Source organism: Dongia sp. P2_B8 (assembly GCF_056404715.1).
This window is the reverse complement of the sequence record NZ_JBFUDM010000003.1, coordinates 400,182-456,202: the sequence shown is the minus strand read 5'-3', so window position 1 is coordinate 456,202 and position 56,021 is coordinate 400,182. Positions and strand designations below refer to the sequence as shown.

The 56,021-nt window shown below is 61.4% G+C and carries 53 protein-coding genes, 1 pseudogene and 1 riboswitch (1 of these 55 only partly in view); of the genes and pseudogenes, 31 read left to right on the top strand and 23 right to left on the bottom strand.

From position 1 onward, the window contains the following. The 4 genes from AC1DWZ_RS09745 to AC1DWZ_RS09730 all read left to right on the top strand — a co-directional run. On the top strand, positions 1-673 hold the 3' portion of the coding sequence (locus AC1DWZ_RS09745) for a double zinc ribbon domain-containing protein (RefSeq protein WP_477168689.1). The gene continues 80 nt to the left of window position 1, outside the view; the window shows 673 of its 753 coding nt (coding positions 81-753); its start codon lies off the left edge, out of view; its stop codon occupies positions 671-673. Between the two features lie 176 nt (positions 674-849). Further along, complete coding sequence (gene grxC, locus AC1DWZ_RS09740; protein ID WP_477168688.1) at positions 850-1,113, top strand: glutaredoxin 3; 264 nt, start codon at positions 850-852, stop codon at positions 1,111-1,113. An 82-nt stretch (positions 1,114-1,195) separates the two neighbouring features. Beyond that, positions 1,196-2,059, top strand: a complete 864-nt coding sequence (locus AC1DWZ_RS09735; protein ID WP_477168687.1) for a carbon-nitrogen hydrolase family protein — start codon at positions 1,196-1,198, stop codon at positions 2,057-2,059. Between the two features lie 47 nt (positions 2,060-2,106). Continuing rightward, positions 2,107-2,745: a peroxiredoxin gene (locus tag AC1DWZ_RS09730; RefSeq protein WP_477168686.1), complete on the top strand. Its 639-nt coding sequence runs from the start codon at positions 2,107-2,109 to the stop codon at positions 2,743-2,745. 236 nt (positions 2,746-2,981) lie between these two features. On the opposite strand, the gene AC1DWZ_RS09725 is transcribed toward AC1DWZ_RS09730, so the two are convergent. From AC1DWZ_RS09725 to ubiA, 3 genes are read right to left on the bottom strand one after another with little or no spacing between them, the layout of a single operon-like run. Continuing rightward, the gene (locus AC1DWZ_RS09725) at positions 2,982-3,716 is read right to left on the bottom strand and encodes an MOSC domain-containing protein (RefSeq protein ID WP_477168685.1); all 735 of its coding nucleotides are present in this window, start codon (positions 3,714-3,716) and stop codon (positions 2,982-2,984) included. Then, entirely contained in the window at positions 3,713-4,372 is a 660-nt protein-coding gene (locus AC1DWZ_RS09720; protein ID WP_477168684.1) for a class I SAM-dependent methyltransferase, read from the bottom strand. The genes AC1DWZ_RS09725 and AC1DWZ_RS09720 overlap by 4 nt, the downstream gene beginning before the upstream one ends. Continuing rightward, the gene (ubiA, locus tag AC1DWZ_RS09715) at positions 4,369-5,280 is read right to left on the bottom strand and encodes a 4-hydroxybenzoate octaprenyltransferase (protein WP_477168683.1); all 912 of its coding nucleotides are present in this window, start codon (positions 5,278-5,280) and stop codon (positions 4,369-4,371) included. Before ubiA ends, AC1DWZ_RS09720 begins: the two co-directional genes overlap by 4 nt. 71 nt (positions 5,281-5,351) lie before the next feature. Here ubiA and AC1DWZ_RS09710 point away from each other — a divergent pair, with 71 nt between their 5' ends. The 4 genes from AC1DWZ_RS09710 to AC1DWZ_RS09695 all read left to right on the top strand — a co-directional run bounded on the left by AC1DWZ_RS09710 (position 5,352) and on the right by AC1DWZ_RS09695 (position 8,865). After that, entirely contained in the window at positions 5,352-6,134 is a 783-nt protein-coding gene (locus AC1DWZ_RS09710) for a 16S rRNA (uracil(1498)-N(3))-methyltransferase (protein ID WP_477168682.1), read from the top strand. A gap of 27 nt (positions 6,135-6,161) precedes the next feature. Continuing rightward, positions 6,162-7,526 (top strand): glutamate--cysteine ligase, encoded by a 1,365-nt coding sequence (locus AC1DWZ_RS09705; protein ID WP_477168681.1) that lies wholly within the window; start codon positions 6,162-6,164, stop codon positions 7,524-7,526. A 158-nt stretch (positions 7,527-7,684) separates the two neighbouring features. Beyond that, positions 7,685-8,317, top strand: coding sequence for a LysE family translocator (locus tag AC1DWZ_RS09700; protein ID WP_477168680.1), 633 nt, complete (start codon positions 7,685-7,687; stop codon positions 8,315-8,317). Between the two features lie 95 nt (positions 8,318-8,412). Then, positions 8,413-8,865 carry a J domain-containing protein gene (locus AC1DWZ_RS09695; RefSeq protein WP_477168679.1) on the top strand — a complete coding sequence of 151 codons (453 nt, stop codon included), beginning with the start codon at positions 8,413-8,415 and terminating at the stop codon, positions 8,863-8,865. Positions 8,866-8,870: 5 nt separating this feature from the next. Here AC1DWZ_RS09695 and AC1DWZ_RS09690 read toward each other — a convergent pair whose 3' ends face one another. Together AC1DWZ_RS09690 and AC1DWZ_RS09685 are read right to left on the bottom strand one after the other, a co-directional pair. Further along, the gene (locus AC1DWZ_RS09690; RefSeq protein ID WP_477168678.1) at positions 8,871-10,055 is read right to left on the bottom strand and encodes a vWA domain-containing protein; all 1,185 of its coding nucleotides are present in this window, start codon (positions 10,053-10,055) and stop codon (positions 8,871-8,873) included. A 21-nt stretch (positions 10,056-10,076) separates the two neighbouring features. Further along, complete coding sequence (locus tag AC1DWZ_RS09685; RefSeq protein ID WP_477168677.1) at positions 10,077-10,946, bottom strand: AAA family ATPase; 870 nt, start codon at positions 10,944-10,946, stop codon at positions 10,077-10,079. A 322-nt stretch (positions 10,947-11,268) separates the two neighbouring features. On the opposite strand from AC1DWZ_RS09685, the gene AC1DWZ_RS09680 reads away from it, so the two are divergent. From AC1DWZ_RS09680 to nhaA, 5 genes are all read left to right on the top strand, one after another. Next, positions 11,269-13,884, top strand: coding sequence for an ATP-binding protein (locus AC1DWZ_RS09680; RefSeq protein ID WP_477168676.1), 2,616 nt, complete (start codon positions 11,269-11,271; stop codon positions 13,882-13,884). A 43-nt stretch (positions 13,885-13,927) separates the two neighbouring features. Continuing rightward, the gene (locus tag AC1DWZ_RS09675; protein ID WP_477168675.1) at positions 13,928-14,308 is read left to right on the top strand and encodes a response regulator; all 381 of its coding nucleotides are present in this window, start codon (positions 13,928-13,930) and stop codon (positions 14,306-14,308) included. A gap of 49 nt (positions 14,309-14,357) precedes the next feature. Next, positions 14,358-14,705: a heat shock protein HspQ gene (hspQ, locus tag AC1DWZ_RS09670; protein WP_477168674.1), complete on the top strand. Its 348-nt coding sequence runs from the start codon at positions 14,358-14,360 to the stop codon at positions 14,703-14,705. 403 nt (positions 14,706-15,108) lie between these two features. Further along, positions 15,109-16,407, top strand: a complete 1,299-nt coding sequence (gene nhaD / locus AC1DWZ_RS09665; protein ID WP_477168673.1) for a sodium:proton antiporter NhaD — start codon at positions 15,109-15,111, stop codon at positions 16,405-16,407. A gap of 24 nt (positions 16,408-16,431) precedes the next feature. Beyond that, positions 16,432-17,616, top strand: a complete 1,185-nt coding sequence (gene nhaA / locus AC1DWZ_RS09660) for a Na+/H+ antiporter NhaA (protein WP_477168672.1) — start codon at positions 16,432-16,434, stop codon at positions 17,614-17,616. Here nhaA and AC1DWZ_RS09655 read toward each other — a convergent pair. Both AC1DWZ_RS09655 and AC1DWZ_RS09650 read right to left on the bottom strand, forming a co-directional pair. Next, a complete protein-coding gene (locus AC1DWZ_RS09655; protein ID WP_477168671.1) occupies positions 17,594-18,397 on the bottom strand; it encodes a trypsin-like serine peptidase in 804 nt (267 codons plus the stop codon). The genes nhaA and AC1DWZ_RS09655 overlap by 23 nt on opposite strands. Before the next feature lie 20 nt (positions 18,398-18,417). Continuing rightward, positions 18,418-18,771, bottom strand: coding sequence for a hypothetical protein (locus AC1DWZ_RS09650; RefSeq protein ID WP_477168670.1), 354 nt, complete (start codon positions 18,769-18,771; stop codon positions 18,418-18,420). A gap of 330 nt (positions 18,772-19,101) precedes the next feature. On the opposite strand from AC1DWZ_RS09650, the gene AC1DWZ_RS09645 reads away from it, so the two are divergent. After that, a complete protein-coding gene (locus AC1DWZ_RS09645) occupies positions 19,102-23,913 on the top strand; it encodes an NAD-glutamate dehydrogenase (RefSeq protein WP_477168669.1) in 4,812 nt (1,603 codons plus the stop codon). A 127-nt stretch (positions 23,914-24,040) separates the two neighbouring features. Here the strand turns inward: AC1DWZ_RS09645 and AC1DWZ_RS09640 are convergent, their stop codons facing one another. Next, on the bottom strand, positions 24,041-24,658 hold the full coding sequence (locus tag AC1DWZ_RS09640) for a LysE family translocator (RefSeq protein ID WP_477168668.1): 618 nt from the start codon (positions 24,656-24,658) through the stop codon (positions 24,041-24,043). Positions 24,659-24,877: 219 nt separating this feature from the next. Next, positions 24,878-24,955, top strand: a riboswitch (SAM riboswitch). A 63-nt stretch (positions 24,956-25,018) separates the two neighbouring features. On the opposite strand from AC1DWZ_RS09640, the gene AC1DWZ_RS09635 reads away from it, so the two are divergent. The 8 genes from AC1DWZ_RS09635 (at position 25,019) to AC1DWZ_RS09600 (ending at position 33,725) form a co-directional block, all read left to right on the top strand. Further along, a complete protein-coding gene (locus tag AC1DWZ_RS09635; RefSeq protein ID WP_477168667.1) occupies positions 25,019-25,936 on the top strand; it encodes a homoserine O-succinyltransferase in 918 nt (305 codons plus the stop codon). Between the two features lie 333 nt (positions 25,937-26,269). Further along, entirely contained in the window at positions 26,270-27,199 is a 930-nt protein-coding gene (pheA, locus tag AC1DWZ_RS09630) for a chorismate mutase (RefSeq protein WP_477168666.1), read from the top strand. 31 nt (positions 27,200-27,230) lie between these two features. Next, on the top strand, positions 27,231-28,331 hold the full coding sequence (locus AC1DWZ_RS09625; protein WP_477168665.1) for a pyridoxal phosphate-dependent aminotransferase: 1,101 nt from the start codon (positions 27,231-27,233) through the stop codon (positions 28,329-28,331). Next, the gene (locus AC1DWZ_RS09620; RefSeq protein ID WP_477168664.1) at positions 28,328-29,212 is read left to right on the top strand and encodes a prephenate/arogenate dehydrogenase family protein; all 885 of its coding nucleotides are present in this window, start codon (positions 28,328-28,330) and stop codon (positions 29,210-29,212) included. The genes AC1DWZ_RS09625 and AC1DWZ_RS09620 overlap by 4 nt, the downstream gene beginning before the upstream one ends. Before the next feature lie 8 nt (positions 29,213-29,220). Next, complete coding sequence (locus AC1DWZ_RS09615; protein ID WP_477168663.1) at positions 29,221-29,547, top strand: chorismate mutase; 327 nt, start codon at positions 29,221-29,223, stop codon at positions 29,545-29,547. A gap of 184 nt (positions 29,548-29,731) precedes the next feature. Then, positions 29,732-30,316 carry a PDC sensor domain-containing protein gene (locus tag AC1DWZ_RS09610; protein ID WP_477168662.1) on the top strand — a complete coding sequence of 195 codons (585 nt, stop codon included), beginning with the start codon at positions 29,732-29,734 and terminating at the stop codon, positions 30,314-30,316. A gap of 106 nt (positions 30,317-30,422) precedes the next feature. Beyond that, positions 30,423-32,111 carry a methyl-accepting chemotaxis protein gene (locus tag AC1DWZ_RS09605; RefSeq protein WP_477168661.1) on the top strand — a complete coding sequence of 563 codons (1,689 nt, stop codon included), beginning with the start codon at positions 30,423-30,425 and terminating at the stop codon, positions 32,109-32,111. A gap of 189 nt (positions 32,112-32,300) precedes the next feature. Continuing rightward, entirely contained in the window at positions 32,301-33,725 is a 1,425-nt protein-coding gene (locus AC1DWZ_RS09600) for a homospermidine synthase (protein ID WP_477168660.1), read from the top strand. A gap of 217 nt (positions 33,726-33,942) precedes the next feature. Here the strand turns inward: AC1DWZ_RS09600 and AC1DWZ_RS09595 are convergent, their stop codons facing one another. From AC1DWZ_RS09595 to AC1DWZ_RS09555, 9 genes are all read right to left on the bottom strand, one after another. Beyond that, positions 33,943-34,968, bottom strand: a complete 1,026-nt coding sequence (locus tag AC1DWZ_RS09595) for a DUF2125 domain-containing protein (protein WP_477168659.1) — start codon at positions 34,966-34,968, stop codon at positions 33,943-33,945. 28 nt (positions 34,969-34,996) lie between these two features. Beyond that, positions 34,997-35,764 (bottom strand): ABC transporter permease, encoded by a 768-nt coding sequence (locus tag AC1DWZ_RS09590; RefSeq protein WP_477168658.1) that lies wholly within the window; start codon positions 35,762-35,764, stop codon positions 34,997-34,999. An 11-nt stretch (positions 35,765-35,775) separates the two neighbouring features. Continuing rightward, positions 35,776-36,504, bottom strand: coding sequence for an ABC transporter permease (locus tag AC1DWZ_RS09585; RefSeq protein WP_477168657.1), 729 nt, complete (start codon positions 36,502-36,504; stop codon positions 35,776-35,778). Positions 36,505-36,692: 188 nt separating this feature from the next. Next, positions 36,693-37,499 (bottom strand): transporter substrate-binding domain-containing protein, encoded by an 807-nt coding sequence (locus AC1DWZ_RS09580; RefSeq protein ID WP_477168656.1) that lies wholly within the window; start codon positions 37,497-37,499, stop codon positions 36,693-36,695. Positions 37,500-37,717: 218 nt separating this feature from the next. Then, positions 37,718-38,902: a pyridoxal phosphate-dependent aminotransferase gene (locus tag AC1DWZ_RS09575; RefSeq protein WP_477168655.1), complete on the bottom strand. Its 1,185-nt coding sequence runs from the start codon at positions 38,900-38,902 to the stop codon at positions 37,718-37,720. A gap of 14 nt (positions 38,903-38,916) precedes the next feature. After that, on the bottom strand, positions 38,917-39,861 hold the full coding sequence (locus tag AC1DWZ_RS09570; RefSeq protein WP_477168654.1) for a DMT family transporter: 945 nt from the start codon (positions 39,859-39,861) through the stop codon (positions 38,917-38,919). Between the two features lie 286 nt (positions 39,862-40,147). Further along, a complete protein-coding gene (locus AC1DWZ_RS09565) occupies positions 40,148-41,806 on the bottom strand; it encodes a tetratricopeptide repeat protein (protein ID WP_477168653.1) in 1,659 nt (552 codons plus the stop codon). 173 nt (positions 41,807-41,979) lie between these two features. Beyond that, positions 41,980-42,261, bottom strand: a complete 282-nt coding sequence (locus AC1DWZ_RS09560) for a hypothetical protein (RefSeq protein ID WP_477168652.1) — start codon at positions 42,259-42,261, stop codon at positions 41,980-41,982. A 39-nt stretch (positions 42,262-42,300) separates the two neighbouring features. Next, on the bottom strand, positions 42,301-42,519 hold the full coding sequence (locus AC1DWZ_RS09555; protein ID WP_477168651.1) for a hypothetical protein: 219 nt from the start codon (positions 42,517-42,519) through the stop codon (positions 42,301-42,303). 289 nt (positions 42,520-42,808) lie between these two features. Between AC1DWZ_RS09555 and AC1DWZ_RS09550 the strand changes: the two genes are divergently transcribed. Next, a complete protein-coding gene (locus AC1DWZ_RS09550; RefSeq protein ID WP_477168650.1) occupies positions 42,809-43,699 on the top strand; it encodes an HpcH/HpaI aldolase/citrate lyase family protein in 891 nt (296 codons plus the stop codon). A 9-nt stretch (positions 43,700-43,708) separates the two neighbouring features. Here the strand turns inward: AC1DWZ_RS09550 and AC1DWZ_RS09545 are convergent, their stop codons facing one another. Continuing rightward, a complete protein-coding gene (locus AC1DWZ_RS09545; RefSeq protein ID WP_477168649.1) occupies positions 43,709-43,873 on the bottom strand; it encodes a hypothetical protein in 165 nt (54 codons plus the stop codon). A 240-nt stretch (positions 43,874-44,113) separates the two neighbouring features. Here AC1DWZ_RS09545 and AC1DWZ_RS09540 point away from each other — a divergent pair, with 240 nt between their 5' ends. After that, positions 44,114-44,809: a Crp/Fnr family transcriptional regulator gene (locus AC1DWZ_RS09540; RefSeq protein ID WP_477168648.1), complete on the top strand. Its 696-nt coding sequence runs from the start codon at positions 44,114-44,116 to the stop codon at positions 44,807-44,809. A gap of 6 nt (positions 44,810-44,815) precedes the next feature. Further along, positions 44,816-46,171 carry a hemolysin family protein gene (locus AC1DWZ_RS09535; protein WP_477168647.1) on the top strand — a complete coding sequence of 452 codons (1,356 nt, stop codon included), beginning with the start codon at positions 44,816-44,818 and terminating at the stop codon, positions 46,169-46,171. Positions 46,172-46,988: 817 nt separating this feature from the next. On the opposite strand, the gene AC1DWZ_RS09530 is transcribed toward AC1DWZ_RS09535, so the two are convergent. After that, positions 46,989-47,741, bottom strand: a complete 753-nt coding sequence (locus AC1DWZ_RS09530) for a DUF5343 domain-containing protein (RefSeq protein ID WP_477168646.1) — start codon at positions 47,739-47,741, stop codon at positions 46,989-46,991. Positions 47,742-48,117: 376 nt separating this feature from the next. On the opposite strand from AC1DWZ_RS09530, the gene AC1DWZ_RS09525 reads away from it, so the two are divergent. After that, positions 48,118-48,321 (top strand): hypothetical protein, encoded by a 204-nt coding sequence (locus AC1DWZ_RS09525; protein ID WP_477169500.1) that lies wholly within the window; start codon positions 48,118-48,120, stop codon positions 48,319-48,321. On the opposite strand, the pseudogene AC1DWZ_RS09520 reads toward AC1DWZ_RS09525, so the two are convergent. Both AC1DWZ_RS09520 and AC1DWZ_RS09515 read right to left on the bottom strand, forming a co-directional pair. Continuing rightward, positions 48,245-49,144, bottom strand: a pseudogene (locus AC1DWZ_RS09520) (IS1595 family transposase). The gene AC1DWZ_RS09525 and the pseudogene AC1DWZ_RS09520 sit on opposite strands and share 77 nt — an antisense overlap. A gap of 128 nt (positions 49,145-49,272) precedes the next feature. Beyond that, positions 49,273-50,169: a LysR substrate-binding domain-containing protein gene (locus tag AC1DWZ_RS09515; RefSeq protein ID WP_477168645.1), complete on the bottom strand. Its 897-nt coding sequence runs from the start codon at positions 50,167-50,169 to the stop codon at positions 49,273-49,275. 108 nt (positions 50,170-50,277) lie between these two features. Here AC1DWZ_RS09515 and AC1DWZ_RS09510 point away from each other — a divergent pair, with 108 nt between their 5' ends. From AC1DWZ_RS09510 to arsB, 4 genes are all read left to right on the top strand, one after another. Next, positions 50,278-50,685, top strand: a complete 408-nt coding sequence (locus tag AC1DWZ_RS09510; RefSeq protein ID WP_477168644.1) for a tautomerase family protein — start codon at positions 50,278-50,280, stop codon at positions 50,683-50,685. 340 nt (positions 50,686-51,025) lie between these two features. Further along, complete coding sequence (locus tag AC1DWZ_RS09505) at positions 51,026-51,418, top strand: ArsR/SmtB family transcription factor (protein WP_477168643.1); 393 nt, start codon at positions 51,026-51,028, stop codon at positions 51,416-51,418. Next, positions 51,399-51,926 (top strand): arsenate reductase ArsC, encoded by a 528-nt coding sequence (locus AC1DWZ_RS09500; RefSeq protein ID WP_477168642.1) that lies wholly within the window; start codon positions 51,399-51,401, stop codon positions 51,924-51,926. Before AC1DWZ_RS09505 ends, AC1DWZ_RS09500 begins: the two co-directional genes overlap by 20 nt. A 5-nt stretch (positions 51,927-51,931) precedes the next feature. Continuing rightward, positions 51,932-52,978 (top strand): ACR3 family arsenite efflux transporter, encoded by a 1,047-nt coding sequence (arsB, locus tag AC1DWZ_RS09495; RefSeq protein ID WP_477168641.1) that lies wholly within the window; start codon positions 51,932-51,934, stop codon positions 52,976-52,978. Between the two features lie 64 nt (positions 52,979-53,042). On the opposite strand, the gene AC1DWZ_RS09490 is transcribed toward arsB, so the two are convergent. Continuing rightward, a complete protein-coding gene (locus AC1DWZ_RS09490; protein WP_477168640.1) occupies positions 53,043-54,077 on the bottom strand; it encodes a proline racemase family protein in 1,035 nt (344 codons plus the stop codon). A 32-nt stretch (positions 54,078-54,109) separates the two neighbouring features. Then, positions 54,110-54,985, bottom strand: a complete 876-nt coding sequence (dapA, locus tag AC1DWZ_RS09485) for a 4-hydroxy-tetrahydrodipicolinate synthase (protein WP_477168639.1) — start codon at positions 54,983-54,985, stop codon at positions 54,110-54,112. A 178-nt stretch (positions 54,986-55,163) separates the two neighbouring features. On the opposite strand from dapA, the gene AC1DWZ_RS09480 reads away from it, so the two are divergent. After that, positions 55,164-55,883, top strand: a complete 720-nt coding sequence (locus AC1DWZ_RS09480; RefSeq protein WP_477168638.1) for a GntR family transcriptional regulator — start codon at positions 55,164-55,166, stop codon at positions 55,881-55,883. The last annotated feature ends 138 nt before the right edge of the window (positions 55,884-56,021 follow it).

Here is a 56,021-nt window from a genome sequence, read left to right as displayed (position 1 = left end):
CGGGATCGTGGTGGCGGCACAGGGTGGCGCAGCGCTTTGCCCCAGCTGCTGGCAGGGCCTGAGCTTTCTTTCGCCCCCCTGCTGCGCCTGTTGCGGCCAGCCTTTCGATTTCGATTTGGGTGCCGGCGCCCTGTGCGGGGCTTGCACCCAGGCACCGCCGGCCTTTGACCGGGCGCGATCGGTCCTACGCTATGACGAGGCCAGCCGCGATCTCGTCCTCGCCTACAAACATGCCGACCGGACGTCGCTCACCCCCGCTTTTGCCGCATGGCTGAAGCGCGCTGGCGACACCTTGATTGGCGATGCCGACATCATCGCCCCGGTGCCTCTGCATTGGTCGCGCCTGTTTGGCCGCCGCTACAATCAGGCGGCCCTGCTCGCCGTCGCGCTGGGCGACCTTACCGGCAAACCCGTGATCGCCGATCTCCTGATACGCAAGCGGGCGACGGCGAAGCAGGGCCATCTTGGCCGCCTTGCCCGCCAACGCAATGTCGCGGGCGCTTTTGCCCTGCATCCGCGCCGGCGTGGCGCCCTCACCGGCAAGCGGGTGCTGTTGATCGACGACGTGATCACTACAGGTGCCACGGTCACCAACTGCGCCAAAGTCCTGCGCCAGGCAGGGGCCAGTGCGGTCGATGTTCTGGCTTTGGCGAGGGTTATCCAGGAAATGTAGGGATAATCCCGAATGTCCGTGAAAAAAGTAAGCGTTTCCGCGAGGAAAGCTTGCGCGAGCTGGGGTCGCACCCCCTTGTCAACGGCCCCCCAAAGGCTGACATTACGGAGGTCCTGCTGGCGTCAGATCAGGGTGGATTTCAGCAGAACCCGGAATTACATCGGATCGGTGTGTGAATGGCCAAGGTTGAGATCTATACCACCATGCTTTGTGGTTACTGCTATCGCGCCAAGAAGCTGCTGCAGGAGCGCGGGGCGGAATTCAAGGAAATCGACGTCATGACCGACGGCAAGCTGCGCGACGAAATGCGCAAACGGGCTGGCGGCCGAACTTCGGTCCCGCAGATTTTCATTGATGACCGGCATGTCGGCGGCTGCGACGATCTCTACGCTCTCGACCAGGCCGGCAAATTGCAGCCCTTGCTTCACGCCAATCACTGAGCCGCTGGGCATTGCCACGCAAAAAAAGTTGCGCGGCCCCGGATCGGTCTGGAATCGCGACGGATAGATTAGGAGTTCCACCATGACCGACAGCAAAGCACCTGTCTTCACCGCAGCCTGCGTGCAGATGAACACCCAGCGCGACGTGGCACCGAACATCGTTGCCGCCAGCGACCTCATCCGCGCAGCCCATGCCCAGGGTGCCGAACTCATCGTGACGCCGGAAAACACCACCATCCTGGAGCCGGACAAGAAGGCGGCGCTTGCCAAGACGCCAGCCGAGGAAGAGCATCCCGGCCTCCCCGCCTTCTCGGACCTCGCCAAGGAACTGGGCACCTGGCTGGTGATCGGCTCGATGCCGGTCCGCGCCGAGCCCACGCGCATTGCCAACCGCCAGTTCGTGTTCAATCCGCAGGGCCAGGTGGTGGCGCGCTACGACAAGATCCACATGTTCGATGTCGATCTACCGACCGGCGAAAGCCACCGCGAGTCGGCGCAGGTTCGCCCAGGCGTCGAAGCCGTTGTTGCCGACACACCGTGGGGCGGCCTTGGCCTGACCATCTGCTACGATGTGCGCTTTGCCTATCTCCACCGCGCCCTGGCGCAGGCGGGGGCGAGCTTCCTCACAGGATCGGCCGCCTTCACCGTGCCGACCGGGGAAGCGCATTGGCATGTGCTGCTGCGCGCCCGCGCCATCGAGACCGGCTGTTTCATGTTCGCGGCGGCCCAGACCGGCATGCACGCCGATGGCCGCGGCACCTATGGCCATTCGCTGATCATCGACCCCTGGGGCAAAGTGCTGGCCGATGCCGGCACCGATGTCGGCGTGGTGACTGCCGAGATTGATACGGCACTTGTCACAAAGGCACGCTATGCCGTGCCGGCCTTGACCCACGACCGCAGTTTCACCAAGCCGCAACCAAAGTTGAGTGCCGCCGGCGAATAGTTCCGATATAGAGTTCCGCTATAAAAAATCAGACAGAGGAGATTCTCATGAGCCTTCGACTTGGCGATACCGCCCCCGATTTCGAACAGGATTCGACCGACGGCAGGATCAAGTTCCATGACTGGATCGGCAATTCCTGGGCGATCCTCTTTTCGCATCCCAAGGATTTCACGCCGGTCTGCACCACCGAGCTCGGCGAAGTCGCCCGTCTGAAGCCTGAATTCGACAAGCGCAACACCAAGGTGATCGGCCTCTCGGTTGACGGCTTGAAAGAACATCAGGGCTGGATCGGCGACATCAAGGAAACGCAGGGCCATGCGCTCAATTTCCCGCTGCTGGCCGATTCCGACCGCAAGGTGTCGGAACTTTACGACATGATCCACCCGAATACGGATGCGACCGCCACCGTGCGGTCGGTCTTCATCATCGGTCCGGACAAGAAGGTGAAGCTGCAGATCACCTATCCGATGAGCACGGGCCGAAATTTCGACGAGATCATCCGCGTGCTCGATTCCCTGCAGCTCACCGCCAATTTCAAAGTAGCGACACCGGTCAACTGGCGCGATGGCGATGACTGCATCATTCCGCCGAGCATTCCCGACGCCGAAGCCGACAAGCTGTTCGCGGCCAAGGGCTACAAGAAGATCAAACCGTATCTCCGCATCACCCCGCAGCCGAACAAGTAAATTTGGCTCACTGAAACGAAAAGCCCCGCATGTGATGTGCGGGGCTTTCTGTTTCTGTCGAAGAGCGGACGGGATCTGCCCTGTCTAGTGCGAAGCCCCTCTCCCCTTGCGGGAGAGGGGTTGGGGTGAGGGGGATCCATCAACGAGACTGCTCTTTCCACCCCCTCACCCTACCCTCTCCCGCAAGGGGAGAGGGCTTGTGCCTCTCGATGCAATATCGCGCTCGAACAATCTGCCTAAACGCCCACCTTCACCACATCCCCCACCTTCACGACACCCTCCCGTACAACCGAACCATAGACGCCGGCCACGGTCTTGTTGGCAGCGGTGCTGTGCAGGATGCCGGGATCGTCGGGCAGATCGCCCTGCGCACGGGTGGTGAGGGCGCAGCGTTTGCAGGCATCGTTGATATCGAAACCGGCACCCCCGATCGTCACTTTGCTGCCGAGCCATGCCTCTTCCAGGAAACCAACCGCATCGCCTGCATCCAGCATGATGTTGGGGCGGAACCGGGCCGGCGCAAAATCGCCGCTCTCATGCTCCTGCTTCAGGCGCTTCAAGGTGGCGGTGGTCAGCAGATGGCAATGGCTTGCGTCATAGAGTTTCGGCACACGGCTGGCGTCATTGCGCACAAGCGCTGCAGGCATGCCGAGGCGCTCGCTGATACGCTGGTCGATATCCGGACTGTCGCTGCGCAAGAGCGTGCCATCGCCGAAATTGAGCTCGACGACCGGCAGGTCCGTGCCCAGCTGCGGTTCCGCGAGATAGCGGGCGCGCCAGGTGATGAGGGCGCGGTATTGTCGCTTAGGCCGACTGGCATGGGCGATGACACCAAGCTCCAGATCGGCGATCCCGAAGCCGCGATCACCGACGACGCCCTTGGGGCCGAAGGTGGCGATAGTGAGTTCTTCGCCCTGCACGCTTTGCACCGGATATCGATAGAGACCCGCAACCTTTACCAAATCACTCACGCTTCCGCTCCGCTTGCTATGCGCCAGATCAAGGTGAGGCGCATGTCCTTGTCTTCCAACTCGGTCGAGGTCGGCACCATATAGCGCGCCATCTCGACAAGCCCCCGGCGCGGCAGATAGGCCCGGCCCGGATCCCCCATCAAGACGGTGACACCGGCATCCGCCAGCGCTTCGAACCAGCCAAAGACCCGCTCCGCCATCGGCCGTTCGTAGCATACGTCGCCTGCGAGCACGACATCGAAACCGAGATCCAGGCGCCCGACCAGATCCTCGGTCACGATCTCGACGGCGGCCTTGTTGAGCTTGGCATTGAGCCTGATCGCCGTGGCGGCGAAGGCATCAATTTCGGCGGCCGTGACATGAGCGGCCTTCATCCTGGCCGCACCGATGCCGGAAAGGCCGCTGCCGGCGGCGAAATCGAGCACGCGCTTGCCCTTGACCCAGTGCGGCTGATCGATGAGGAAGCGTGTCAGGGCCTGCCCACCCGGCCAGCAAAAGGCCCAATAGGGTGGCGGCACGCCGGCATTGTCGAGCTCGTTCTGTGTCGCCCGCCAGATGGGGGCTATTTCGGTGGCAAGATGCAGCTTCAGTTCCGGGACCAGGCTCGGCCGTGCGATCTTGGTCTGCGTGCGGATGAAAATATCAGGATCCGTCACACCCTCATCCGATCGATGACGATGCCGAACAGCAGGATCCAGCCGATGAACCGGTTGCTGTCGAATTTGGCCTTGCAATCCTTGGCGTCATCGAGATCGACATCGTGAAGCTGCCACAGCATGTGAATGCAAACACCCGCAAGTGCCGCATAGGCGATGTGCTCTGACCCGGCCGACCAGAGTGACAAGGCAAAAAAGCAGATCGTGACCGCCGCAAAACCCAGCAGCCAGGGCTTGGTCTGCGCCCCCAGTTTCAGCGCCGTCGATTTGATGCCGATCAGCGTGTCATCCGCCTTGTCCTGATGGGCATAGATGGTGTCGTAAAACAGCGTCCAGAAAATGCCGCCGGCATAAAGCCAGAGGGGCGCCGCGGACAGCGAACCCCAGATCACCGCCCAGCCCAGCAGCGCACCCCAGTTGAAGGTGAGGCCGAGGAACGCCTGCGGCCACCAGGTGATGCGCTTCATGAACGGATAGGTCGCAACCAGGACCAGCGACGCCGCCCCCAGCCCGATGGCAAAGGGCAGGAACTGCAGCAGGATGACCAACCCGATGGCGAGCTGTAGCCCCAGGAACAGATAGGCCTGTTTCAGCGACAGGGCGCCCGATGCCAGCGGCCTTGTGGCCGTGCGCGCCACCTTGGCATCGAAATCGCGGTCGACAATGTCATTGATGGTGCAGCCGGCACCGCGCATGACCACAGCGCCTATGGCAAACAGGATGAGAAGACGAATATCCGGCCCGATCCCCCGCGGCTGGGCGAGGCAGAGCGACCACCAGCCCGGAAACAGCAGGAGCCAGGTGCCGATCGGGCGGTCGAGGCGCGCCAGACGCAGATAAGGGCGAATCGCCGCCGGCACATACCGGTCGATCCAATCGCCTGCTTGAATATCGCTGGCAGCGCTCATAGCGTCATGTCTGTCATTTAGGGTTATCGTCGTCCCAGACCATAGTCACAGCTGTAGAATCGCTCAAGAACATGATCCCACGCCTTTACGTCCCCGTCGAACTGAAACCCGGCCAGACCTTTGCGGCCGAGGAACGCGCGACGCATTATCTGAAGAATGTCATGCGCCGCCAGGCCGGCGACCAACTCATCCTGTTCAACGGCCGCGACGGTGAATTCAATGCCGTGATCGCCGATATCGGCAAGCGCACCGTGGATGTGCGCGTCGACAGCCAGCGCAGGCCGCAGATGGATGTCCCGGATGTGTGGCTATGCTTTGCCCCGTTGAAAAAGGATGCCGTCGACTTCCTGGTGGAAAAGGCGACCGAGCTCGGCGTTGCCGCCTTCCAGCCGGTCTTCACCCAGCATACGGCCTCGACGCGGCTCAATCTCGAACGGCTGGCGGCCAATGCGATCGAAGCTGCCGAACAGACCGAGCGCCTGACCTTGCCGGAGATTCGCGCGCCGCTGTCACTCCCGGAATTGCTGCAGGGGTGGGATGCTAAGAGGCGGCTGATCCTGTGCGCCGAGGCAGGTCCGGCAGCGCCCATTGCCGAGGCCCTAAATGCCCTCAAGCCCACTGTGAGTATTTCTAACGCATGGGCAATAGTTTGTGGGCCAGAAGGGGGTTTTGCACGTTCCGAGCTTGACCTCCTCTCAAAACTGCCATTTGTTACCCCCGTTGGCCTGGGACCAAGAATCCTGCGCGCTGACACCGCAGCACTCACAGCGCTGGCGGTCTTTCAAAGCATCCTGGGCGACGGCGCCCTTAGGCCACCGGCACCGTTGTTGCCGATCGGCCAATTGCCGGCCTAGGGAACGTTCGGACTGAGGGGGAACATCGTGTCAGCACCGCCCAAATCGCGCGGCGAAATCGTGACCGCGAAGAGCCAGCTGATCGACTACATCGCTGAAGGCAACAAGCCCAAGGCGGATTGGCGTATCGGTACCGAGCACGAGAAATTCGTCTACGACCTCAAAAGCCTGCGCCGCGTCAGCTATGACGCGCCCAATGGCATCGGCGCGCTCTTGAAGGGTCTCATCCGCTATGGCTGGGAGCCGATCGAGGAGAACGGCAAGATCATCGCCATGTCGCAGAATGGCGAGAGCATCACGCTGGAACCGGGTGGGCAGTTCGAACTGTCAGGCGCGCCGCTGAAATCGATTCACGAGACCTGTCGCGAAGTCGGCCAGCATCTGAAGCAGGTGAAGGCCATTTCCGAAGAGCTCGGCATCGGCGTGCTCGGCATGGGTTTCGACCCCAAATGGTCCCGCGCCGACACGCCCTGGATGCCCAAGGGCCGCTACAAGATCATGGGCGATTACATGCCCAAGGTCGGCAAGCTTGGCCTCGACATGATGCTGCGCACCTGCACGGTGCAGGTCAATCTCGACTTCTCCTCCGAAGCCGACATGGTGAAGAAGTTCCGCACCAGTCTCGCTTTGCAGCCGATTGCGACCGCTCTCTTTGCCGATTCGCCCTTCACCGAAGGCAAGCCCAACGGATTCTTGAGCTATCGCAGTCATATCTGGACCGATACCGACCCGGATCGCTGCGGCATCCTGCCCTTCGTCTTCGAAGAAGGCATGGGGTTCGAGCGCTATGTCGATTACATGCTCGATGTGCCGATGTATTTCGTCTATCGCGACGGCCAATACATCGATGCCTCGGGACAGTCGTTCCGCGATTTCCTGAAAGGCAAATTGCCGGCAGCCCCCGGCGAGATTCCCACGACCGGCGATTGGGCCGATCACATGACCACCGCCTTCCCGGAAGTGCGCTTGAAGAAGTTCCTGGAAATGCGTGGCGCCGATGGCGGGCCTTGGGAACGACTCTGTGCGCTCCCGGCCTTGTGGGTGGGCCTCCTCTACGATCAGACGGCGCTCGATGCCGCCTGGGACCTGGTCAAGGATTGGACCATCGCCGAGCATGAGCAGCTGCGTGCCGACGTGCCGCGCCTTGCGCTCAACACGCCGTTCCGCGGCCGCAAGGTGCGCGACATCGCCTTGGACGTGCTGGCGATCGCGCGTGCCGGCCTGCAGAAACGCGGCGCCACGGATCTCGGCGGCATGGATGAATCCGGCTTCCTCAACCCGCTTCAGATCATCGCCGACAGCGGCAAGACACCGGCCGAATTGAAGCTCGACCTCTATCACGGCAAATGGGGCGGCAAGGTCGATCCGGTCTATTCCGAGTTTGCGTACTAAGCGCCCCTCACCCCAACCCCTCTCCCCATTTCATGGGGCGAGGGGCCCATAGCGCGCTCGTTAGAAACTCCCTCGCCCCGCTTGCGGGGAGAGGGTTGGGGTGAGGGGTGTTGCAACCACTTTATCTCACTCAAGAACGCTCCAAGGAGTCAGCAACCATGTTCGATCCGGCGCATTTTGCGATCTTCCTGCTGGCAGCGACGGCGCTCGCCATCTCGCCCGGCCCCGGCATGCTCTATGTCGCGGCGAGGTCTTTGTCAGGCGGACGGGCCGAAGGATTTGCCTCGAGCTTCGGGACGGCGCTGGGCGGCTTCGTGCATGTGATCGGCGGTGCCATCGGCGTCTCCGCCATCCTGATGGCCAGCGCCAATGTCTTCACGGTGGTCAAGCTGGTGGGCGCCCTTTACCTGGTGTGGCTTGGCATCCGCACCTGGCGCTCGGCCGGGATCGACCTCTCCAGCATCGAGGTGAAGGCCGCCGGCAGCCGCCGTGCGTTCCTGGAAGGCATCGTGGTCGAGGCTCTCAACCCGAAGACCGCCGCCTTCTTCCTGGCCTTCGTGACACAGTTCGTCGATCCGGCGCGTGGCAACGTCGCTCTGCAGTTCATCACGCTGGGCGCGATATCGGTCGCACTCAACACCACGCCGGATCTCATCATCGCTGTCTTCGCCGGCAAGCTGCGCCACAAGCTGATAGGGCGGCAGCATATCTTCCGCCGCCTGCAGCGGACCTCCGGCGCCCTGTTGTGCGGTCTTGGACTTGCCCTCGCCTTCGCCAGAAAACCTGCATAGAGAAAGCCTGCCTAAGCCGCTGGCGCGACCGCTACTATTTATTAACCAATTCGCGGCACTCTCGATTCTTGCCCTAGCAATGGTTGCAGAGTCGGATGTTCGACAGTTCTCAAACGAAGAAGACCCGCCACAAGGTGCTGATGCGGGTCGAGCTGGATGACGGTGTCGAGCGGCTGATGGCGCTGTTCGTGGCGCCGAACACGCGCGTCAGCGATACATTGAACGACAACCGCCAGTTCCTGCCATTCGAAGCATCCGACGGCACGACCGAGATCATCCGCAAGGAAGCGATCCGCCGCATCGTACCGATGGAAAACGAGGCGCGCCTTGGCCGCGGCCCCTATGACATTCTCGGTGTTTCGGAAAATGCCCCGGATGCCGAGGTGAGGGCCGCCTATCACAAGGCGATTGCGCCTGTGCATCCCGACAGTATCGGCGCCATGAACCTGCCCCCGGATTTTGTCCAGCTCGCCAACCGCATGGCCGCACAGATCAACGAAGCCTATGCCAAGATCAAGAAGCTTCGCGGCCGGAGTGACGCCGACTGACGCCTTCAATGCGGCCGGCGCAATTCCTTCAGCGCGCCATCCAACCCATCCAAGGTCAGTGGGAACATGCGCTCGCCCATCATTTGCTTCAGCAGTTTGAGCGATGCCGTGTAGCCCCAATGCTGCGTGTCCCTGGGATTGATCCAGGCCGATTTGGGATAGTGCTTCAGTAGACGATCCATCCACACGGCACCGGCCTCTTCATTCCAATGTTCGACCGACCCGCCGGCATGGGTGATCTCATAGGGGCTCATGGTCGCATCGCCGACAATGATCAGGCACCAATCCGGCCCGTAGGTATTCATGACCTGGGTGGTCGAGGTGAAATCATCATGGCGTCGCCGGTTCGAGCGCCACAGTTTCTCATAGGGACAGTTGTGGAAGTAGAACGTCTCAAGATGCTTGAATTCGGATTTCGCGGCTGAGAAGAGCTGCGCCGATTCCTCGATGTGATCGTCCATCGATCCGCCGATATCCAGGAGCAGCAGGACCTTCACCTTGTTGCGCCGTTCGGGCCGGAGATGGAGATCAAGCACACCGCCATTGGCCGCTGTCGCGCGGATCGTGCCGTTGAGGTCGAGCTCATTGGCTTCGCCCTCGCGACCCCAGCGGCGCAGGCGGCGCAGGGCCAGCTTGATGCCGCGCGTGCCAAGCTCCACCTCGCCATCGAGATCCTTGAATTCGCGCTTGTCCCAGACCTTGACCGCGCGGCGATGACGCGACTCATCCTGCCCGATGCGCACACCTTCCGGATTGTAGCCATAGGCACCAAAGGGCGAAGTGCCGGCGGTCCCGATCCATTTCGAACCACCCTGATGACGGCCCTTTTGTTCGGCCAACCGTTCGCGCAGGGTCTCCATCAGTTTCTCGAATCCACCCAGCGCCTGAATGGCCGCCATCTCCTCGGCCGAGAGATATTTCTCAGCAAGCTTCTTCAGCCATTCATCCGGAATCTCCGCCAGCAGGTCCTGGGATATGCCGGCGATGCCCTGGAAATAGAGAGCAAAGACGCGGTCGAAGCGGTCGACCAGCCGCTCATCCTTCACCAGGGTTGCGCGGGCGAGATAATAGAAATCCTCGACATCAAGGACCGCCACCTGATGTTTCATCGCTTTCAGCAAGGTGAGGTATTCGGTGAGCGACACCTGGACCCCTTCATTGCGCAGCGATGTGATAAAGCCCGCGAACATGAGGCGCCTATTGCCCGCCCATTATTGACCGCGCCTGGCCAGGAACGCCACCCGCTCGAACAGATGCACATCCTGCTCGTTCTTGAGGAGCGCGCCGTAAAGCGGGGGCACCACCAGCTTCGGATCGTTGGATTTCAGGATCTCAGGGGGAATGTCATCGACCATGAGGAGCTTCAGCCAGTCGAGGAGTTCCGAGGTGGCGGGCTTCTTCTTCAGGCCCGGTACCTCGCGGATATCAAAGAAGAGGTTCAAGGCTTCCCGCACGAGATCGTGTTTGATGTCGGGATAATGCGCCGCCACGATGCGCTCCATCGTCTGACGATCCGGGAAGCGGATGAAATGGAAGAAGCAGCGGCGCAGGAAGGCGTCCGGCAATTCTTTTTCATTGTTCGAGGTGATGATGACCAGCGGGCGGAACCGCGCCTCGATCGTTTCCTTGGTCTCGTAGACGAAGAATTCCATGCGATCGAGTTCTTGGAGCAGATCGTTGGGAAACTCGATATCCGCCTTGTCGATCTCGTCAATGAGCAGCACAACCTGCTGCTCTGCCGTGAACGCCTCCCACAATTTGCCGCGGATGATATAGTTCGCAATGTCGTGGACCCTGGCCTCGCCCAGCTGCCCGTCCCGCAACCGCGCAACAGCGTCATATTCATAGAGCCCCTGCGCCGCCTTGGTGGTCGACTTCACATGCCATTCGATAAGCGGCATGCCCAGCGCCTGCGCCACCTCCCGCGCCAGCACGGTCTTGCCGGTGCCGGGCTCGCCCTTCACCAGCAGCGGCCGTTCCAGCGTCATGGCGGCGTTGACCGCAATCTCCAGGTCCCGGGTCGTGATATAATTCTCAGTGCCGGTGAATTTCGGGCCGGTGAATTTGGCGGCTTTGCTCATGAAGTCGTTTCCCTGTGGCGGACAATGGCTGGTCGCGTTGCTCGCATCATTCCCAGCTTTGCCGCTGCGATCAATAACGTACCGCCGCCGCAACCCAACCGATTCTCAGGATCCCGCCCGGTCAAGTATGCGGGAGAGCCATTGTTTATCCGACTTTTGGCGGAAATGGGCTTTAATTCCAAATATGTACGCTTTTCAGTCCGTTATGCGGAGCGTGCAACTGTTGTCCGCGCCGGACGTTACCTCACAAGTGCCGATTGCGCTTGGCCTCTCGCCATCTACACTTATAATTCGCAGGCCTGCACCATAAGGACATATTTGAATGCGTTGGGCGTTGAAATTGCGGCACCGCCTGCTGTCCATCATCCTGCTGGTCCTCCTGCCGTCGGCAATCATCATTGCCTATGACGTCTATGCGGCGCGGTCGCAGCAGATCGATGACGCGCAGCGCCAGGGCCAGCAAGTGGCGCGCGCGATCGTAAGTTCCCAGGAACGGATTGTCTCTCATGTCGAGGGCCTGCTGGAACTGCTCGTCCGTGTGCCGCAGGTCCGCCGCTATGCCGAACCCGATTGCTCAGAAATTTTGTCGGAAATCGTGCGGTCGCAGCCACGCTACTCCATCATCCAGGTCGTTAGCACGACGGCCGATGTCCTCTGTACCAGCAACCCTGATTCCAAGGCCAATAACTATGCCGACCGCACCTGGTTCAAGCGCGCGCTCGTCTCCAGCGGGTTTACCGTAGGTGATTATGTCGTCGGCAAAGTGTCGAAGCGTCCGGTGCTGGGTTTTGCGCTGCCCATGACAGACGGTGCCGGCAAGATGACCGGTATCGTCTATGCCTCAGTCAATCTTGAATGGTTCGTACAGCACGAAGTTGCGCCAGCTCTGCCGGACAATGCCGATTTTACGTTGATCGATGGGGCCGGCCTGGTCATGGCGCGCTACCCGGATGGCAAGGAATGGTCCGGCAAGTCGGCCGCAGCCACACCGCTCTTCGCGGAATTGCAGAAAGTAGATGTTCAGGCCGATATCAAGGCTGCCGACCTTGATGGCGGGACCGATCTTTTCCACCTCTTGAAATTGCAATCCTCGTCGACGGCAGCACCCATCTATATCGCTGTCGGCCTCGCGATCGACGATAATATGCGCGCGATCAACCAAAGCACCATCATCAAGGCTTCCTTGCTGCTTGGTATTGCCGCGGTGCTCGCGCTCATCACCTATTTCATGAGCGCCCGGATGATTTCCCGGCCGGTCCAGACCATGGTCGATCTCAGTTCCCGGATCGCCAGGGGTGACCTATCGGTGCGCAGCGGCATCGACCATGATGCCGGCGAGTTCGGTACCTTGGCGCATGGTCTCGACACCATGGCCCAGGCGCTGGAACAGAATCAGCAGCAATTGCTGGAACAGCAGCGCTATATGCGCGCCGTCCTCGACAACACGTCGGAAATGATCCTGGGATTCGACAATGACGGCATGTTGACGTTCATGAATGCCACGGCCCGAACCATGGGCCTGCCGGATGAGAAGGTTTCATTCAAGGCTATCGTCGCACTCTATGACGGCATCTTCGACAGCAACATGGTGCCGATGGCCTTCGAGGACGTTCCGCTGGTGCGGGTCATGAACGGCGAAAGTGTCAATAACGCCGAGGTCATGGCACGCCTTGCCAAAGATGAGCCGGTTCGCACGATGCTGGTCAACGGCCAACCGATTCACGATGAAAAAGGCCGGCGCCTCGGTGTCGTCATAGCCGTGCGCGATATTACCGCCCTGCGCGCCACCGAAGCATCGCTGCGCCAGGCGCAGAAGATGGAAGCCGTCGGCCAGCTGACGGGCGGTGTCGCCCATGATTTCAACAATCTGCTCAGTGTCGTCATCGGCAATATCGACACGCTGCTGCCGCATCTCAAGGCACCGGACGATATCGACCTTGCCAATGAGGCGCTCAATGGCGCGCTGCGCGGTGCAGCCCTGACACGCCAGATGCTGGCCTTTGCACGCCGCCAGGCACTCGACCCCAAGAACATCGACCTTGCCCAGCACCTGCCGCAGATCGCCACGATGCTGCGCCGGACTTTGGGTGAGAACATTGCCGTCACCAGCCATTGTGCCTCTGACCTCTGGCCCTGCCTGGTCGATGCCGGCCAGCTCGACAGCGTACTCCTGAACTTCGCCATCAATGCGCGCGACGCAATGCCCAGCGGTGGTAACCTGACCATCGAAGCCAGCAACATCCATCTCGACGGGCAATATGCGGCAACCAATGCCGAGGTGACGCCCGGCGATTACGTGCGCATCGCCGTCACCGACGACGGACAGGGCATCCCACCGGAAATTCTGGGAAGGGTGATGGAGCCGTTCTTCACCACCAAGGCGCCCGGACAGGGCACCGGCCTTGGCCTCAGCATGGCATTCGGCTTTGCCAAGCAATCCGGCGGCCACCTCAAAATCTATAGCGAGGTTGGCCACGGCACCACGATCAACCTCTATCTGCCACGCGCCGGCATGGGGACAGAACAGCCGGCGGCCGGTCGCATCGAATCGACTTCCCTGCCGAAGGGCCGCGAGACCATCCTGGTCGTCGACGACAACGAGGCCGTGCGTAAAACCGCGGCACGGCAGTTGGACGATCTCGGCTACCAGGTGATCGAGGCCGCGAACGGCCATGATGCCCTCGACCTTCTGGCACGCGGCAATGGCATCGATCTGCTGTTCTCGGACGTTGTCATGCCGGGCGGCCTCAGCGGGTTCGATCTCGCCGCCAAGGCCACGGAGCTCTACCCCGCCCTCAGAATTCTGCTGGTGACCGGATTTGCCGAAGCCGCTATCAAGAATAGCGCCGCCAAGGGCGCAGATGTGCAGCTGCTGAGCAAACCCTATCGCCGCCAGGAACTTGCCGAACGCATTCGCAAGATGTTGGATACGCCGTGATGGAGGACAGAAGGGTACGCGACGCGGAAGGAATGATCTGACGATGCAGAAGATACTCGTCATCGACGACGATCCGGCGATCCTGCGCATGATCGAATTCATGCTTGATGGCAGCGCCTATCAGTGTGTGTGCTTCGGCTCGGCCAAGGAGGGGCTGGCCAGCCTCGATCACATGGCCGTCAACCTGATCATCACCGACATCATCATGCCGGAAGTGGAAGGGATCGAGCTCATCCTCAATGCGCGGGCGACCTTCCCCAATCTGCCGATCATCGCCATTTCCGGTGGTGGCAGGACAAACCGGATGGACGTCCTCCATTTGGCCCAGCAATTGGGCGCCGCCGCGGTCCTGCCCAAACCGTTCACCCGCGCCGATCTGATGGCGACCATCGACAAGACGATCGGCCCATCCAACGATCGATAACCCCTTGCCGGGACTTGACGGAATCGTCAATCGCGCCAATCTGTGAGACATGAAAGAACGACCTGCGACCAACCTCGCCACGGCCCGCTTCAACATCGGCGATATCGTCAAACACCGCGTGTATCCGTTTCGCGGCGTCGTCTTCGACGTCGATCCGGTCTTCGCCAATACCGAGGAGTGGCTGCAATCGATCCCGGCGGAATTGCGGCCGCATCGCGACCAGCCCTTCTATCATCTGCTGGCCGAGAACGCCGAAACGACCTATGTCGCCTATGTTTCGGAACAGAATTTGCTGCCGGACGAAAGCGGCCGGCCCTGCCGCCATCCCTTGCTGCGCGACATGTTCGAGGGGCCCAAAGGCGGCACCTATCGCCTGAAGGCCACGCGCCCGAACTGAACAGTCCCTCCGAGAATCTCTGACTGAGAATCTCTGACTGAGAATCTCTGACTGAAAATTCCAATGTTTCTCTGCAGATAACAGGCGGCTTGACTTTGGAACATGAATAGAACATAAAGGGCACATAGACGATACAGCAGGAGCAAGATCATGGCCTACAGCCTCAAGAACGCTTTCGAAGCTATCGCTTTTTCCGCTCTCATGGTGCTGATTCTGGCCCTGCCAAGCTTGGCGTGAGGCGCGCGGTACCAGCCGCCACAGGCGGTCCGGGTTCGCTAAAAATCCTCATGATGCCAATGTGTTGATCCATCCGTTCGATAAAGGCTAGGCCCTGTTGGGCTTGGCCGCTATTTTCCCCGGGCACCGCCTTCATCCACATGGCGGTATCTGGGGAACAGGGCGGATGATTGATCTGACGATGCATTGGACCGGCCTGCTGGCCCTGGTCATTTTCCTGGCCGCCTATGTCCTCGTGATCTGCGAGGAAACCACCCAGATGCGCAAATCAAAGCCCGTGCTGCTGGCAGCTGGGCTGATCTGGGCGTTGGTGGCGGTGGGCTACGGTGCCGCAGGGCAGGCCGAAGCCGCCCACGCACAAGCCAAGCAGATGATCCTGGAATATGGCGAGCTGTTCCTGTTCCTGCTGGTCGCCATCACCTATGTGAACACGCTGGAAGAGCGCCGCGTCTTCGATGTGCTGCGCGCGCGCCTGGTCGGCCTTGGGCTTGGCTACCGCTCGCTGTTCTGGCTCACCGGCGGCATCGCCTTCCCGCTCTCGGCCGTGCTCGACAATCTCACGACCGCCCTGGTCATGGGGGCCGTGGTGATGGCGCTGGGGACCGGCTCGCGTCTCTTCGTCGCCATGGGCTGTGTCAACATTGTCGTGGCGGCCAATGCGGGTGGCGCCTTCTCGCCCTTTGGCGACATCACCACCCTCATGGTCTGGCAGAACGGCAAGCTCACCTTCTGGGAGTTCTTCGATCTGTTCGTACCTTCGGCCGTCAACTGGCTGGTGCCCGCCGTGCTGATGCACTTTGCCCTGCCCAAGACCAAACCGGCACCGCATCAGGACCGGGTGCGCGCCAAGCCTGGTGCCCGCGGCGTCCTGCTGCTGTTTGCCGCCACCATCGTCACGGCCGTGTGCTTCAAGAATTTTCTGAATTTGCCGCCGGCCATGGGCATGATGCTGGGCCTCGGCTATCTGCAGATCTGGGCCTATTACCTCAACCGCAAAAGCAAGCGCCGCGACGATTCCGACATGCTGCTCGATTCCTTCAAGGAGATTCAGCGCGTCGAGTTCGACACTTTGCTGTTCTTCTTCGGCATCATCTTCGCCGTGGGCGGCCTTGGTGCCATCGGCTATCTCGCAGTTTCATCGGAGTTCCTCTATGTGGGCTTCGGGCCGATGACCGCCAACATCACCATCGGCCTGCTATCGGCCATCGTCGACAACATTCCGCTCATGTTCGCCGTCCTCAAGATGGATCCGGCGATGTCGGACGGTCACTGGCTGCTGATCACATTGACCTGCGGTGTCGGTGGGTCGATCCTGTCGATCGGCTCGGCAGCCGGCGTCGCCTTGATGGGGCAGGCCAGGGGCGTCTACACCTTCTCCAGCCATCTCAAATGGAGCTGGGCCGTGGCGCTGGGCTATGCTGCCAGCATTCTGGCGCACCGCCTGATCAACGCCTCCCTGTTCTGACGTCGACGAGGAAATGACCGCCATATGAATCCCATCCGCCAGTTTCTGCAGCTCGAGGCCGCCGGCGGCATCATCCTGCTGGCTGCCGCCATCCTGGCGCTGATCTGCGACAATTCCTTGCTGGCGCCGCTCTATCGCCAGGTCCTGGAACTGCCGTTCGGCGTGACCCTGGGACCTTTGGGCCTGGTGAAGCCCCTGCTCCTGTGGATCAATGACGGGCTGATGGCGGTGTTCTTCTTCCTCGTTGGGCTGGAGATCAAGCGCGAGATCCTGGGCGGCGAATTGTCGACACCTTCGCAGGCGGCTTTGCCCGGCATCGCCGCCCTGGGCGGCATGGCGGCGCCGGCCCTGGTCTATTTCCTCATCAACCGCGCGGCCCCCGAATATTTGGGCGGCTGGGCCATTCCAGCTGCGACCGACATCGCCTTTGCCCTGGCGGTGCTGACATTGCTTGGCAACCGGGTGCCGCCCAGTCTCAAGATCTTTCTGCTGGCGCTGGCCATCATCGACGATCTCGGCGCCATCATCATCATCGCCATCTTCTACACGGCCGATCTCTCAATCCTCTCGCTGGCTCTGGCCGCTGTCGGTGGGATCGGCCTTCTCATCCTCAACCGGATGCGCATCCAGCGCATCACGCCCTATGTGCTGATCGGCATCTTCATCTGGGTATGCGTGCTGAAATCGGGGGTCCACGCGACGCTGGCGGGTGTCGCTGTCGCCCTCTTTATCCCCTATCGCATTGCAGGCGATACTGAACAGTCGCCGCTCCGCCGCGCCGAGCACGGCCTCCACCCTTGGGTCAGCTATGGCGTCATGCCGATTTTCGCCTTTGCCAATGCCGGTGTCAGCCTCGCCGACCTTTCCCTGCAATCGCTGACGCATAGCCTGACGCTTGGCATTGCCCTCGGCCTCTTCATCGGCAAGCAGGTGGGGGTCCTGGGCGCCGTCGCCCTTGGCGTGGCGCTGGGCCTGTGCCAACGCCCGACGGGTGCCAGCTGGCCGCAGATCTACGGCGTCGCCTTGTTGACCGGGATCGGCTTCACCATGTCGTTGTTCATCGGCGGCCTAGCCTTCCCGGACCCGGCGCTGGCGGCCGAGGTACGCCTCGGCGTTCTCTGCGGGACCGGCGCCTCGGCCATTCTGGGCTATCTGGCGTTGCGTTTTCTGGGGCAGCCGGAACCGGCTAGCGCGGCACCGCGCCCCTGAAGGTCCAGACCGGGACGGCAACGCCGCGCTCGCCCTTGTCCTTGAACTGCGCGACACCGCTCTGCAGGCCGACGATCTCGGCCTTCTCATTGGTGATCATCAGCAACGGCCCCCCGGAAGCTCCGAAGGTGCTGTCGCAATCATCGATCATCACCGGATGTTCGCGCATCATGCCAAGTATGGTGCAGCCGGCATGGCGCAACAGAACCTCCGACCGGTCGCCACTATATCCGGCGGCACTGAGCACGCCGACATTGGGCACGCCGACATTGGGCACTCCGGCATTAGGCTTCGCCAGAATCTCGTTCCTGTTACGGGTGGTGAGCGGCACTGGCTGCAGAGACAGTTTCTGCTCCAGCACGATGATCGCCCAGTCGCGCGCCATTTCCTTGATCGTGGCCGCCTTGCCCGGCACATAGGCCGGATCATGGATGAAACGCTTGCCCCGCGCATGGGCGGCATAGCTGCCCCGGTTATAGCCCGCCACGAAATGCACCTCGAACGGTGCCGTCCAGCGGCCGTCGTCGGAATTATAGAGGCAATGTGCTGCCGTCAGAACCAGATCGGGGGCGATCAGTGTACCGGTGCAATGGCCGCCGATCTCGCGGTTGATGCGGCCAACCGCGATCCAGGGCCAGACTTTGGAATCAGCGACGGTCCGATTGTCCTCGCCTTCAATGCCGATCTTGGGCAGTGGCGGCAGCTTCGTTTCGGCACAAGCAAGGCCCGCCCAGAACGGCCATGACAGCGCTAGCAAGCAAAGGCAAAAGGCACGCGGCAAGGTGATGATCTGACTATCCGTTAAGGCGCCAGGACTGCATTGTGGAACAGCAGCCCGATGAAGGCCGCCAATGTAAACGCTGCCAAGCCCAATCCAAATACAACAATTTGGGTCAAGCGATCGGTCGGCCGCAGCTGGCTTTCCAGGATGCGGCGCGCTTGCGAGCGTTTTTCCTTGCCGAACAGCAGCACGGCATAGGCGCGCTCGCCAAAGGGCAGCGGCATGGAGAGGCGCAGGTCGATCGGATGGCGCCGTTGAATAGTGCCTTGTGCGACACGGCTGATCGCTTCCGACTGTGCCGGTGTCAGGCTGTCGCGGATATCTTGCGGCAATTTGCGCAGAAACGCCTCGCCGCGGACTTCGTCCATCAGCATGTCTCTCTCCTTTCGGTGCGCAAAATACCCGGCATCGGATCCCCCCGATTGACTAGCCTCGATTGACCGGCCGGTCGCTGCCGCACCCCCGTTTCGGAGAGAATGCCCGCCGATAGTTTAAATTTTCTTTACCAAAACATGGTCATTATCGCGAAACGGCAGGAAATGCCGTGAATTCGCCCCGTTCGCCCCCGTTCGAACGCCTTTTCGACGGTCCCGCCAGCCCTGTGCCAGATTGGCGCTTTTACTTGGCATGGGCTAGAATCCCCAGAAATAACAAAGCCTAATAACAACAAACCTCCAGTAACTGTCATCGGGGACTTTGATATCATGCGAGCGGAAAAGCTGAAGAACCAGCTGATCGATGAAGTCGTGCGCTTTGTCGGAGAACGTATCGAGCGCAAGCGTGCGCCGCTGATCGAAACCTTCATTCGGCAATTCTATGCCAATGTCCCGCAATCCGACATTGCCAGCGATAATCCCGAGGATCTCTTTTCCGCCGCTCTGTCACTTGCCAATTTTGCGCAGACGCGCCTGCCCAAGCAGGCCAAGGTGCGCGTCTTCAACCCGCGCATCGACGAACATGGCTGGCGCTCGACCCATACCGTGATCGAGATCGTCAACGACGACATGCCTTTCCTGGTGGATTCGCTGACTGCCGAAATGAACCGGCAGGATCTTGGCGTCCATCTCGTCATCCATCCGATCATCCGCACCACGCGCGATGCCAAGGGTCAATTGACGGCGATTGGCGCTGCCGATGGGACGCCTGAATCGGTCATGCAATTGCGCGTCAACCAGGTAGCTACGCAAGAGCAGCTCGATGCTATCCGCGAGCGGATCGAGATCGTGCTGCGCGACGTTCGCCTGGCCGTCGAGGATTGGCAATCGATGCGCGCGCGCCTGGCGTCAGCGATCGATGAAGCGGCAAGCCGCAAGCTGCCGCTGCCGCCTGAGGAAGTGACCGAAGTGGTCGACTTCCTGCGCTGGATCAATGACGATCACTTCACCTTCCTCGGCTACCGCGAATACATCTTTGCCGGCGAGAAGGACAACATCACCTATCACATCAAGCAGGAAGCCGGCCTTGGCCTGCTGCGCGATCCCGATGTGCGCGTGTTCGAAGGCATGCGCAATCTCGATGCCCTGCCGCCGGATGTCAGGAGCTTCCTCACCCAGCCGAAGATGATCCTGGTCACCAAGGCCAATCTGCGCTCGACCGTGCATCGCAATGTCCATCTCGACACGATCGGCATCAAGATCTTCAACGAGAAAGGTGACGTTGTCGGCGAGCATCTCTTTGCCGGCCTGTTCACGTCGGTCGCCTATAACCGGTCGCCCTGGGAAATTCCGCTGCTGCGCCACAAGGTGGCAACAGTTGCCAAGCGCGCCGGTTTCAGTTCCCAAAGCCATGATGGCAAGGCGCTGGCGCATATCCTCGAAAGCTATCCACGCGACGAACTGTTTCAGACCGACGTCGACGAGCTGCTGGAAACCTCGCTCGGCATCCTCAACCTGCAGGACCGCCAGCGCGTGGCCCTGTTCGTCCGCCGCGATCCCTATGAACGGTTCGTCTCCTGCTTCGTCTACCTGCCGCGCGACTGGCAGACGACGGAACTGCGCCAGCGCATCCAGGCCATCCTGTGCAAGGCCTTCAACGGCCGCATCTCCAACTACTTCGTACATCTGACCGACAGCCCGCTGGCCCGCGTCCATCTCATCATCGCGACCACGCCCGGCGAGATGCCGCCTTATGACGTGAAGGAGCTGGAACAGCAGGTCGCCGATGCCTGTCGCTCCTGGCGCGATCACCTCAAGGATGCGCTCATCGAAGCCAAGGGCGAGGCCGAGGGCCTGACCTTGCTGCGCAGCTATGGCGATGCCTTTCCGGTGGGGTTCGAGGAATATTTCAATGCCCATGCGGCGGTGAGCGATATCGACCGCATCGAGGAAGCGCTGCACGAGAACAAGACGGCGATCAACCTCTATCGCCCGATCGAGGCCGCCGGCAACGAATTGCACCTCAAGCTCTATAAGTCCGGTGACAAGATCGCCCTCTCCACGGTCCTCCCCTCGCTGGAGAATTTCGGTCTCAAGGTCATCAGCGAAAATCCGTTCGATGTGCGCCCGGTCGGCCAGGAGCAGCCGGTCTGGATCCACGCCTTCATCATGGTGACCGCCGATGGCGGCGAGGTGGATATTGCCGCGATCCGCGACAAGTTCCACGAAGCCTACGCCAAGATCTGGGGCGGCCAGATGGAGGATGACGGCTTCAACCGACTGGTGATCACCGCCGGCCTCGGCTGGCGCGACATCACCCTGGTGCGCGCCTATTGCAAATATCTGCGCCAGGCGGCGATTGCCTTCAGCCAGGACTATATGGAGGCGACGCTTAACGCCAACCCGACCATCACCTGCAACATCGTCAAGCTGTTCCACGTGCGCAACGATCCGGCCTTCGCAGGCAATCGCGACGAGAAGACCCTGAAGATCGTCGAGAAGATTGCCGGCAAGCTCGACCGCGTCGCCAACCTCGACGAAGACCGCATCCTGCGCCGCTATCTCAATGCCGTGCAGTGCACCCTGCGGACCAATTTCTACCAGAAGGCCACTGATGGCGGGCCCAAGGAATATGTCTCCTTCAAGCTCGATTCCGCCAAGATCGAGGAATTGCCGCTGCCACGGCCCTTGGTTGAGGTCTTCGTCTACAGCCCGCGTGCCGAGGCCATCCATCTCAGGGGCGGCAAGGTGGCGCGTGGCGGCATCCGCTGGTCCGACCGGCGCGAGGATTTCCGCACCGAGGTCTTAGGCTTGATGAAGGCGCAGATGGTCAAGAACGCCGTCATCGTGCCGGTGGGCTCCAAGGGCGGCTTCGTGGTGAAGCGCCCGGCGCAAGGTGACCGCGAGGCCGTCATGGCCGAGGTGGTACACTGCTATAAGACCTTGATGCGCGGCCTCCTCGACATCACCGACAATCTGGTGGCCGGCGCCGTGAAACCGCCAGCCGACGTCATCCGCCATGACAGCGACGATCCCTATCTGGTGGTCGCGGCCGACAAAGGAACGGCGACCTTTTCCGACATCGCCAATTCGGTCTCGCGCGATTACGGTTTCTGGCTCGACGATGCTTTTGCCTCGGGTGGCTCTGCCGGTTACGATCACAAAAAGATGGGCATCACTGCGCGCGGTGCCTGGGAATGCGTGAAGCGCCATTTCCGCGAACTTGATCACGATATCCAGAATGTCGACTTCACCTGTGTGGGTGTCGGCGACATGTCGGGCGACGTGTTCGGCAACGGCATGCTGCTCTCGGCGCACACCAAGCTGGTGGCTGCCTTCAACCACATGCACATCTTCCTTGATCCCAATCCGGACCCGAAGGCGACCTTGGCCGAACGCCAGCGCCTCTTCAACCTGCCGCGCTCCGGCTGGAACGATTACGATGCCAAACTGATCTCGCCCGGCGGCGGCATCTTCGAGCGCAAGGCGAAATCGATCAAGCTCTCGCCGGAAGTGAAACAGCGCTTCGGCTTCACCAAGGATCAGGTGACGCCCAACGAGCTCATCCAGCTGCTGCTGAAGACCGAGGTCGATTTGCTGTGGTTCGGCGGCATCGGCACCTATGTGAAGGCGACCGACGAGACCCATGCCGATGTCGGCGACCGCGCCAATGACGGGACCCGCGTCAATGGCGAGGAATTGCGCTGCCGGGTGATCGGCGAAGGCGCCAATCTCGGCTGCACCCAGCGCGGCCGCGTCGAAGCAGCCCTCCACGGCAAGCGCCTCAACACCGATGCGGTCGACAATTCCGCCGGCGTCGATACCTCGGATCACGAGGTCAACATCAAGATCCTCATTAACGAGGCTATCGCCGCCGGCGATCTCACCATGAAGCAGCGCGACAAGCTGCTCGCTGAAATGACCGACGAGGTCGGGACCCTCGTGCTGCGCGACAATTACCTGCAGTCCCAGGCGCTGTCGGTCGCGGAGGCGCAAAGCTATACGCTCCTCGACCAGCAGGGCCGCTTCATGCGTGGCCTGGAGCGCATCAACCGCCTCGACCGCGCCATCGAATATCTGCCGGACGATGAGATCATGCGTGCGCGCCTGACCCAGCGCATCGGCCTCACACGCTCGGAAAGCGCTGTCCTGCTGGCCTATGCCAAGATGGCGCTCTATGACGAATTGCTGCCGTCCGATCTGCCGGACGATCCGCAGCTGGCCGACGATCTCATCTCATATTTCCCGCAGCAGCTGCGCGAGGGCTATCAGCCGCTCATCCACAAGCATCGCCTGCGCCGCGAGATCATCTCGACCGTCGTCACCAACTCGCTCGTCAATCGCATGGGCGCCACCTTCGTTCATGTGACCAAGGAGAAGACCGGCCAGAGCGCCTCCGCCATCGCCCGCGCCTATGCCATCACCCGCGGTGCTTTCAAGCTGCGGGATCTGTGGTCGGGTATCCAGGCGCTCGACAACAAAGTCTCGGCCAGCATCCAGACCTCGATGCTGATCGAGATCAACCGGCTTGCCGAAGCTGCGACCCTGTGGTTCCTCCGCAACGGCCAGCATCCGCTCGACATCGCCGCCAACATCGCTGCGACCGAACCCGGCATCATTGCCATCGAAGCGGCCTTGGGCACGATCCTCTCGCCGGCCGATCAGGCCGCCAACACCAAGCGTTATGGCGCCCTTATGTCGGGTGGCGTGCCGGACCGGCTGGCACGGCGCATTTCGCAATTGGCCAGCATCGGCACGACGCTTGATGTGGTGCGCATTGCCGCCCAGACCAAGATCAAGGTCGAGGATGTGGCCGCCACCTATTTTGCCATCGGCGACCAGTTCAACATCGACTGGCTGCGGACAGGGGCGAAGGGATTGATCGGCGACAGCCATTGGCAGCGCCTCGCGGTGTTTGCCATCGTCGACGATCTCAACACCCATCAGCGTGATCTGACGGTTGCGGTCCTCGCCAACGATCTGGGGCTCACCGGTGAAAAGGCGATCGACGGCTGGAAAGCCGGCCGCACCGCCGCCCTGCCACGCGCCGAGGCCCTGTTCACCGATCTGCGCCAGGTCGGCAAACTGGAGCTCGCCATGCTGGCGGTCGCCAACCGCGCGCTTCGGAGCCTGCTGGATTAAAGCGAAACGCCCCTCACCCCAACCCCTCTCCCCGTAAGAACGGGGAGAGGGGCTTTATACCGAGCTTGCTCGAAACTCCCTCGCCCCGCTTGCGGGGAGAGGGTCGGGGTGAGGGGACTTTCGTTCCCTAAACCTTCGCCGAACTGAAGATGAGCCGCAGCCCCAGCCCTGCCATCACGGCCCCGGCGATGCGGTCGATCCAGCCCTTGGCGCGAAGATAGGCCGCACGCGGTTTGGCCGTCGAGAAGGCGAGTGCCACGGCCGAATACCAGCCGCCTTCCACCAGGAACAGCAGGCCCGGCAGCAGGATCATCGTGCCGGTCGAGGGATTGGACGGCAGCAAGGCTGCAAAGACGCTGCTGTAGAAAATCACGGTCTTCGGGTTGCTGAGCTGCGTCGCCAGCGCCAGCAGGAAAGTGCGGAATACGCCGCTCCGCGATGGATCTGCCATCGCCGCCTGCAAGGGCTGCCTGGCGCCCCGCCACAGCTGGTAGCCGAGATAGACGAGATAGGCGCCACCACCGATCTTGAATCCCATATAGAGCCATTCGACCTGCATGAAGAGCGCCTGCAAGCCGATGACGGCAAGTGTTGCCAGGATCATTCCGCCCAACCCCATGCCGAGTGCCGATGCCAGCCCATGGTGCCGCGATTGCGAAAGAGAAATGCGTGCCACCAGCAGAAAACTGGGACCGCCCGGGGATGACGAACTTGAGAATACCCTGCCAACACCATCTGCGGCCAACTAAACAAAGCCGTCATCCCCGGGCTTGACCCGGGGATCCACTCTTGCAACAGCCTGACTGACCCGCCCCGCTTCCTTGGCAAAAACATGCCGGCTCGCCTGGCAAATTCACCCTCGTTATGCGGCAAAACGCCCCACAACATGCGTGAAACGCTACCCTGGGCGGCCGTCAAAGCCTGATAAATCGTATTGTAGCTTGGGTGCCGCATCGGTTAAATAGAAGCATTCCGTGGTGATTTGGCCGGCCGGCTTGCAGCCACGTAAAAAAACTCGCTAAAGGGCCGCCCGAGATTTTCAAAAGTGGAATCTCAAGGCTGCGGACCCAGGGCGAGCCATTTGCCGATTTTTGGGTGACCGCACATGCCGATCAAGATTGCCGACAAGCTCCCTGCCTTCCAGGCCCTCCAGAACGAGGGCGTGCGCGTGATGACCGAGACAGCGGCAATCCGCCAGGACATCCGCCCGCTGCAGATCGGCCTGCTCAACCTGATGCCGAACAAGATCAAGACCGAGTTGCAGATCGCGCGCCTGCTCGGCGCCACCCCCCTGCAGATCGATCTCTCCTTGATCCGCATCGGCAACCATGCCGCCAAGAACACGGCGGAAGACCATCTGCGGACTTTCTATCAGACCTGGGAGAATGCGCGGCATCGCAAATTCGACGGCTTCATCATCACCGGCACGCCGGTCGAGACGATCCCCTACGAAGACGTGACCTATTGGCCGGAGATGCAGCAGATCTTCGACTGGACCACGACCAACGCGCATTCGACGATCAATGTTTGCTGGGGTGCCATGGCGGCACTTTACCATTTCCACGGCGTACCGAAGCATCAGTTGCCGGAAAAGGCGTTCGGTGTCTATCGCCAGAAGATCATGAAGCCGTCGTCACCCTTCCTGATCGGATTCTCGGATGATTTCGTGATACCGATCTCGCGCTGGGCCGAAATCAGAACCGCCGACGTGGCGGCGTGCCCGGATGTCGACGTGCTGGCCTATTCCGACGAGAAAGGTGTCTGCATCGCCCAGAGTCGCGGCGCGCGCCGTCTCCACGTGCTCGATCACATGGAATATGATGCGACCTCCCTCGGCGATGAATATGCGCGCGACATCAACGCCAATGTCCCGATCAAGCTGCCGCACGACTATTTCCCTGCCGATGATGCCGCACGGCCGCCGCTTAACCGCTGGCGCCCGCATGCGCATCTCTTCTTCTCGAACTGGATCAACGAGATCTATCAGACGACACCCTTCGAGATCGAGAAGGTCGGCCAGTAAGGGGCCGCAGCGGTGGCGGAGCCACCACCGGCCCGGCGGCAGCGCTGGAAACCCGGGAAGGAACCATGGCCGGAAGATTGAAATCTGTCCGCCAATCTTCCAAAATCCGGCTCTTGGGGGCTCGGATTTCCCGCCTGACAGCGCCCCTCCAGGCTCCAGGGCAGGAAACCCAGCACAGGGGCCCCTGGCAATGGCTTCTTTCAAGGTTTTCTTTGCTTTTCGGGCGCTTGGCGGCTATCACTTGGCCGCGGCCGGGCCCCGTCTGAATGACCGTTGGCTAGGCCGTTTCTCAGTTCTTGGAAACAATTTGGGCCTTGGAAGTGGTTTAGGGGTATGCAGGGGTCGGATGGCATCGGGGATGAGCTGGTCCAGCTGCGGCATAAGATCGATGCGATCGACAGCCAGCTGCACGATCTGCTCATGCAGCGGACGGAACTGGCCGTTGCGGTGGGCGCCACCAAGGCAGCGCGCCAGCCGCTGACCGGCGAATCGCCCGCGGAAGGCGCCAAGTTCATGCGCCCGGCCCGCGAGGCCAAGATCCTGCGCCGCCTCATTGCGCGCCACAAAGGCAAGCTGCCCAAGGCCGTCATCGTGCGCATGTGGCGCGAAATGATCTCCGCCCTCCTCCAGGTCGAAGGCCCTTTTGTGGTCGCGGTCTATGCCCCGCAGGCCCATCCCGGTTTCTGGGACCTGGCGCGCGATCATTATGGCAGCCAGGTCAAGCTCCTCACCTTCAGCCGCGTCGACCGCGCCTTGAGCGCCGTCATGGACGGATCCGCCACGGTCGCTGTCCTGCCCTTCCCGCGCGAGGATGACAACGACCCCTGGTGGCGGCGCCTGATGGGCTCGGCCCAGCTGCCCCATGTCGTGGCCCGCTTGCCCTTTGGCGATCCCGGCAACCAGCGCAACCCGGATCTCCAGGCCCTCGTCGTCGGCCGCTCGCCCACCGAACCCACCGACCGCGACCATTCATTGATCGTGCTTGAAGCCCCGGAACCGGTCAGCCGCTCCAGCCTGCGCCAGGCCCTGGCCGGTGTCGGGCTTGAGACCAGCTTCATCCATGGCGGGCGCGATCAACTGGGCCGCGATCAGCTGGGCCCGGACCTCAACCTCATCGAGGTTGCGGGCTATGTGGCCGAGGCCGATCCGCGCCTGACCCTGGTCGCCAGCGGCCTCGGCAAGGATGCCAAGCTGCACACGATCGGCTCCTATGCCGAACCCCTGACCAAGGCCGAGCTCAGCGACGAACCGAGCGGCCACTAACACAGACGCAACGCGCCTTGGAGCCCAGATCATGACCTTGACCGTTCGCCCCGGAATTCTCGACATCGCCGCCTATGTGCCGGGCGAGCATGATCTGCCGGGATCGGGGCCGATCTACAAGATGTCGTCGAACGAGAGCGCCCTGGGCGCCAGCCGCCTCGCCATGGAAGCCTATGCCAAGGGCGCCATGGAGATGCACCGCTATCCGGACGGCGCCAGCATGGCGCTCCGCACGGCCCTGGCGGCGCAAGTGGGCGGCAAGCCGGAAGAGATCATCTGCGGCACCGGCTCCGACGATATTCTGGTGCTGCTGACCCGCGCCTATGCGGGTCCTGGCGACGAGGTTCTCTATTCGCGCCACGGCTTCCTCATCTATCCGATCGCTGCGCAATCGGTGGGTGCGATCCCCGTCGCGGCACCGGAGAAGAACCTCACCACCGATGTCGATGCGCTGTTGGCGGCCGTGACGCCCAAGACCAGGATCTGCTTCGTCGCCAACCCGAACAACCCGACCGGCAGCTATATCCCGGCTGCCGAGATGAAGCGGCTGCGCGATGGGCTGCCGGAGAATGTGCTCCTCGTCATCGACGCGGCCTACGCCGAATATGTCGACAAGCCGGACTACAGCAACGGTGCCGAGCTGGTGAAGACACATGACAATGTCCTCATGTCCTGCACCTTCTCCAAGATCTACGGCCTGGCGGCACTCCGCCTCGGCTGGGCCTATGGCAACAAAAGCATCATGGACGTGCTGCACCGTATCCGCGGCGTGTTCAACGTGCCGGCGCCCGCGCAATTGGCCGGCATCGCGGGCCTTGCCGACACCGACCATGTCGCACGGTCGAAGGCGCACAACGATTATTGGCTGCCCTGGTTCGTAAACGAGGTGAAGCGCATCGGCCTTCACCCCTATCCCAGCGTCGGCAACTTCCTGCTGGTGCGCTTCCCCTCCGATCCCAAGCTCAATGCCGATGCAGCCGAGAAATTCCTGAAATCCCGCCGCATCCTGGTGCGCAAGATGGGCGCCTATGGCCTGCCCGACTGCCTGCGCATCACCATCGCCGAGGAAGCCGCCGTGAAGGCCTGCGCCATTGCGCTGGGTGACTTTGTCCAGGCGGCGGCCACACAATGACCAAGCAACCTCTCTTTGGGCGCGTCGCCCTCATCGGCATCGGCCTCATCGGCTCGTCCCTGGCCCGCGCCATCGCCGCCGCCGATCTTGCCGGCGAGATTTCGATCTTTGATGCCTCGGCCGAAGCCCGCGACGCCGCCCGCGAGCTGAAGCTCGGCCTGGTGTCGGATGATGTTGCGAGCGCGGTCAGAGGCGCCGACCTCGTCATCCTGGCGACACCGATCGGCACCTATGCCGATTTGGGTGCCGCCATTGCCCCTCATCTGAAGTCGGGCGCCATCCTCAGCGATGTGGGTTCGGTCAAGCAGGCGGTGATCCGCGATCTCGGCCCCCATGTGCCGGAAGGTGTGCATTTCATCCCCGGGCACCCGATTGCCGGCACCGAACATTCGGGCCCTCGCGCCGGGTTTGCCGAACTCTTCAAGGGTCGCTGGTGCATCATCACGCCATTGCCAGGTGCTGACACTGCGGCCGTCGATCGCTTGCACAAATTATGGTCCGGCATCGGCAGCATGGTTGAGAGCATGGAGCCCGGCCATCACGACCAGGTGCTGGCCATCACCTCGCACTTGCCCCACCTCATCGCCTATACCATCGTCGACACGGCGACCAATCTCGAGGAATCGACGCAGTCGGAAGTGATCAAATTCTCGGCCTCCGGTTTCCGCGACTTCACGCGTATTGCGGCCTCCGACCCCACCATGTGGCGCGACGTCTTCTTGAACAACCGCGAAGCGGTCCTGGAAATCCTCGGGCGCTTCACCGAGGACCTCACGGCCCTGCAGCGCGCCATCCGCTGGGGCGAAGGCGATAAATTGTTCGAGGTCTTCACCCGCACTCGCGCCGTCCGCCGCGGCATCATCGACGCCAAGCAGGCGTGAGTGCTGTGATGGAGAAAGTCCGGAACAGGCGCAAAACCTGCAACGACATGTCGGACGTCCGCGACGCCATCGACGCACTCGACCGCGAGATCGTGGCGCTGCTGGCCGACCGGCTGCATTTCATCGGCGAAGCGGCGCGCATCAAGCCGCGGCGCGATCAGGTTCGCGATGAGCCCCGTGTCGAAGATGTCATCGCCAAGGTGCGTGCAGCGGCCGTGGCAAGCGGCATGGATCCGGATTTCATCGAGCCCATCTATCGCGCTCTGGTCGAACGCTCGATCGCTCACGAACTGGATCTGTTCGACCGGCGCGACGCGTTGAAGAAAGCGCGCTAGTCCGCTCTTCCGTTTCCTCCGCTTTTCCATTTGCAATTGGTAATCATTCCAAGCCGCGCGTGCTTAACGCGCGCTTAATCATCTCATGCCTACGCTTCAGGACTTGGGCTCGATCAGCGCGATCCGGCCCAGGACAGGAAAATCCATGCGCACGCCGCGCGAAAACGTAGATGTGAGGAAATCCATGCTTAGGAAAATCGTTCTATGCGCCGCCTTCGTCGCCGCCGCTGGTACCAGCGCATGGGCGGATGATGCGGAAACAAAAGCCAAGGCCGAAGCGTTTGCCAAGAGCGACATCGCGCAGTGGGCCGCCGATCCTACGATCGTTGCTGCCGTCGAAGCCGCCAACGCCGAACACGCGGCTCTTGACCAGGCCAAGATCGATGCACTCGATGCGCAGTGGAAAGCCGAAGTCGGCGCCGCTGCCCACCCCTTGATCGATTCCGTGGTCAACGCCGCCGTGTCTGCCAAGCTCAAGGAAAAATGCACCGGCTCCAACGGCCTCGTCACCGAAATGATCCTGATGGACAATAAGGGTCTCAATGTCGGCGTGTGCGACGCCACCAGCGACTATTGGCAAGGCGACGAAGGCAAGTTCCAGAAGAGCTTCGGCGCCGGTGCCGGCGCTGTCTTCGCCGACGATGTCGAGCAGGACGAATCGACCCAACGCTTCCAGCTGCAGACCAGTATCACCGTGGTCGATGCCAGCGGTGCGCCCATCGGCGCCCTCACCGTCGGTCTCGATGCCGAAGGTCTGATGGCCCAATAACGCCTTGTTACCCGGCCGGCGCTGATTACAGTGCCGGCCGTTCTATCTTGGGGAATGCCCCGCGCCTTGAGGAACATCTGACGACGCGGACGAGGAAGATTGATCCATGCAGATTGCGACGGACAGCGTGCCGGCAAAGAAGGCACGCATTTGGACCATCGGCCGGCGGCTGGCGGCGATCATCGCCATCGGCATCGTCGTCGGCTTTGCCCTGGTCCTGACCCTGCAATCCTTCGCCCAGCGCCAGATGGCCTTGAGCGAAGCCGGGATCAGCCGCATCGCCATCGCAAGGTTGATTGCGGGCCAGGTCTCCGGCGGCGTCAAGTTCAAGAAGGCCGATGCCATCGCCAAGGGCTATCAGGGGTATTTCGACGAACCAAGCTCCGCCCTGGCGGCGATTGCGATCTTCTCGGTCGAAGACGCCAAGCTGTCCGAAGCCAATAATGCGAACCTGCCGGCGATCGACCTCACGGCCCTGCTGCCCACCGCCAAGGCCGCCATCGAACAGAACAGCGTCTATACCGATTTGACCGCGGCCCACCAGATCGTGTTCGTGCCGGTCATGGAAGGTGTCGGCGACAAGGCACGCCGCATCGGCATCGCCGCCCTCGCCTGGAGCACGGCGCCTTTGGAAGCACAGCTGCGGCATCAACTGCTGCAGGCCGTCCTCATTGCGCTCGGTGTCATGATCGTGCTGCTGGGTGTCATCCTGTGGATCATTCGCGCCACGGTGAGCAAGCCGCTGGTCAAGGTCGCAAGCCTCATCGGCACCAAGGACACGGTCGAGCATCTCCAGGCCGAGCTGGGTAGAACCGTTCAGCGCGCCGACGAGATCGGCGACATCGCCCGGGCGCTCACCGCCTTTCACCAGGCCGATGCCGAATTGGCGCGCCTGCAGCGCCAGCAGGATGAGGCACAGGCCCGCTCCGAAGCTGAGCAGCAGGCAACCGCCGCCCGCCTCGCCCAGCAATTCCGCGAAACCATCGGCTCGGTTGCTGAAGGCCTGTCGGCGGCCATTGAACAGGTCCGCACCACCACCGACCGGCTCGCGATGTCAGCCGACGAGACCGAAACCAAATCGGCGGTCGCCGTGCGCGGGGCGGAAGCCACCAGCCACAATGTGCAGACCGTGGCCGCCGCCGCCGAAGAACTCTCGGCCTCGGTCAACGAGATCTCGCGCCAGGTGGGTGAATCCGCACGGCGCGCGGAATCCGCTGCCGCCGGCTCCGAGCAATCCAATGAGAAGATCGCCAGCCTCGATGATTCCGTGAACAAGATCGGCCAGGTGGCGCAGCTCATCAGCGACATCGCCAGCCAGACCAACCTGCTGGCCTTAAATGCCACCATCGAGGCAGCGCGTGCCGGCGATATGGGCAAGGGCTTTGCCGTGGTGGCGCAGGAGGTGAAGAACCTCGCCACGCAGACCGGCCGCGCCACCGGCGACATTTCCCAGCAGATCGATGCCGTCCAGCAGGCGACCGCCGGCACGGTGGCCGCGATCAAAAGCATCATCGACGGCATCCGCGACATCAACGATCTTGCGCGCACGATCTCGAGCGCTGTCGAGCAGCAGCAGGCAGCCACCTCGGAGATCGCCCGCAGTGCGCAGGACGCCGCCGCCAGCACGCAGGAAGTTCATTCGAGTGTGCTCGACATTTCCGGCTCGGCGGCGCTGACGCGGGAAGCTGCCACCATCATCCGCCGCGAAACCGACCAGCTGCTCGTCGAAACCCAGCGATTCAGGTCGGAAGCAGGACATTTCCTGGAACGTTTGGCAGGCGGGCGTCGTGACTAAGCACTTGGCTGCAAAGCGACACTTTCCAACATAAAAATTTCCCTTGCGCGCGTGCGGTAATTCCCTTAATCGCCGTTACCAGGGGCATTCATGGTCACAGCCCCCAATTTGTGGCGCGCACGCTTGGCGCACGCTGTCCGCCGGTCGATGGCAGCAGCATCCTGACCGTCTTTTCTGAACATGAGGTAGATGATGGCAAAATTTCCCTATAAGGGCCGTATTGTAATGATTGGTTATGGCTCGGTCGGCCGGTGCACGATGCCGCTGATCGAGCGTCATTTTGACATGCCTTTGAGCCGCGTCACGGTGATCGATGGTCATGATCATACCGAAGACGCAGCGCGCTTCATCGCCAAGGGTGTCAATTACATCGTCGAACCTTTGCATGAAAAGAATTACACCAAGGTGCTCTCGAAGCATTTGGGCAAGGGCGATCTCCTGATCAATCTGTCGGTCGAGGTCGATTCACTGGCGCTCATCACCTGGTGCCAGAAGCAGGGCGTGCTCTATGAAGACACCTGCATCGAGCCCTGGGCCAATTACTACGACAACACCGCCATCCCGGAAGATCAGCGCACCAACTATTTCCTGCGCCACCGGGCTTTGGAAGCGGCCAAGAAATTCCCCAAGAACGGTCCCTCGGCGCTGCTCACGCACGGTGCCAATCCCGGGCTCGTCACCCATTTCATCAAGCAGGCGCTGCTCGACATCGCGCGCATGCGCGGCTTGAAATTCGCCAAGCCCACCAGCCGCGAAGCCTGGGCCAAGCTCATGCGCGATTGCGGCGTCAAGGTGATCCATGTGGCCGAGCATGATCTGCAGGTCACCGACGTGCCGAAGATGCCGGGCGAGTTCGTCAACACCTGGTCGATCCCCGGCTTCGTCGGCGAAGGCTGCCAGCCGGCCGAGCTCGGCTGGGGCACCCATGAGAAGAAGCTGCCCGAGAATGCCATCGAGCATAAGGTCGGCAGCAAGGCCGCCATCTATCTGCAGCAGCCGGGCTGCACCACCGAGGTACGCTCCTGGACGCCGCATGGCGGACCAATGATCGCCTATCTCATCACCCACGGTGAATCGGTCACCACGGCCGACTATTTCACCGTGATGGAAAAGGGCAAGGCGGTCTACCGGCCGACCGTGCATTACGCCTATCACCCCTGCGACGATGCCGTTCTCTCGGTGCGCGAGTTCCAGGAAAAGAACTTCACGATGCAGAAGGATGTGCGCCTGCTGGGTGAAGAGATCGTCACCGGCATCGACGAACTAGGCGCGCTGCTGATGGGCGATTTCGGCGCCTATTGGTTCGGCTCGCAGCTCTCCATCGAAGAAGCGCGCCGCGTCATGGGGCCGGAATACAACGCGACCTCGCCGCAGATCGCCTCGCCGGTGTTGGCCGGCGCAATGTGGCTGATCGAGCATCCGAACCAGGGTGTGGTCGAGCCGGAACAGCTCGATCATGATTACATCCTCGACATCTGCCGCCCCTATCTCGGGCCCGTGGTCGGCTGCTTCACCGATTGGAATCCCTTGAAGGACCGCAACGTGCTGTTCAAGGAACACAATCTCGACCAGACCGACCCCTGGCAGTTCGAAAACTTCCGCGTTCGGCGCTGATTGCTTCTGGTTTGGCGAAGCGAAAAGCCCCTCACCCCGCCCCTCTCCCCGCCCGGAGGCGAATGCCGACCTTCGTCGGCGGCGCGGGGCGAGGGAGTTCCGAGCGAGTTCGCTTTGAAGCCCCTCGCCCCGCAATGGCGGGGAGAGGGGTTGGGGTGAGGGGATCTTCGAACGTTCAAATGAAAAAGGCCCGCTCGAATCCGAGCGGGCCTTTTCTTTACCAGGCCACGGCCGGCAGGCGCGTGAGCTTGATGGGCCCCAGCCACAGATAACCCTGCTGCAGGCTGAGACTGACACTGACCGTGGGTTTCCCTTCAGCATCGGGCTTGGCGAGGCCCTTGGCCATGATGCCGCCGGTCTTGGCGGCCTGGGCGTCGATGAGGCCATCCTGCGCCAGCAGATCGATCGTCTCAGAGAGGCCTTGGGCGCGGATGGTGAGCGCCCCCAAGGGCTGCAGCGCTTCATCCAGCGTCACAGTCCCCTCGCCCGCCAAGGCGAGCGGTGCCTGGGCGAAATCGAAGCTTTTGAGATCGATGATCCCGCCGGCATTGGCCCAGCCCCTGATCATCGCCTGCAAATCGGCGGCGGCCGGCACCGGCCCCATGATCGCCCCCTTGGCTGCGGCCTTTTCAATAGGCGCATCCGTCAAGGCCCGCTGCCCGGCGGCCAGGCGAAAGACATCGAGCGCCACATCGAAGCCAAGCAGAGGCTGATGATAATCCGCGGGGCTCGCCGCCGGCAGGTCGATTGTGGCGACCGCCTTCTCGGCCGTATAGGTGCTGGCACCAACCGTGACCGATGCGCTCTTTCCGTCCAGCATCACCGATTTCAACTGGCCGCTCGATTGCAGCTGGATCCTGGCCGTGCCGCTCTCAAGGCGCGCCTGCTGTGCTGCGTCCGTGGATTGCAGCGCAAAGATCACCGGCACATCGCTGGTCACCGCAATGTCCTGCAAATTCCAGGGCCGCATCTCGGCAAGCAGCGTCTCACCCGTCACGGAGAGGATTCCGCTCGGCTGTTGAAAGCCGAGGGCGACACTCTGAAAGCGGGTGCGGAAAGCAAAGGGGAATCCGGCGATGGGATCCTGTTCGAAAGCGATCTGGTTGCCAAGCGCCCGCTGCTGCGTTGCCCAATCGGCAATGCCTGCCTGCAGTCGCCCGGCAACATAATGCCAGTAATAGGCATAGCCTGCGCAGAGAAGCGCGATCAGCGCGATCGCGATGAGGGCGACACGGAAGCTCATCGATCTCGGCCGCTCTCCACGGCTGCGGTCAGGCTGGTCCACCGACTTGGATCACAGCGGCTTCGGGCTTGGGACCGCTGGTAGGCGGCTGCAACCGGTCGCGGTTGAGGTAGCGCTCCACCACGTTGAGGATGCGGGTCAGCACGAACACCAGGATGACGTAAACAATGGCGGCCCCCAGCAGCGGTTCATAAACGCGCAGCTCCTGGGCGCGAATGTAATTCGCCCGCTGCATAACGTCTGCGACCGCGATGAAGGCGCATAGCGAGGTGGCCTTCAGCAACAGAATGGTTTCGCCGCTCATGGTCGGCAGGCAGATGCGGATGGCGCGCGGCAAGGTGATGCGCCAGAAGATCTTGGAATTCGACATGCCGAACGCCTTGCCCGCCTCGATCTCGCCATAAGGCACGGCCTGGATCGCACCGCGCAGGATTTCACCCGTATAGCCGGCGGTGTTGAGGCTGAAGGCCAGGGCCGCATACCAGAAGGAATTCCGGAGGATCGATGAGGCCCAGGAATTGCTCACCCACTCGCGCGGCAACTCGCTCTTCAATCCGTAATAGATCAGATAGAGCTGCACCAGGAGCGGCGTCCCACGCATGAACAGGATGTAGCAATAGGCCGGCACGCGCAGCACCGGGTTGTGGGACACGCGTGCCACGGCAATGGGCACGGCCAGCAGGTTGCCGAAGATGAAGGAGGTGACGGTCACCGCCAAGGTGATCGGAATGCCTTGAATGAGAATCGGCATCACATAGGTGAAGAGATATTCGAAGAAGCCCAGGCGTTCGGTCATCTATCGGCCCCTTACGCGCGTCGCACGCCGCGATTGACGCGGCGCTCGGCATAGTGAAACAGGACCATGGAGACGATGCTGATGACGAGGAAGCAGCCCGCCGTGAAGGAATAGAAGAACATATAGGCCTTGGTGGCTGAGGCGGCCATCGATCCGCTTTTGAGCAGCTCTGCGGCAGCGCCGGTGACGCTGATGAGCGACGAATCCTTGGTGGCGTTGAGCCAGATATTGCCCATGCCGGGCAGTGCATAGCGGATCATCTGCGGAAAGAGAATGCGCCGGAAGCGTAACATGAACGGCATGCCATAGGCGCGCGCTGCTTCCATCTGCCCCTTCGGCACAGACAGGATGGCGCCGCGCAGAACCTCGGTGAGATAGGCGCCCTGGATGAAGCCCAGCGCACTCACTGCGGCGGCAAAGGGATTGATGTCGAAGGTCTCGTCGACCAAGCCGACCGACAGCAGCAACGCCTTCAACTGCGATGTGCCGGTGTAGAAGATCAGGAGCATCAGCAGGACTTCGGGCAAGGCACGAATGAGGGTCGTGTAGAAATCGCCCACCCGCATCAGGGAACGATTGCCGGAAAGCTTGCAGCCGGCGCCACCCAAGCCCAGGACGAATCCCAGAAGATACGAACAAAACGAAATCTTCAGCGTTAGAAAAGCGCCGAAAAGAAGCTCGTCGCCATAGCCGGCATTACCCCAGCCAACCATTGAAAACAGCGAAACGTCGCTGGCCATTCCCTGTTCCTTCAGCCCCTGCGGCCTTCTTCCCCGAACTTTCGTACCGGTGGGTTTGTCCACCTGGTCAATATTTGGGCCGCTTCGATCATCAAACGACAAACGCCGCCCGGACGCAAGGTCCGAGCGGCGTTTCCCTGTACTTTAACGCCAGATACTTTGGCGCCAGATATCCGGTGTCAGCGGCCTTAGTAGGTCGGCTTCACCAGTTCGCCGGTGTCCGGCCATTTCGCGGTGATCTCGTCCCACTTGCCGGATTCGACAACGGCCTTGATCCCTGCGGAAATCGCGTCACGGAGTGCCGTGTCTTCCTTGCGGACGCCACCACCGACGCCGTACCCCATGATCGAATCCTGCGGCACCGGGATCTTCACTTCGAAATCCTTGCCGCGATCCGAATCGAGGAACTGCTTGAAGGACGATTTGCCTTCCTGCAGATAGTCGACGGCGCCGGCCGCGAGATCGGCGATGGCGTTGTCGAGAGTGTCATAGACCTTCACTTCGGCAACGCTGCCGAATTTCGCCTTCAGGAAGTCGGCATGGATGGTCGACGTCTGGGCGCCGAACACCTTGCCCTTGCCGCTTTCCGGATTGTTGAAATCGAGCTGCGTCGTATCCGACTTCGCACCGATCACCACCGAGGGTGAATCATAGTAGAAGTGGGTGAAGTCGATTTCCTGCTTGCGCTTGTCCGTGATGGTCATCGAGGACCAGATCACGTCGATCTTCTTTTCTTGCAGCGACGGGATGATGCCGTCCCAGGCAGTCTCGACCAAGGTGCAGGTCGTGCTGGCATCGGCCTTCTTCATCTCGTCGCAGACGGCGTTCATCATGTCGATTTCCCAGCCCACCCAGGTACCCGAGGCGTCCTTCGACGACATCGGCGGATAGGGCTCGGCGGCGACGCCGAATTTAATGTCTGCAGCGACGGCGCTGGTCGCCATGGTGGCGACGAATGCGCCGGCGATGATGCTCCCAAACAAGCTCTTCTTCATGATGGTTCCCTGGTCAAAGTTGATGGTACCGATACCGGCCTTAGCGGCCTTCCCCGTCGGTCATTCTTACGTCAACCGTTAGGCGGGGATGGATCGGCTACCGGCAAAGACTAGCATAGGGAATTCCGGCTTGGGTAGCTGCCATACGGGCGTCAAACAGACAATTCCGCGTGAGACTGCCCTGTGATCAGCCGCCTTGCCCACCGAATCGCCGGTTTTCACGATTTGCGCAGGAAGGTCTCGAACCGGTCCATCGCCAGAGAGAGCCGGTCATTGGACTGGGCATAGCAGAGCCGCAGATACCCCTCGCCACCAGCGCCAAAGGCGGTCCCGGGGGCAAGGCCCACCCGCCCCTCCACCACCAGCCGTTTGCAGAAGTCGACGGCGCTGCCCATCTCCTCGACCTGCATCATCAGATAGAAGGAGGCATCGGCCGGGATGACACGGACCCGGTTCATGGCGGAAAGGCGCTCCATCACCAGGTCGCGGCCGCTTTTGCAGCGGGCGACCATCCATTGGACCCAATCCTCGCCTTGCGTGATCGCCTTGACGCAGGCCGCCTGCAGGAAGGGCTGGCCGCCGGACGTGTTGAATTCGATCAGCCGCTCCATCGGCGCCACGGCCGCCTTCGGCATGATCATCCAGCCGACCCGCCAGCCGGTCATGGCCCAGGTCTTGGAAAAGCTGTTAACCACGAATACCGGATCATCCGGTCCCGCGATCTCCAGGAAAGAAGGTGCCACCGGCTTGGTATAGATGAGCCGGTTATAGACTTCGTCGGAGATGAGGGCGATGCCGCGCGTCCGGCAGAAATCGAGAACCGCATGGCGCTGCTCTTCCGGCATCACCCAGCCGGTGGGATTGCCGGGCGTTGCCACATAGATGGCCTTGGTCTTTTCATCGCAGGCCGCGAACAGCCGGTCGAGATCGAGATGCCAGCCATCGCCATGGCCGGTCATCGCCACCTGGCGCGGCTCGCCGCCCATGATCTCCACCGCCCGGAAGATATTGGGCCAGACCGGCGTCACGCAGACCATGTTGTCGCCAGCACCGATCAACGTCTGGACGATCAGCATCATGGCGTTCATGCCGCCCGACGTGACCGCGATGCGATCTTCCGTGAGCTCGATGCCATAGAGACCGCGGTGATAGTCGATGAGCGCCTGGCGGAGTTCCGGGATGCCGCGTTTATACGTGTAGAAGGTCTTGCCCGACGCCAGCGCCTCGGCCGCCGCATCGCACACGAATTTGGTCGTGGGCAGATCGCCCTCACCCACCCACAGCCCCACCACGTCGGGGATGGTGAAACCCATCTTCCAGACATCGACGATCTGGGAATCCTCAAGATGCTCGATCGTGGGGCGGATCTGAAAAGACCCAGCGTTCAAAGACGGGGCGTTCATCGGGATGGTATCTCTCAAGAAGGGCGCGGGGCGGTTGGGGTCGCGGGTGCTGATTGGACGGATGCTGATTGGACGGGTACTGGCACATCGCGGGGCCGTGTCAGGACCAGAAGGTTACCGGACAGTACCAAAGCAAAGCCCAGCCCGGCTAGGGGTGACCATTGATAGCCTTCCAGCAGCGTCGAAAGCGACAGCGCCACCACCGGGAAGACGACGCTGGAATAGGCCGCACGTGCCGCACCGATGCGCTGCACCAAAGTGAGGTAGCAGCCAAACCCGATGACGGTCGCAAAGAGGGCGAGGCCTATGAGGGAAATGGTGTAGCCGGGCCTTGGATCGTAGTTGAACGAGGCGCCGGCCAGGATTGCAAAAGCGATGCAGAACAGGGCACCGAAGCTCATGCCGATGGTGTTGGATTCGACCACCGGAATGCTGAGCACCTTGAGACGCACCGAGATCATGTTGCCGAGCGAGGCGAGATAAGTGGCAAGCAGCGAGAGGCCGAGGCCCCAGGCCGGATTGGTGCCAAGGCCGGATTGGCGGAGTTCGGGATAGAAGACGAAGCACAGGCCGGCAAGGCCGATGAGGGCTGCGAGCAAAGCCCGCCGATCGATGCGCTGCCGGAAGAACAACGCCAGATTGGCGATGTTCATGACCGACATGGTCGAAAAGCACACGGCCAGCAACCCGCTCACCAGATGCATGCCGGCGAAATAGAAGAGGATGTAGTTGGCACAGAACAGGCAAAAGCCCTGCGCCGCCATCAGCAGATAGGCGCGCCGCGAAAAGCGCAGGCTGCGCCGCCGGACCAGGCAATAGCCGATGAGGATGATGGCCGAGAGGAGAAAGCGATAGGCCAGCGAGACCTGCGGTGCCACCACGCCCAATTGCTGCTCGATCCCATACCAGGACGAGCCCCAGATCAGCACCACAAGTGTATAGAGCGCCCAGATGGGCATGACGAGCCTCGCGATCAGGAAGGTGCCGAGGCTAGTTGGCAGCAATGGATCACACAATGACCGATGCCGCATGACCGTTATGCGAGACATTGTTTCGATACAAAAGTAAACCCGTCGCTGCTTTCGTCTTCTCCGGGCTTGACCCGACACACTGGCAAGTAATCGACCTGTCGCAACTTTAGCCGTCATCCCCGGGCTTGACCCGGGGATCAAGCCCCACCGCCAAGCTGTTGCCGGCAGATCCTCGGGTCAAGCCCGAGGATGACGGTCTAGGTCATGGCCTGTTTCAACTGACCAGGGTGAAGAAGATCCGCGTATTGTCGTAGCCGGCGGCGATCGTCACCTTGTCGCCCGGCTCGACGGCAATCGGCTGCGGGAAAAAATGCATCGCCTGCTTCCAGTGGTTGGTCCTGGCATGGCTGTCGGAGCGATAGACGATGTCTTCGAACATGTGCAGATCAAACCAGAAGGCAACGCCGTGGCAGATGCCGGATTCCGTCACCGGGACCGTCAGGCGATGGCTGTCCATTTCCTTCATGTCGGTGCGGAAGTCGAAGGGCAGTGCCACGAACCGGTCGGAGAGGCGCAGATGCGGATCGGCGGAAAGATCGATCTGGGCATAGCCGGGCGACCGGAGCGGATCCATGGGCGACATGTCGAACCCGGCGATCATGCGCACGGGATTGATCCTGGCGAGATGGTCGCATTGCAGCAACGCGCCATAAACCGTGGCCGCTTCCGGAATGATCCGGCCCTCCGGCTTCACCAGATTCTCGCGGGCATGGCGGATGATCGAGAGCATGTTGGGTGCCAGCATCCCGACATTGATCAATTCGGAAACGAAGATATCGGCCTTCTCCGGCATATCGTGCCCAAGATGTATTTGCGTCGATTTCTTGTTGATGACCGTGATGCGGTCGGCATAGCCGTTCTGGATGACAATGTCGCGTGCCGTATCCGCCATCATCGGCAGGACTTCGCAGGTGACGACTTTGCCGGCGCCGGCCCGTGCCGCCATCATGGCGACGATGCCGGACCCGGTGCCGATTTCAAACACCAGATCACCCGGCCGTACTGCCCGCTCAAGCGCCAGATTGTAGGCGATGTTGCGCTCGTCATCGTTGATCATCGGAATGTGCCACGCCGGCACCATACTGGAGAGCTGCAGCCGCAGGGCGAAAGCCAGATCTTCATCGTCCGGTAATTCTGCAAGGCCCTCGCGGATCACCTTCATCGCATCGTCGGGCAGCTGCTGGTCATGAAGCGCCTGTGCCAGTGACGCATAGGCCGGCGCGCATTTGGGATCGAGGCGCAATGCTTCGCGGAAGCAGGCTTCCGATTCCGGCATCTGGTCCAGCTGATAGAGAATTTCGCCAAGATTGAAATGCGCATCGACAAAGGTCGGGTCGTGCAGCACCGCTTCGCGGAAGCAGATCAACGCCTTGTCGAACTGGCCACGGCGCTTGAGGGCGATGCCGAGATTGTTGATTGCAGCCACCAGGACCTGTGGCGTCATCAGCGACTGGCGGAATGCCTGCTCGGCCTCTTCGACACGGTCGAGGCGCAGCAACGCATTTCCCAGATTGTTCCAGGCCATGCCGTCTTCGGGCTTGAGGACCGTGGCGCGGCGAAAACTCACCTCGGCATCGCCATTGCGGCCGAGCGCATAAAACAGCGCGCCGCGGCTGTTCTGGAATTGGGCACTCATCGGATCGACCTCGATCGCCCGCTCGATGAGGTCAAGCGCCTGGTCGGGCGAGGCGCCACCCTGATAGCCGATGACGCCCAGGAGATGCAGCGCATCGGCGTCGGTCGGGTTGGCTGCCACCAGCTCGGCACAGATCCGGCTGGCATCTTCCAATCGGCCCTCTTCGATCGCGACCATGGCTGGCTCGATGGATTTGACCTGCTTTGAACTTGCCGCCACTGGACTGTCTTCAGTCACATCGCCCCCAAAATCGCTATGGTCAGTCCGCCGTTCGCGGCCGGGACTATCTGCGCGACTCGACGCACACTCTGATAGGTGCCAGCCGCGGCCGGCAGTCTATCGCGCAATAAGGGGAAAGCGCCAGTTTCGGCGCCGTTCAGCAACTGTGACGGGTCGGATGGAGGGCTGGCTCAGGCCAGGATGTCGACCAGCGAGCCGCGCCCGGCGGGCAGGCCATTGCTGGAGGTCGGGATGCTGCCCTGACCACCGTCGAGGGAAGGTGCAGAGGCAGCCTGCGGGGCACTGGGTGCCGCACCAGCAACTTCCTTGGCAGCACTCACGGCCTGCGAGAGAAGATTGGCGATGTTCTGGTCCTGCTTCTGCGCACCGCGCAGGCCAGCCAAGGCGATCTGCTGGCCACGTTGGCCACTGGCGATCTGGGAGGCGGCAAAACCGGCGGCAGCGACGTCCATATTACTTCCTACTGCATGCGCAAATGATCAGAGGGCGCCTTAGGCGGTGATGTTGAGCAGTTCCTGGGTATTCTCGTTTTCCGTCCGGATGACGGCCGCATTCGCCTTGAAGCTGGTCGCAGCCAAGCTCAACGACACGATATCCTGCGGATCGAGAGAGCCTTCCGCCACGTTCTGGGCAGCCGCTTCCATCTGGCTTTGGGCCTTCTTGAGGCCCTCGACCGCCGCACTGATGGTACTGGATGAGGTGATTTCCATGGCTACCTCCCTGGCTGCAACGCACGCAGCCCGTTGTTTCGTGGAGCGTCAAAGTACCCCAGCCTTGTTAAAATTTGGTTTCTTTCTGAGGTCTGGGGCCAAATTCGGAAAAGAATCTTAACAGATTCGGGGAATTTTCCACCCCCGGAAGTGCTTGGGCCATCGACTAAGGTCTGGTCTGTCCTACAGTTTTACCGCTTGATCGAAAATTTCGGACGTAGTTAGCATCCGCAACATTAGATGTTTCCGGCCCGGCTCGACGGGCAAAGACAGGATTGCGCAATTACCGATGGCCATTCGCCCCCGCCGCTCCGTGCTGTATCTGCCCGCCAGCAATGCCCGCGCCCTGGAAAAGGCGCGCAGCTTGGCAGCCGATGCCGTCATTCTGGACCTTGAGGATGCGGTGGCCCCCGAAGCCAAGGAAAGCGCCCGCCAGCAGCTGGTCGAGGCGCTGAAAGCCGGCGGCTTTGGGAAGCGCGAGGTCATCGTCCGGGTCAACGGCCTGGAGACGCCCTGGGGATATGACGATGTCGCGGCCGTGGCAAAGCTTGGGGCCGACGCCATCCTGTTCCCGAAGATCCAGTCGCCAGATGATGTACTGGCAGCCGTGGCAGCGCTTGACGAAGCCGGCGCGCCGGCCGATTTGCCGATCTGGATCATGGCTGAAACGCCCCGCTGCATCATGTCGATGGATTCCATCGCCAGCGCCAGTCCGCGCCTTGCGTGCCTGGTGGCGGGCACGTCGGATCTCAGCCGCGACCTCCGCGCCCGGCCGGCGCCGGGGCGCATCGGGGTCATTTCAGCCCTGTCCATCATCGTCATCGGCGCCCGCGCCTATGGGCTCGACGCGCTTGACGGTGTCCATCTCGATATGAATGACGAGGCCGGCTATCAGGCGGCCTGCGAGCAGGGCCGGGATCTCGGCTTTGACGGCAAGACGCTGATCCACCCCAAGCAGATCGACGCCGCCAACGCGGCCTTTGCCCCCAATGAGGCCGAGATCGAGCAATCGAAGGCGATCGTGGCGGCCTGGGGCGAAGCAAGGACCCAGGGCAAGGGGATCTGCGTCCTGGGTGGCAAGCTCATTGAAAAACTGCATGTCGAGGATGCGGAACGGCTGCTCCAGCTCCATGCCGCCATCCTGGAGCGCCGCGAGACCGGATCGTCCGCGGCGGCTTAATTGTCGAGATCAATCCTTGCCGCCGATCCGGTTGACGCAGCCCACCTGCTGCAATTGATTGACTTGGCGGTAGGCACCCAAATCATAGGCGCGGGTCGCGGTGCAGCCACTCAGCCCGCCGCCGATCAGGGCCAGAACCGTTAACGTCTTCACATAATTACGAAAAAACAACATCGAAACTCTCCTTGAAGGGTGCGATGCGGGCTTTTGCCGGTATTGGCGAAGCACACACGTCGCTTGGCTCTGCCCTTAACCTGGGGTTTCGTTTCCGCTAGGTTGTGAACCCCTTCACACGTCTGGGATGCGCGCGCCCAAAATTGATGGCTGTGGCTTTAAGAGGAGGACGACATCTCTGGTTCAGACCAAATCAGCCCGGCTACCGGTCTTGCAGCCCCTGGCCTTGCAGCCCTGCCCGTGCGCGCCCAGCTGCTGGGGAAGAGCTTTCTCTTCCGCGGCCTGGAGCCCGCCCTTCTTGAGCGGGTCGCCCGCCTGTGCCTGCCGCGCAAGCTCGCGGTGGGGGAAACATTGTTCTGGGAAGAAGAGCCGGCCGATGCCCTGTTCGGCGTCGCCAAGGGCCTCATCCGCATCTGGGTCCATGGGCCGGACGGCCGCGAGCTCACGCTCAATCTGATGGAAAGCGGCGACTTCTTCGGCGAGATCGCGTTGCTGGACGGTTTGCCGCGGACAGCCAGCGCCAGTGCCCTTGCCGACACCGAGATGCTGAGCGTGCCGCGCGCAGCCTTCCTCGAGTTGATGTCGAAGGAGCCCAAGCTCGCCTTGCACATCATCGAATTGCTGTGCGAACGGCTGCGCCACAATACCGACCGCATCCGCGACGCGGCGTTCCTCGATCTCGGCACGCGCCTCGCCAAGACGCTGGAGGCGCTGGCCGCCGGCCATGGCGAAGACGGGCCGGATGGCATCGTCATCACGGCGAAGCTCAATCAGAGCGAGCTTGCACAGCTGCTGGGCGTCACCCGCGAGGCCGTCAACAAACAACTGAAGCAGTTCACCCAGGAAGGCTTGATTGCCACCAAGGGCAGCCGCATCGTGGTGCGCAACGCCGCAGCCCTCTCGGCGCGCGGCAAGGTAAAGGAAGAGAGTGCCTAAGTTCCGATGAGCGAAGTTCCGTCCGCCGATACGTCCCTGTGGTTTGAGATTCTCATTGTCCTTCTGCTGGTGCTGCTCAATGGCTTCTTCGCCATGTCGGAGCTTGCCATCGTGTCAGCGCGCCGGGCGCGGCTGAAGCCCATTGCCGATGCCGGGCATCGCGGTGCCAAGAAGGCGCTGGAGCTGGCCGAAGATCCCACCATGTTCCTCTCCACCGTGCAGATCGGCATCACGCTGGTGGGTGTCGTGGCCGGCGCCTATTCCGGCGCCACATTGTCGGCACCCCTGGCCGAAGCCTTGAACGACTGGCCGCTGCTCGCTGCCTACGCCTATCCGATCGCCGTGACCCTGGTCGTCGCCTGCATCACCTACCTCTCGCTCATCGTCGGCGAACTGGTGCCAAAGCGCATCGCCATGAATCACGCCGAGGCGATCGCCATGCGCGTCAGCCTGCCGATGGCGCTCATCGCCAAGATCGGGGCGCCCTTGGTGCTGGTCCTGCGCGTCTCGACCAATGCGCTCCTCACCCTCATGGGCCTTGGCGGCGACCGCGACACGCAGGTGACCGAGGAGGAAGTGAAGACCATGGTCGCCGAAGGCGCCGAGAGCGGCGTCTTTGCCGAAGAAGAGCGGCACATGATCGACCGCGTGCTGCACCTCGCCGACTACTCGATCCGCTCCATCATGACGCCGCGCCCCGACATCGACTGGATCGATACCAACGATCCGCTGGAGGCCACCATCCAGCATATCATTGCAAGCCGGCACACAAGGCTGCTGCTGGCCCAAGGCAATGTCGACGAAGTGCTGGGGGTGGTGCATGCCAAGGATCTGCTCCATCAGGTGGCCAGCGGCCAGCCGATGGACCCGAAGCTCTGCGTCAAGCCGGCGCTGACCCTCCATGAATCAACGACGATCCTCCGTCTCCTCGAACTCTTCCGCCAGTCGCCGACGCATATGGCCGTGGTGCTGGATGAATATGGCAGCGTCGAAGGCATTGTGACACAGGCCGACATCTTCTCCGTCATTGCCGGCGAGATGTCGGAAGGCAGTGCCGAAGACGATTCCATCGCCCAGCGCGGCGACGGCTCGTGGCTCATCGATGGCAAGACGCGCCTCATCGATGTCGAACGGCGGCTCGACGCCACCGGCTTCGTGCATGCCGATTATGCGACGCTGGCCGGCCTCGTCCTTCATCGCCTGGGCCGTTTGCCGCGGGTCGGCGAGAGCGTCACCTATAACGGCTTCCGCCTGGAAGTGGTCGACCTCGACGGCCGGCGCATCGACAAGGTGATGGTCGACCGGATCAGCGATGAGAAGAAGGCGGCAGGTGAAAAGATGTTGGGCGACAAAGCCTCCTGAACCACGATTGGTGAGATGTCCCTGATCGGCCTTCTCCCGTCGGCTATCTGTTGCCTGGTCCGCGCATCTGCAATCACTCGGGGCAGCGTTACAGCCGCCTGATCCATGAGGGCAGTATCCTCAAGGAGTTGGGCGGCCGCCGTTTATGATCGGGATGCCTGCCGATCCAGGGGGCCCGCTTTCCCGTGGGGTCCAGGGGGATGGCTGATCCTGCCATCCGAGGAGCCCAGCTTGCCCTGCTGATCCAGAGGGGGACCCGTCCTCCGCTTTGGTCCTGCGGGGATCGCTGTCCCATCGATCCGGGGGGCCGGCCTTAAAGGCACCGACCAAGACCTTGGCATCCCGCAGCATCAAGCCGCGGGATACCGGAACCGGCCTGCACCGAAGGCCCTTTCGGGGCCGAAGCGGCCTTGCGCCGGGGACAAGCGAGTGATTGCAGATGGGCGAATGATGGCAGATGGGCGCACGATGGCAGATGGGCGATGGCGTCCCGCCGCCCACGTCAAACAATGCGCAAGTGTATTAGTGCCATATTCCCATATCTTTGTCAAGAACAAAATAGGAACTATATGTTTCGGGGCGATCCCCTGAAGGCAAGTAAAAAATAGAGTCAGAAAATTGCTAGAATCTAGATGCGCAAACGGCGCGCCGGGATGGACCCCGATACGCGCCGTTTGTTCCAGACACCCTTTTGGAAGGGGCCGGGCTAGTCCCCCGTTAGGGGGAAACCGTTAATGACCGGGTCATGGACCACATGACAGACCTCCTTTCGGTTGGGGTTCTGGCAGCGTGTGTGCTGGCAAGCTTCAGCACGCTGTCACTCGTTATCGTCATCGGCGCCCTTGTTGGGCGCCGATTCCTTTTGTGGCTGATCGTCAATTTTGTACGTGTAGTCCAGTACGACGCCGAAGGTTTTCACGAACTCTTCTCTGCGCTCCTTGGTCCAACAGCCGGATTTATTTGGGAGCGTGGCCAACAGTCCCGCCAGCGGCGCGGGTAGATCACCCGCAGTGGCCACTGCGCCGACGGAGTGACTGTTGGTTGCTGGTTTAGGCTCCACTCGACGCGCTGGAGGGAGTTTTATCGGCTTCACCGCCACTGTCGCACCAGTAGTGCGCTTAGTACTCGCTGCCCGCTGCCTCACCGCCATAACCCCAGCGGCCGTGAACAGTCCAATGAACAGCGTAACCATACGGCTCTGCTGTCCAGTCGGTGCATATTTCCTGAATGCGTCACGAATTGTGATCTCGTCATCCGTTGCCGGATCGACATAAGTCAATGCATCGGCGTATACGCGCTTCAGCCATTCCGCCAGTCGCTGCTGATACTCTGCTGCTGGAGCAAGGCGCAGGCCTTCAAGTGTTTCTGTGATGCTACCGTTGTCCTGAATAAGCTCTAGCACCTTGAGCGCCTGCAGGGTTCGCGGAATAAGGCTGTCCTGAATGCCTATGCGCTGCAGTACATCCGCATCAACCACTGCTGGCAGCCCTTTATTCCGGTGACGTTCGATCAAGCCAAGAATGGCCGATGCGGGGGCATAAGGGGCAGATTGATCCGTTGTAACCGACATGGGTAGCCTCGCCTAGAATAGATTCCACTCAATTTCTACCTTCTTGAACAAACATAGTCAATAATATGTTTTGTTAATGGCGTGTACACGCCATCTTGTTCTAGTACTATATCAACTGTTTGATAAATATGGGAAAATATTTTTTAGTGCGCATGTGAAATGAAAACCGTCAGAACAATGACTATCAGTAATGAACGGCGGCCAAGAGTGATTCAGCGCGTTTACGGAGGGTGGCTGGCCTATTCCGACCGTGGAGTTGACATCCAGATAGGCGTTACCGCCGACTGCAGAAAGGACGCCATCCAGAAATATCAAGAGGAATTGAGGGCATGGCGACGTAATATAGCCGCAGGCCGGCAGCAGATTGGGCAATCCCATGGATGAACGCTTATCGCTCAGCAAAGCGGCAGAACTCGGTCGATTGGACGAGTTTATTGAGCAAGAAGAAAAACGCGGCCACGTGGTGTCACGGGCCGCGCTCGATACCGCCTTGTCGACGGTGATTAAATCGCCGCGATCAGAAGATCAAACATCCCCTGCACCTTTGCTCGATGCGTCGAGCAGAAAGCAAACTCGTTAGCATAAGACTGCATGTATTGCGGCGAACACGTGCATATGAGTTGACGCCAGCGACTGCTTGAAGATGCGCCAGAAGTTCTCAATGCTATTCGTGTGATGGTTGACGCCGGTATCGGCGTCTTTCTTGGCCCATTTCTTGCGCATATGGTTCACGCGGCTATGCGTGTAGCCTTCTTCTTCCAGCAAATGATAGGCCTTGTGTTCGTCGGTAGATACGGTGGTGCCTTCCGCGACATTTCCCATGACTTGGTAGCGCAGAGTTAGCTGCTTCGTGTCGGGGACCAGGACACCACGGACGCGACCGCCGCGTTCTTTCATGCCCAGCACAACAGTCTTGTTGCCCGATAATTGCCCTTGCCGGCACCATAAACACGGCCACCGATAAAGGCTTCATCAACCTCAACGTGGCTCTGCAGCATACTGAAATTGTCCGCACGACCGATCAGGTCACGGACCTGCTTGGCGATGCGCCAGCCAGTCTTGACTGTGACGCCAAGCTGGCGGGACAGCTCGCGGCCTGAAACGCCATGACGGGTCGAGACGAACAGGAAGATGGCATAGAACCAGATCTGCAGCGGGGTCCGGCTGTCTTGGAAGATGGTCCCGACACAGGGGTACAGGTGGTCGCCGCAATGCGCGCAGGCATAGGCCTTGCGGTCTGTGATGCGGTGGAAGGTGGCTTCAATAACTCCGCACTTACGGCAGGTGTGCCGCATCCCGTAGCGCACCGTCATAACGCAATCTAAACAGGCTTCCTCGCTCGGGAAGCGCTTGAAGAACTCACGGACGCCGAATTTCTTCGGCTTGCTGGGGGCGGGTGTCATGGGTGTGTTTTCCATGACTGAGAATGTAGGGCATCATCATACTTGTGCCAAGGGGATCACCCCGATATGTTTTGAAAGCAAGTACGGAAATTTGCGACATGTCTGAAAAGTGCCAACAACGATCATGTTTAGGCCGGGACGATTTGGGCGGCCGCCTCGTCCCTCAACCATGCTGAGAAACGTGCCGACTTTCGATCAGCAGGTCGCGAGCCGCGTAGGATGTACCGATAGCCTGTCTCCCTAAACCCAAAGGGGGCGACAAGACGACCTCCAGTGACTTCGTCGGCCACGAGATGCCACGGCACGACGCATGCTCCAAGCCCGCTAAGCGCGGCTTCGATTGTGAAATAGTAGTGCTCGAATTGAGCGGCAGGCTTGATCTTCGCATCCAGTGCCGGCGCTCCAACCAACGCGTCCCAGGTTGCCCAGGCGTTGGGCCTGGTGCGCGTTGCCAACCGCGGGATTGATGAAAGGCCGCTGGTTCGAAGCTGCTTCGCTGAAGGCATGAGCGCCGGCACCAGCACGACACCGATCTGCTCTCGAAACAGCAGGGCGTCGCGTGGGCGGAGAACCTCCTCGCCATCGATCACTGTGATAACAAGATCGAAGCGTCCGCGCTCAGGGTCGATGTGTTCTTTGTCGGTGCTGAGGCGCACGTCAATGCCTGGGTGGACCTGCGTGAACCGATGCAGGCGTGGGATCAGCCAGCGCATCGCTAGCGTGCTTAGACACGCAACCTGAAGAAGGCCCTCTTCCTCCGCAAGGACAGCTCGAACAGCGTTATCGATCTGGTCGAGCGCTGCGGTCAGGACCGGAGCAAGTGATTGGCCCGTAGGTGTCAGTTGCGGCTTGCTTCTTGGACCATCAAACAAGTCGATGCCGAGGACAGATTCCAGTTGGCGCACCTGTCGGCTGACAGCGCCGTGAGTGACGCCGAGCTCTTCGGCAGCGACCGTTAAGCGGCCAAGCCGGGCGGCGGCCTCAAACGCGCGCAACGCGTTGAGCGGTAAGTTCTTGCGTTTCATGTGAGTATTACTCACAAACATGAGGATGATTAGTCAATAACAAAAGAGGTATGACTCGGAGTACGCTTGTTTTTTGCACAAAGAGCACGCGACCCAGGAGCCTCACTCATGCCATTCGTAAGAACCGCCGTCAGGCAGGGGACCGGTGCGCCCCAGAAGCAGCTGATCGTCGAAAGTATCCACAATGCCCTGGTTCAAGCGATCGGCATGCCAGAAGACGAGCTGTTCAATCTGGTCAGCGAGTACAACGCCAGCGACTTCCTATATTCGCGCACGTTCAATGGCGTTGCCCGCTCTGATCACCTGGTCGTCGTCGAGATCACAATGAGGCGCGGCCGAAGCGATGCCATGAAGAAAGCTCTCTACGCAGAGATCGCAGCCAACCTGGAGAAGCGCGCCGGTATCTCGCCGAAGGACGTGTTCATCTTCACGCACGAGAACGACTATTCGGATTGGTCCGTGGGCAATGGGCAGTTCGCCATGGTCCTCGCGCAGCAGCGCGGCAGTGATCTCTAAGATATTGCGCGAGAGCGTTTGCCAACTTTAAAGACCCAGAAGCGGCTTCACTCGCGCGATCGCTTACCATCCACGAATTTGCCTGCAAGGGCTCACTCATCTGCCAGAAACTCGTGGGTGGTCGGCCTTCGCCGACAGCCCTCCTCCACCGACGACGAATGTCGGCCTTCGCCGACGGCGGGGGAGGGGGTTCCCACCGAGCGATGGTGACATCCTCTCCCCCGCCGTCGGTGAAGGCCGAGCCAAAACAACGACATTTTGATATTTATCAAAATGTCGTTGACGAGCGCGTCCTGACCGCATATTTTGATGATTATCGAAATGATGTCGAGGCCGGGTCATGGACGTCAAAGAAAAAGAACCTGTGACCGCTGCGTTGAGTGGGGCCGTCAATGCCTTGGGGGCGCTGGCGCATGAGCATCGGCTGACGCTGTATCGGCTGCTGGTGCAGCGCGGGCCGGAGGGATTGCCGGCGGGGCATCTTGCCGACCAGCTCGGCATGCCGCCATCGTCGCTGACCTTCCACGTCCAACAGCTGCTTCATGCGGGGCTGGTCACGCAACGGCGTCTTGGCCGGCAGATCATCTATGCCGCCGACTATACGACCATGAACAATCTCATGGCCTATCTCACCGAGAATTGTTGCGGCGGCGATACGGTTTGTGCGCCGGTCTGCAATCCGGCCATATCCTCATGCACGGGAGAGACGAAAGATGACGCAACCGTTGCGTAACGTGCTGTTCCTCTGTACGGGGAATTCCGCGCGATCGATCCTCGCTGAAAGTATTCTTCGCCAAGACGGCGCCGGGCGGTTCCGCGCTTATTCCGCCGGCAGCATGCCGAAGGGCGCCGTGCATCCATTGGCGCTGAAGGTCCTCAAGGATTTCGGCTATCCGACGGCCGAGCTTTCCTCGAAGAGCTGGGAGGTGTTCGCCAAGGCGGGGGCACCCGTGATGGATTTCGTCTTCACCGTCTGTGACAATGCTGCAGGCGAGGTCTGCCCCATCTGGCCCGGCCACCCGATGACCGCGCATTGGGGCATCGAAGACCCAGCCGATGCCGGCGGGACTGCACTGGAGCAGGAAGCGGCCTTCGTCACGGCGTTCCGCTATATGAAGATCCGCATCAACGCCTTTGCCGCCTTGCCGAGTGCCGGCCTCGACCGCTTGTCGCTGGTCCACAGATTGCGCGAGATCGGGCATGCTGACGGATCATCCCAGAAACGTCCGCGGGTGGCGTAGCGAGCATGGGTCTCTTCGAACGCTACCTCACCCTGTGGGTGGCGCTCTGCATCGTTGCCGGCGTGGCGCTCGGCTATCTGATGCCAGGCGCCTTTGCCTTGATTGCCTCTGCCGAACTGGCGCAGGTGAACTTGGCCGTGGCAGCGCTCATCTGGCTGATGATCGTGCCCATGCTGCTGAAGATCGATTTTGCAGCACTTGGCGAGGTCGGCCAGCATTGGAAAGGCATCGGCGTCACCCTCTTCGTCAATTGGGCGGTGAAGCCCTTCTCAATGGCCTTGCTGGGCACTATTTTCATCGGCCATCTGTTCGCCCCCTGGCTGAATGGGGTTGAGACCAGCTCCTATATCGCCGGCCTCATTCTGCTGGCCGCAGCACCCTGCACGGCGATGGTGTTCGTCTGGTCGGGCCTGGTCGAGGGCGAGCCGCATTTCACGCTCGCCCAAGTGGCGCTCAACGATCTCATCATGGTCTTTGCCTTTGCACCCGTCGTGGCGCTGCTCCTCGGGCTGGCGTCGATTACGATCCCCTGGAACACGCTGCTGCTTTCTGTCGTGCTTTATATTGTCGTGCCGGTGATCGCAGCACAGATCTGGCGCCGGCTCCTGCAACAGGCTGGCCAACTAGATCGATGCCTTGCCCTGCTTCGCCCCTATTCGCTGGGGGCGCTCCTTGCCACACTCATTCTGCTGTTCGGCTTTCAAGGCCAGCAGATCATCGCCCAACCGCTGGTCATTCTCTTGCTGGCGGTCCCCATTCTCATCCAGGTCTATCTCAATGCCGGCATCGCCTATTGGCTGAGCCGGCGGCTGGGCGTTGCCTGGTGCGTCGCGGGGCCGGCAGCACTCATCGGCGCCAGCAATTTCTTCGAACTGGCGGTGGCTGCCGCCATCAGCCTGTTCGGCTTGAATTCCGGTGCCGCCCTTGCCACCGTCGTCGGCGTTCTGGTCGAGGTGCCGGTGATGCTGTCCGTGGTGAAGATCGTGCACGCCACCCGCCCCTGGTATGAACGCAAGCAACGGCATGACACGGTCGCTCGCGCCGCTGATTGATCTTGCGGCCTCGCAGCCGTCGCCTACCCTCTCTCCCGCGCGATAGGCGAGCCGGATGGTGGCGCTAATCCAGCAGATCGACCTGGGGGCCCCACGTATCTGAGAGGGCGAAGCCGGTCTGGAAGGGATCGGCGGGATCGCGGCGCAGGCGTTCTGTGCCGTAGATCCAGGCTTGGCCGGTGATGCGTGGGATGATCGCGGCATAGGGGCCGACCTTGGTTTCGCCGATTATCTCGACCCGGAATTCGCCGCCGATGATCGAGCGCGAGGTGCGGCTGTCGCCCACCTTCACCTTACCCCGCGCATGCAGCACGGCGAGGTTGGCGGAACTGCCTGTGCCGCAGGGCGAGCGGTCGACGCGGCCTGGCTTCAGCGTCGTGCAGGTGCGGATGGCGCCGTCCGGTTCATCGCCACGGAACATCACATAGGCGAGCTCGTCGAGGCCGTCGATCTCCGGATGGCGCACCGTGATCTGCGCGCCGATGAGTTTCTTCAACTCGATGCCCGCTTCGGCAAGCGCGCGGGCATTCTGCGGTTCGATGGCCAGGCCGATCTCACTTACATCGACGATCGCGTAGAACACGCCGCCAAAGGCGATGTCGGCCTTGATCCGGCCCCAGCGTGGCGTCTCGATGGTTCTGTCCAACGCCAAGACGAAGGCCGGAACATTATCGAGGCTGACGGACAGGCAGCGGCCGCCGCTGCATTGGGCACGCGCGGTGATGAGACCGGCTGGGGTGTCGAGGCGGACGATGGATTCGGGTTCCCGCATCGGCACGCGGCCGGATTCGAGCAGCGCCGTCACCACACAGATGCAGTTGCTGCCCGACATGGGATGGGCGCGGTCGGCTTGGAGGACGATGAAGCCAGCATCGGCATCCGGGCGCGTGGGTTTGATCAGTAGATTGACCGACATGGCGACACCAGCGCGCGGTTCGAAGGTCACGAAGCGGCGCAAGGTATCGTCGACATTGTTGATGTGGTTCATCTTGTCGAGCGCCGTGGCGCCGGGAATATCGGGCGCACCACTGACGATGACCTTGCCGATCTCGCCTTGGCAATGCACCAGCAGCAATTCGATGGCGCCGTCCCACATCATCGGAGCCCCCTGCATCGCCGGCATTCCCTGGCTCAGAGTTTCGCCGCGGCCAGCACTGCCGCAAGCTCGCGCTTCTCGGCAGCGTTCAGGGGCAGCAGCGGGCGCCGCGTCTCGCCCACGGGAATGCCTGCAAGCTCGCAGCCATATTTCACCTTCTGCACGAATTTGCCGGATTCGAGATTGGTCATGGCCGGATAGAGCGCCCGGGCGATAGCCTGCGCCTTCGTGAGATCGCCAGCGGTGAAGGCGTTGTAGAAATTGACGGTCTGTTCGGGCAGGCAGTTCGCCGGACCACAGATCCAGCTGGTGGCGCCCCACATGAAGAAGTCGAAGGCCTGGTCGTCGCTGCCGCAGGAGAGCTGGTACTTGCCCGGATAGCGCTTGTTGATCTCGAGCGCGCGCAGGAGATTGCCGCTGCTCTCCTTGATGCCGATGACGCGTGGATTGTCGGCCAGCGCATCCATCACCTCGAAACCGACCTCGACGCCGGCGCGGAGCGGGAAGTTATAGAGGACGATCTCGACATCGACCGCGTCCAGGACCGCCTGGTAATGGGCGAGCAGCTCTTCTTGCGTGGGGAGCGAATAGTAAGGCGGCGGCAGGAGGACCGTATCGTAGCCGATCTTCTTTGCGGTCTCGGTATGGCGGATCACGTCGCGGGTGGAGCCCGCATTGGTGCCGGCGATGAGCAGTCCCCTTGTGCCGACCCGGTCGTGCACGAAGTGCAGCACGTCGGCGCGTTCCTGGTCCGACATGGCGTAATATTCGCCGGTCGAGCCCATCGGCACGAAGCCGTGCACGCCCGCCTTGAGATGCCAATCGATGATGCGGCCGAGGGTCGCGAAATCCGTCTCGCCCTGGCTGTCGAACGGTGTCACCAGCGCCGGCAGGATGCCCTTGAGCTTCATCTCAAATCTCCATAACGCGTTGTAAATATGATGTTCTGGCGCGATCGAGCCCGTTCCGGGTGCCGCGCGGATGGAGAGAACAATGTCGGCACACTGTCGACAATGTCAAATGTAAAATACAATGTGTCGACAATGCGTCGGGGCGTTTGTAGAATGCGTGACGGGCAAAGGAGCATCCATGCAGGCTGAAGAGGGCGATTCAAAGCGGGCGAAAGGACAAGGCTGGAAGCAGGTCTATGAGACGCTCCGCACCGAGATCCTGGCGCTGACCCTGGCGCCGGGACAGCTGCTCGACGAGACGTCGCTGGCTGAGCGTTTCGGCCTGTCGCGGTCGCCGGTCCGCGAGGCGCTCATCCGCCTGTCGGTCGAGGATCTGGTCGTGACCTTGCCCAACCGCAGCACCATCGTGGCACCGATCGAGATCGCAACTTTCCCCGCCTATGTCGATGCCCTCGACATCGCGCAGCGGATGAATTGCCGGCTGGCCGCGGAACTGCGCAGCGAGCTGGATCTCAAGACCATCGCCGGTCGCCAGCGGACGTTCGAGGCGGCCGTCAAATCCGGCAATCACCTCGCCATGTCGGAGGCCAACAAGGATTTCCACATGGCCATCGCCCATGCCGGCCGCAATCCCTATCTCACCGCCTTCTATGAAAAACTGCTCGATCAGGGACGGCGCATGCTGCATCTCCATTTCGAGTTCCTGGAGCGCACCCATGAGGGCTATCTGCTGACCGACGAGCATCACGAGATGCTGGCGGCGATCAWGGCACGCGATGTCGAGCGCGCGGACCGGTTGGCGCACGATCATACGCGGCAGTTCCGCGACAATTTCGTGAGCTTCATGAAGGAAAACTACACGACGGATGTGGCGCTGGGCCGTGTCAGGGTGGCGTGAGTCATCGCCAACCCCCTCTCCCTAACCCTCCCCCACGTTGGGGGGAGGGAATTTGAGCCAGCCTGATACTAACAGCGCGACCAACTCGATGAGCTCCCTCCCCCCAACGTGGGGGAGGGTCGGGGAGAGGGGGATCTC

What these genes read in the sequence shown, in the direction of transcription:
- grxC (WP_477168688.1), top strand. Translation starts at nt 850, where the DNA reads ATGGCCAAGGTTGAGATCTATACCACCATGCTTTGTGGTTACTGCTAT.
- AC1DWZ_RS09735 (WP_477168687.1), top strand. Translation starts at nt 1,196, where the DNA reads ATGACCGACAGCAAAGCACCTGTCTTCACCGCAGCCTGCGTGCAGATG.
- AC1DWZ_RS09730 (WP_477168686.1), top strand. Translation starts at nt 2,107, where the DNA reads ATGAGCCTTCGACTTGGCGATACCGCCCCCGATTTCGAACAGGATTCG.
- ubiA (WP_477168683.1), bottom strand. Translation starts at nt 5,280, where the DNA reads ATGAGCGCTGCCAGCGATATTCAAGCAGGCGATTGGATCGACCGGTAT.
- AC1DWZ_RS09710 (WP_477168682.1), top strand. Translation starts at nt 5,352, where the DNA reads ATGATCCCACGCCTTTACGTCCCCGTCGAACTGAAACCCGGCCAGACC.
- AC1DWZ_RS09700 (WP_477168680.1), top strand. Translation starts at nt 7,685, where the DNA reads ATGTTCGATCCGGCGCATTTTGCGATCTTCCTGCTGGCAGCGACGGCG.
- AC1DWZ_RS09695 (WP_477168679.1), top strand. Translation starts at nt 8,413, where the DNA reads ATGTTCGACAGTTCTCAAACGAAGAAGACCCGCCACAAGGTGCTGATG.
- AC1DWZ_RS09690 (WP_477168678.1), bottom strand. Translation starts at nt 10,055, where the DNA reads ATGTTCGCGGGCTTTATCACATCGCTGCGCAATGAAGGGGTCCAGGTG.
- AC1DWZ_RS09685 (WP_477168677.1), bottom strand. Translation starts at nt 10,946, where the DNA reads ATGAGCAAAGCCGCCAAATTCACCGGCCCGAAATTCACCGGCACTGAG.
- AC1DWZ_RS09680 (WP_477168676.1), top strand. Translation starts at nt 11,269, where the DNA reads ATGCGTTGGGCGTTGAAATTGCGGCACCGCCTGCTGTCCATCATCCTG.
- AC1DWZ_RS09675 (WP_477168675.1), top strand. Translation starts at nt 13,928, where the DNA reads ATGCAGAAGATACTCGTCATCGACGACGATCCGGCGATCCTGCGCATG.
- hspQ (WP_477168674.1), top strand. Translation starts at nt 14,358, where the DNA reads ATGAAAGAACGACCTGCGACCAACCTCGCCACGGCCCGCTTCAACATC.
- nhaD (WP_477168673.1), top strand. Translation starts at nt 15,109, where the DNA reads ATGATTGATCTGACGATGCATTGGACCGGCCTGCTGGCCCTGGTCATT.
- nhaA (WP_477168672.1), top strand. Translation starts at nt 16,432, where the DNA reads ATGAATCCCATCCGCCAGTTTCTGCAGCTCGAGGCCGCCGGCGGCATC.
- AC1DWZ_RS09650 (WP_477168670.1), bottom strand. Translation starts at nt 18,771, where the DNA reads ATGCTGATGGACGAAGTCCGCGGCGAGGCGTTTCTGCGCAAATTGCCG.
- AC1DWZ_RS09645 (WP_477168669.1), top strand. Translation starts at nt 19,102, where the DNA reads ATGCGAGCGGAAAAGCTGAAGAACCAGCTGATCGATGAAGTCGTGCGC.
- AC1DWZ_RS09635 (WP_477168667.1), top strand. Translation starts at nt 25,019, where the DNA reads ATGCCGATCAAGATTGCCGACAAGCTCCCTGCCTTCCAGGCCCTCCAG.
- pheA (WP_477168666.1), top strand. Translation starts at nt 26,270, where the DNA reads ATGCAGGGGTCGGATGGCATCGGGGATGAGCTGGTCCAGCTGCGGCAT.
- AC1DWZ_RS09625 (WP_477168665.1), top strand. Translation starts at nt 27,231, where the DNA reads ATGACCTTGACCGTTCGCCCCGGAATTCTCGACATCGCCGCCTATGTG.
- AC1DWZ_RS09620 (WP_477168664.1), top strand. Translation starts at nt 28,328, where the DNA reads ATGACCAAGCAACCTCTCTTTGGGCGCGTCGCCCTCATCGGCATCGGC.
- AC1DWZ_RS09615 (WP_477168663.1), top strand. Translation starts at nt 29,221, where the DNA reads ATGGAGAAAGTCCGGAACAGGCGCAAAACCTGCAACGACATGTCGGAC.
- AC1DWZ_RS09610 (WP_477168662.1), top strand. Translation starts at nt 29,732, where the DNA reads ATGCTTAGGAAAATCGTTCTATGCGCCGCCTTCGTCGCCGCCGCTGGT.
- AC1DWZ_RS09605 (WP_477168661.1), top strand. Translation starts at nt 30,423, where the DNA reads ATGCAGATTGCGACGGACAGCGTGCCGGCAAAGAAGGCACGCATTTGG.
- AC1DWZ_RS09600 (WP_477168660.1), top strand. Translation starts at nt 32,301, where the DNA reads ATGATGGCAAAATTTCCCTATAAGGGCCGTATTGTAATGATTGGTTAT.
- AC1DWZ_RS09595 (WP_477168659.1), bottom strand. Translation starts at nt 34,968, where the DNA reads ATGAGCTTCCGTGTCGCCCTCATCGCGATCGCGCTGATCGCGCTTCTC.
- AC1DWZ_RS09590 (WP_477168658.1), bottom strand. Translation starts at nt 35,764, where the DNA reads ATGACCGAACGCCTGGGCTTCTTCGAATATCTCTTCACCTATGTGATG.
- AC1DWZ_RS09585 (WP_477168657.1), bottom strand. Translation starts at nt 36,504, where the DNA reads ATGGCCAGCGACGTTTCGCTGTTTTCAATGGTTGGCTGGGGTAATGCC.
- AC1DWZ_RS09580 (WP_477168656.1), bottom strand. Translation starts at nt 37,499, where the DNA reads ATGAAGAAGAGCTTGTTTGGGAGCATCATCGCCGGCGCATTCGTCGCC.
- AC1DWZ_RS09575 (WP_477168655.1), bottom strand. Translation starts at nt 38,902, where the DNA reads ATGAACGCCCCGTCTTTGAACGCTGGGTCTTTTCAGATCCGCCCCACG.
- AC1DWZ_RS09570 (WP_477168654.1), bottom strand. Translation starts at nt 39,861, where the DNA reads ATGCCCATCTGGGCGCTCTATACACTTGTGGTGCTGATCTGGGGCTCG.
- AC1DWZ_RS09560 (WP_477168652.1), bottom strand. Translation starts at nt 42,261, where the DNA reads ATGGACGTCGCTGCCGCCGGTTTTGCCGCCTCCCAGATCGCCAGTGGC.
- AC1DWZ_RS09555 (WP_477168651.1), bottom strand. Translation starts at nt 42,519, where the DNA reads ATGGAAATCACCTCATCCAGTACCATCAGTGCGGCGGTCGAGGGCCTC.
- AC1DWZ_RS09550 (WP_477168650.1), top strand. Translation starts at nt 42,809, where the DNA reads ATGGCCATTCGCCCCCGCCGCTCCGTGCTGTATCTGCCCGCCAGCAAT.
- AC1DWZ_RS09545 (WP_477168649.1), bottom strand. Translation starts at nt 43,873, where the DNA reads ATGTTGTTTTTTCGTAATTATGTGAAGACGTTAACGGTTCTGGCCCTG.
- AC1DWZ_RS09535 (WP_477168647.1), top strand. Translation starts at nt 44,816, where the DNA reads ATGAGCGAAGTTCCGTCCGCCGATACGTCCCTGTGGTTTGAGATTCTC.
- AC1DWZ_RS09530 (WP_477168646.1), bottom strand. Translation starts at nt 47,741, where the DNA reads ATGTCGGTTACAACGGATCAATCTGCCCCTTATGCCCCCGCATCGGCC.
- AC1DWZ_RS09525 (WP_477169500.1), top strand. Translation starts at nt 48,118, where the DNA reads ATGGATGAACGCTTATCGCTCAGCAAAGCGGCAGAACTCGGTCGATTG.
- AC1DWZ_RS09515 (WP_477168645.1), bottom strand. Translation starts at nt 50,169, where the DNA reads ATGAAACGCAAGAACTTACCGCTCAACGCGTTGCGCGCGTTTGAGGCC.
- AC1DWZ_RS09510 (WP_477168644.1), top strand. Translation starts at nt 50,278, where the DNA reads ATGCCATTCGTAAGAACCGCCGTCAGGCAGGGGACCGGTGCGCCCCAG.
- AC1DWZ_RS09505 (WP_477168643.1), top strand. Translation starts at nt 51,026, where the DNA reads ATGGACGTCAAAGAAAAAGAACCTGTGACCGCTGCGTTGAGTGGGGCC.
- AC1DWZ_RS09500 (WP_477168642.1), top strand. Translation starts at nt 51,399, where the DNA reads ATGACGCAACCGTTGCGTAACGTGCTGTTCCTCTGTACGGGGAATTCC.
- arsB (WP_477168641.1), top strand. Translation starts at nt 51,932, where the DNA reads ATGGGTCTCTTCGAACGCTACCTCACCCTGTGGGTGGCGCTCTGCATC.
- AC1DWZ_RS09490 (WP_477168640.1), bottom strand. Translation starts at nt 54,077, where the DNA reads ATGATGTGGGACGGCGCCATCGAATTGCTGCTGGTGCATTGCCAAGGC.
- dapA (WP_477168639.1), bottom strand. Translation starts at nt 54,985, where the DNA reads ATGAAGCTCAAGGGCATCCTGCCGGCGCTGGTGACACCGTTCGACAGC.